The organism is Flintibacter sp. HCN-6482 (assembly GCF_037892565.1).
Lineage (GTDB): Bacteria > Bacillota > Clostridia > Oscillospirales > Oscillospiraceae > Lawsonibacter > Lawsonibacter aceti.
Genome location: NZ_JBBKBK010000002.1, coordinates 461,374 through 519,044, shown reverse-complemented (window position 1 = coordinate 519,044; position 57,671 = coordinate 461,374). Strand labels below are relative to the sequence as shown.

Below are 57,671 nucleotides of genomic sequence, written 5' to 3'. Positions count from 1 at the left end.
TAAGGAAGCGGTCCATCTGGGCCGCAGGGAGCCGGAAGGTACTCTCCGACTCCACCGGGTTCTGAGTAGCCAGCACCAGGAAAGGGGCGGGCAGAGGGAACTGCTCGCCGTCGATGGAGATCTGCCGCTCCTCCATGGCTTCCAGCAGGGCGGACTGAGTGCGGGGAATGGCACGGTTGATCTCGTCCGCCAGCAGGAGATTGGTCATTACCGGCCCCTGGCGCAGCTCAAAATCCCCGGTTTTTTGATTGTATATCCGCATACCGATGATATCGCTGGGCAGCAGATCCGGGACAAACTGGATTCGTCCAGACTGACAGCCCAAGGCGATGGAGATGGTCTTAACCAGGGTGGTCTTTCCCACGCCGGGCAGATCATCCAGCAGGATATGTCCATTGGCCAGAATCGACATCACAATCAGTCTGATCCGGTCCGATTTTCCTACGATGATCTTTTCTGTTTCTTCCTGGATGTTCTGTGACAGCTTGCGGATATCCATAGCTCTGCTCCTTTTATATCAATACGCCTCTTCGGGGTGCTCCGGGCACCTGCCTCGCGCAGCAGGTCAATAGTATGTATTATAATGGTATTATTATATCGACTGCCTCCCGCAAAATCAAGGCCCAGCGGCCCCTCCGTCCATTCACCTTTGGATATGGAAAAGGAGAGCGGCCCGCCATTTTCAGCGGACTGCTCTCCCTATTCTGGTTCAGATGCGGGCTACCCCGGTGCGGCGGGCCGCCTCCGCTACCGCCTCTGCCACCGCCGGCACCACTCTGGGGTCAAAGGGTTTCGGGATGATATAGTCCTCCGAGAGTTCTTCCTCGGAAATCAGGCCGGCCAGGGCCTGGGCCGCAGCCATCTTCATCTCCTCATTGATATCTCTGGCCCGCACGTCAAAGGCACCCCGGAACACACCGGGGAAGGCCAGTACATTGTTGATCTGGTTTGGAAAATCGCTTCGTCCGGTAGACACCACACGGGCGCCTCCCGACCGTGCGTCATCCGGGAATATCTCCGGCGTAGGGTTGGCACAGGCAAAGACGATGGCGTCCCGCTCCATCGTCCGAACCATGTCCGGAGTTACAAGGCCGGGGGCAGATACGCCGATAAACACATCAGCGCCCACCAGCAGGTCCGCCAAATTCCCCCGTCGTCCCTCCAGATTGGTCACCTTGGCAATCTCCTGCTGGGCCCAGTTCAGCTGAGGGCAGCCCTGGTAGATGGCCCCGAATTTGTCGCACAGCGTGATATCCCGGTAGCCGGCCAGAAGGAGCAGCCTCGTAATGGAGATGGCCGCCGAGCCGGCGCCGGAAAAGACGACGCGCACCTCCTCCTTGTTCTTCCCCACTACCTTCAGGGCGTTGGTCAGTCCGGCCAAGGCGATGATGGCGGTGCCGTGCTGGTCGTCGTGAAAGACCGGGATATCACACTTCTCCTTCAGCTTCCGTTCGATCTCAAAGCATCGGGGCGCGGCAATGTCTTCCAGATTGATGCCCCCAAAGGAGCCGGAGATGTTATACACCGTCTGGACAAATTCATCTACGTCCTGAGTCTTGACACATAGGGGAAAGGCGTCTATCCCGCCAAAGGTCTTGAACAGGACACATTTGCCCTCCATGACGGGCATTCCGGCCTCCGGACCAATATCTCCTAACCCCAGAACCGCCGAACCATCGGTGATGACGGCGCACAGGTTGTGACGCCTGGTCAATTCATAGCTCCTGTCAATATTGTCACGGATGGCTAGGCACGGTTGAGCCACACCGGGCGTATAGGCCAGGGACAGAGACTCCTGGTCATTAGCGGGTACAGTAGCCACTACCTCTATTTTTCCCCCCCACTGCTGGTGGAGGCGGAGGCTCTCCTTCGCGTAGTCCATAGTGTTCTCTCTCCTTCTCTCATGCGGCTGGAATGTGGACAGCCGTCTCTGTTTTTATTATATATCAGCTATCAAAAAAGGCAACAGGGAACAGTCGATTTTTCCGTCTCCTTCTAACGCTTCCCATCCCTATAAAAATGCAATTCTACATTGACACGTCTTTCATATTCTGTTACAATGTTTTTTAACATTCTATTTCAGGATGTGTTGTAAGGGATATTTATAGAGAATGGGAGGATCATTATGGAACATCACAGAGGACAATGGGGCAGTAACATCGGGTTTTTGATGGCTACGGTAGGCGCTGCTGTCGGACTGGGCAACATCTGGGGGTTTCCCTATAAGATGGGTGCCAGCGGCGGCTTTCCCTTCCTGATCATCTACATCGCCCTTGCTGTCCTGGTAGGCTTTCCCATCATGCTAACCGAGCTGGCAATCGGCCGGAAGAGCGGCAAAAGCGTCCTGGTAAGTTATCAAAATGTAGCTGGAGGCATGGGCACCTTCTTGGGGTTCCTAGCCATCATCTCTCCCCTGCTGATCCTAAGCTTCTACACCGTTCTAGGCGCCTATTGTATCCAATATGTGTGCCTCAACTTTGCCGAGTTGATTGGGGTATTTTCCCTGTCCAGCATCTCCGGCGCACAGTCTTTTACCGATATGCTCAGTAACCAGCCCTTGGCCATCGGTTCTACTGTGTTCTTCATCGCTATCTGTTACCTCATCATCCGCGGCGGCATCAAAGATGGTATTGAAAAGTTCAACAAAATCGGTATGCCTGCCTTGGCGATTATGCTGCTCATCGTCATCATTCGGGCTGTAACACTTCCCGGAGCTTTCGAGGGATTGAAGTTCATGTTTTCCCCCAACTGGGAGCCCTTCTCCTCTGTTCAGGGCTTCCTGAAGGTACTTTCCACCGCTGGCGGCCAGATGTTCTTCTCCTTATCCCTAGCTATGGGTATCACCGTCACTTACGGTTCTTACCTGAGCAAAAAGGAGAGCCTTGTAAAAAACTCCCTTATTATTATCATCTCTGATACCTGTGTGGCCATTATGGCTGGTCTTGCGGTTCTCCCCGCCGCTTTCGCTCTGGGCGGTGAGGGTGCTGAACTGAGCGGTCCCAAACTGCTGTTCATCACCATGCAGGACGTCTTTAACTCTATGGGCGCCTTTGGCCCCATCTTTGGTATTCTCTTCTTCCTGTTTGTCACCCTGGCGGCTATCACCTCCGCCATCGCCCTAGTCGAGGTGCTGGTCACCTTCGTCATTGACCATCAGGTAGCCAAGGGTAGGTCGCCCAAGCGCAGCAGAATCGTAGCGATCGCCTGTCTCATCGTGCTAGCGGAGGCTGTTCTGGTAGCCGCCGATGGGCTTGGCTCCAATGGACTCTGGATTCCCTTCCAGGATACTGGTATGACCCTGGGCGGCACCTGGCTCGACTTCATGGACTTTATTTCTGAGGGCGTGGCCATGCCTCTGGGGGCCTTGGTCATGTCTATCTTGGTGGGCTGGGTCATTGGCCCCAAGGTCATCCGCAGCGAGGTCAGTTTAGAAGGAAATACCATGAAGGACGGTCTGTATTCCTTCTTCAGCATCTGTATCCGCTTTGTGGCCCCTGTGGCTATGGCCTTCATCCTGTATGGCCAGGTCACCACCTTTATTTCTCCCGCATGATTTCAGTCAAATAAAGATAGCGTCCTGTATCCAGATTGGGTACAGGACGCTTTTTTATCTGTGCAAGAAAATGAATAGAATCGAGAACACCAGGCCAAGTCCGGTCAGGATCAGGCCAAAGGCCAGCGAACGCATGACTCCATTCCCCCGCTGGGGCTGGTCGTCGTACAGGCCGAAGCTAGAGTCATCCACTACCTGTTCCAGGCTGGGCCGTGGTGTATATTCCTGCCCCGTAAGGGCGCTCACCAGCCGGCTTCGTCGGTCGATCAGCCATCGGCTCCATCTTAGGAACAAGGCAGGCAGTCCCCGGAACAAAAGCCGGAAGCCCACCCGGTCCACAAAGGCAGCCGCCAGCAGCAGTACCTGGGTGGAAAATTTCAGGAGCGGTCGGTACAGCCCGTACTCCAGATTGAGCCATCCTGGAATAGGGTCTCGGTAGTACCTTCTCCCGCTCTCTCCTTTGGGCATCAGCAGGGTGCGCACCACCAGGAGGTAGACCACCAGGCCGATGGTCAGTGAGATCGCCGCCCCCTTCAGATTGACCACAGAGAAGTAATCTACCGCGTGAGACGGCACCGCTCCCTGGAAAAAGGAGCGGCCAAAGGCAGCGATCCTATCCATAAAACGGCCGGGAAAGAGGCCCAGGAGGAGCATCACCCCCACATATGTCAGCAGAACAGCCGCGGAGGCCGGAGCGATATAGCCGCCGTGGCAGCGCCATTTTTTATCCAGTACCTCCTGGGGCAGCCGGTTTCTCTCCACAAAGATGCAGAGAAACAGCTTCAGCATATAGGCCAAGGTCAGCCCACCCGCAAAAAGAAACAGCCACTCCAGCGCCGTATAGGCCCAGGCCCGCTCTCCTGACAGATGGATATATTCCACGATGCTCTCGTGGAGCAGTGTTTTGCTCACATAGCCGTTGAGCAGGGGCAGCCCCGCCAGACTGAGCATGGGGATCCCCATGATAAGGGCCAACATGGGCTTATTTCGGCCAAAGCCCCGTATATCGTTCAGGTCAAAGGAATGGGTAGACAGATGGATGACGCCTGCAGCCGGGAAGAGCGCCAGCTTGATTAGCGAATGGTTGACGATATGGAGGACCGTCCCGTCCACCGCCAGGGCGTTATGGCTGCCCAGCAGACACTGCATCGCCAGCCCCACCAAAATAAAACCGATCTGGGAAACTGAGGAGCAGGCCAGTGTCCTTTTGAGGTCCACGGAGCAGAGGGCCAGCACAGCCCCCAAAACCATGGTGACGGCCCCGATGACTGCCAGCATGGCGCCCCAGCTTCCGTCATGGAGAAACAGGGTTGTGGACAGCACAGCTACCCCGTAAATCCCTGTCTTTGTGATAACACCGGACAGGACCGCCGAGGCGGGGGCAGGTGCAGCCGGATGGGCGGTGGGCAGCCAGATGTGAAGCGGAAACGCCCCCGCCTTGGCGCCAAAGCCCACTAGGGTCAGCAGGCCGCCCACCCAGAGCAGGGTACGGTCAGAAGCCTGTGCCGCCGCCTGTGCCAGCTGGTCAATTTGAAGGGTACCCAGTTGGAAGTGCAGGAGAAATAACCCTGACAAGGTAACCAGACCGCCGATGACAGCTACCGCTAAATAGGTGCCTCCGGCTCGCAGGGCCTCCTCCTCCTCTGTCTGGACCACCGACACATAAGAGGTAAAGGACATGACCTCAAAAAATAGGAAGGTAGTGTACAAGTCAGCAGATAAAAATACGCCCATGGCAGCCCCTAATGTGACCAGCCAAAACAGATAGTAGCGGTTCCGCCTTTTGATGTGGGCAAAATACTCGTCAGACAGGATGGTCGCCGCCAACCACCCCGTAGCAGTCAGCATGGCCATAAGCGAGTGGAACCCACCGGAAGCAAAGGAGATGCCGAGCCCGCAAAAGCCGTCCAACCGGACCGCGGTGTCCTCTCCCATGGCCATTGACAGCACCAGCAGAAGCTCCAGTGCGGCGGCAGACTGGACAAAGATATCCCTCGCCTTTTTCCAGACTCGACCCACCAGATAGCTGACCGGCCCGCACACAATAGGCATTGCGACCAGCAGCAGCAGAATCCGTCCCACAGGTTCCTCTCCCCCTCTCCAAAATAATGCATGCCCCTATCTATGCTCGGTCATAAGAACAGCAGCCGGCTGATGCCCAGATATACCTCCTGGGCCATCAGCCCAAGAATGACCGAGGCAAGAGCCAGTACGACCAAGGGAATGGTCATCCTCACGCCAGGGTCCCGCCGGGCCTGCCTTGGAATACGCACCGAGATAGCTCGGTGCTGTCTGGGGAAAAAGGCCAGCATGACGATCTGCATCAGGTACAGGGCGGTCAGGATCGCCGAGGCGATAAGAGCGGCGCCACCCAAATATCCCAGCGGGGTACCCAGAGCCACACTGGAAGTTGCCAGCAGCCATTTGCTTGTAAAGCCGGCCAGTGGAGGCACTCCCATCAGCCCCAGCGCTGTGACGGTAAAAGTGCTGAAAACCACCGGCATCAGCGGGCCACACCCTTCAATATCCGGGACGAAGTCCCGGTGCATCTTATAGTGGACCGCACCCACCCCAAAAAAGAGCGTAATCTTTAGAACCGCATGAAACACCATATGGGTCATGCCGGCTACCAAGCCAGCCGTAGACAGGGTCATCACGCCCAGCAGCACATAGGACAGGTTGCTGATGGTGGACCAGGCCAACCTCCGCTTCAAATGTTTGGTCTGGAGCGCCTTGGACGAGCCGAAGACGATGGTAAAGAGAATCGCCGCCAGCACCAGGTCCTGCGCCCATGTACCCCGCAGGATATCCGGGCCAAAGCCATACCAGGTCAGCCGGACTACTGCGAACACCCCCGCCTTGACCACAGCTACCGCATGGAGGAGGGCGGTCACCGGTGTGGGGGCCACCGAGGCCCGCAGGAGCCACTTGTGTCCTGGAAATACCGCCGCCTTCACCCCAAATCCAAAAAAGCCCAGCACATAGGCCACCAGCAGGGTGTCGAGGCTGGTCCCCTCTGAGATTAGAGTGCCTCCCAGGCGGAACATCCCGCTGCCGTATTGGAGGAGAAAGACCATGGCGATAAAGCCCAGGGCGGCACCGCTCATGGAATACACCAGATAGACTCGTCCGGCGTACCGCGCCTTGCCGTCCATACCGTGCATGACCAGGGGAAGGGTAACCAGGGTGAGCAGTTCATAAAAGAAATACATGGTCAGGATATTTGCCGAGAAGGCGACGCCCAACGTCACTCCAAAGGCAGCCAGATAGAAGGAAAAAAAACGGTCCTCTCCCCCCTCCCTGCTCATATATTCCAGGGCATACAGGCAAGCCAGCGGCCACAGCAGAGACACCATTGTGCCAAAGACACAGCCCAGTCCGTCCACCTGGAACGCAACAGACAGCCGCTCCCCCAGATGGACCAGGACCACGGCCTCTGCCCCCTTCATCTCCGAGATGGCAGTCAGGGACAGGACGGCGGTCATGCAGGATACGAACAACACATAGTGCTGCCGTCCCCGCCGGCCCCTTGGCTTCCAAATGGGCAGCATCCCGCCGCTCAGGATAGGAAACAACACTGCTAGCATGATCCACATAAGGAAACACCCCCTTTCCTCACAAGGTCTGAAGGCTCAACCAAAAAGCGGAGCCAGGATATCCTCCACCGCGGGAGAGAGAAGGCCGGGATACATCCCTAAAATCACCACGGACGCGGTGAGGAAGCAGAGGGTGATCCACATGAGCCAGGTATCCTGCTGTTTGACGATCTGGCTCCGGTCAAAGCCCTTGCCGGGGAAAAAGGCCGAGGTAATGATGGGAAGCAGATAGCAGGCGGTAAGCAGAGCGGAGAGCATCAGAACCCCGATGCCCACATAGGACACCGGCCCCAGCCCGGCCTCCAGCGCCCCACGGGCCAGCATCCACTTGGCCACGAAACCCCCTGTGGGCGGAATCCCGATCAGGGACAGAGAGGCCAGCGCAAAGCACCACATGGTGATGCCATACACCGTGCCCACACCGCGCATCTGAGAAACCTGGGTCAGGTGTGTCTTATAGATGATGGCGCCTGTGGCCATGAACAGGGCATTCTTTCCAATGGCGTGGAACACCACCTGGAAGATCGCGCCTTCCAATGCGGCAGGGGTCAGCAGCATCAAGCCGAAAATCACATAGGACACTTGGCTGACCGTTGAGTAGGCCAGCCTTTTTTTCAGTGTGTCCTCCCGCAGGGCCAGGGTGGAGCCCATGAGCACCGTGACCAGAGACAGGATCAGCACCGTTCTCTGCACCCAAGTTCCGCTGAGAAAATCCCATCCATATAGATAGTAAACCACCCGGATTATGGCAAAGACGCCCATCTTAGTGATAAGGCCGGACAGGACCGCGGAGGCGGGGGCAGGTGCTACCGGGTGGGCGATGGGCAGCCATGCGTGGAGCGGGAACATTCCCGCCTTACAGCCAAACCCCACTGCCATGACCAGGAATACGCACAGGAGCCACTGGCGGTCCCCAGTGGCTAAGGAGCTGTTCAACACGCCGCCTGGTGTAAACAGGTCTGTGGTACAGTAGCCCTGGAGCATGAAGAGTCCCAGCAGCCCAAGCCCTGCCCCGGCCACAGAAAAGGCCAAGTAGCGATAGGCGGCCTCAAATGCCTTCTTGGTGCCGATGTGCAGGACCAGAGGGACGGAACACAACGTCATCAGCTCATAAAACAGGTAGAGCGTGACTAAGTTGCCCGCAAAGCAAATGCCCATCAGAGCGCCCAGCGTCATGAGGTAAAATCCAAAAAACCGCTCCCGGTGGCCCTCATGATTCATATACTCATAGGCGAAAAAGGCCACTGCGAACCAGATGATACAGATCAAGGCGGCAAAAAACCGCCCCAGAGCGTCCCCCTGCAGGACGATGCGGAGCCCTGGGGCTAAATGCAGCATGGTATAGGGTGGTGTATCATAAATGGCCGCAGGCAAGACCAGAAGGATCTGAAGGATCAGGATGGTGGAAACGACGGTACGTCGCGCCCCAAGGGTATGGATGCGGGCCGCCATCAGGCCGCCGAATATGGGAAACAGCACAGGCAGCACCAGCCAGTTTCCATACAGCATTTCCATCCTGTCACCTTCTTTCTCTTCAAATGGTCAATCAAAACAGCGCGAGTCCTGTATGGATCAGAGCAAGGATCGGTCCTACCCCCACGCCCAGCACCAGGTTGAACGCCACGAAGCAGAGGGTAGCCCAGCGGTGGGCCGATGCCTCTTTTGCGGACAGGAAAGTACCTCTTTCCCCGTCCCTCCTGCCCCAGATGACCAAAATAGCAGGGATATAATACATGGCGTTGAGGACGGAGCTGACAGCCAGGCTGAACAGAGTCGGCATCGTCTGCCACTCTCCCGCCAGTGCCGCCACAGCCAGACTATATTTGGATGAGAAGCCGGCCAGCAGCGGTAGGCCGCACAGAGACAGGCCGCCCACGGTAAACCCGATGCCGGCCACTGGAGCCCGCCAGGCCATACCCCGCAGGTCACTCCAGTAATGTCCTCCCTCCCCGGCCCGTATCAGGGCCCCGGCACCCACAAATATCATGGGCTTTGTAAAGGCGTGGGTCAGCAGTTGGAAGCAGGCCGCGGCGGTCCCCGCCCGGCTGCCCAGCCCCAGGGCAAGAAAGATATAGGATATCTGGGCCGAGGAGGAGTAGGCGATCATTCTCTTTACCTCCTCCTGCCGCAAAGCAGCCACCGAAGCGAACAGCATACCAGCTACGCCCAAAAGGAAAAGCAGGTCATGGAGGTACATTTCGATCAGTACACTGCTGCCAAACACTCGCAGGATCAGCTTTATAATCAATACAATGTAACCCTTCAGCACCAGTCCAGACAAAATGGCGCTGGAGGCGGTCGTCGCACTGGCGTGCGCGTCGGGCAGCCAGGCGTGAAAGGGAAACTGAGCACTTTTAATCGCCAGCCCCAGAGTCATCAGCAGTGCCGAAGCTGTCAGTGGAATCGCATATCTGCCGGTTTGGGCCAACTGTGCTACCGCCCGCCCCAAGTCCTCCATCAGCAGATGTCCGGTGACGCTATACAGCATGGAAATGCCCAGCAGGATCAAGCCGGAACCCAGGCAGCTGAACACCAGATACCGGATGGCCGCCACCACAGAGCGGCCGCTCTCCTTCGCTACCACAGCGATACAGGCGGTGACCGCTGCGATCTCCACAAAGACATAGGCGGTGAAGAGGTCATTGGTATAAACCATGGCCAGCAGAGCCGCATAGAGAAGTTGCATCAACAGGCAATACTGCCCCTGGCGCTCCTCCCGAATGTCCCGGCGGATGTCCTCTGCGCCACCAGTAAGAGAGAGAAACATCACCAAGCTGAAGGCCAGGGCCAGCAATGCCTCCAGAGGACCAGCCCGCAGTTCGTTTCCCCAAGGGGCCGGAAAATGTCCCATCATAAAGGTGAAGCTGTCCCCACTCCACAGGTGGGCCAGCAGAGCCGCCGACAGGGCTGCCACCACGGCCTGGACCACCCGGATCATCCGAAGTGCCTGCTCTCCATTTTTCAGGAACGGAACTGACACCGCACTGAGCAGGGCTAGAAAAATGCTGAAGAAAGGAACGTTATATGTAAAGGGCAAAAGCTTCACCTCCATTCTGTCTCTGATTTATATCTCCCTAATTATGATGTTCTTCTTTGGAACGCATCAGAATGACATCCAGATTCAGGCTGTGATACCTCTTGTACAGCCGACAGGTCAGGGCCAGAAACAGTGCCGTCGTACTCACCGCCACCACGATACCAGTCAGCACCAACCCTCCCGGTACCGGATTGATCCGTACAGCCCGCTCCATCCCCTCCTCCAAAATGGGGGCGCTTCCTCCCTCCACATAGCCCATGGCCGCCAAGAAAAGGAATACTGAGGTATCCATAAGATTGAGTCCGATAATCTTTTTGATTAAATTGGGATGGAGAAATAGCGTGGTGATCCCTATGGCAAATAAGAGGATCGCCGCTATGTAAAACCGCTGCTGTAAAATCAATTCCGCCAAGGCTTACCCCTCCTTTTGTGAAAACAGGGTAAAAAAGGTGTACATCGTACAGGCCACGATGATGCCTACACAGATATTCAGGGGCAGGATGAATCCGGCGCTGAAAATGGCGCCCGGCGTCCCCTTGGGCACCTCCCCCCCCAAGTGATTGGCCCCGGTAAAGAAGGAATATCCTTTCATCAGGCCATAGGCTAACAGGCAGGTAACCGTCACCGCCGTGATGCGTCTGGGCGGGAGCAGGCGTTCCATCTCTTCACTCCCCAGGATCATGGAGCAGAGGATCAATCCGCACCCAAGCACAGTCCCTCCGGAAAAGCCTCCGCCGGGACTTAGGTGGCCATTGAGGACCACATAGATGCCAAACATCATCACCGCCGGCAGGATGAGCTGCCCCATCTGAGCCAGTACCGAATCACAAGGCGCAGTCTGGCCGTCCTCCTTCCCAGTCTTACGCAGCAGCAGGACCACACTCATAGCAGCCGCAAAGAGGACCGTAGACTCACCAAAAGTGTCAAATGCCCGGTAATCCAGTATCATTCCGGCTACGGCATTGACCGCGCCTGTTTCTTCCACGCCTTTTTCCAGATATCGCTGAGATACCTCGTTGATCGCCGGGGCTTCCGGGTCCCCAAACCGCGGCATGGAAAGAGCTACCAGCAACAGGGTAAGCATCAGCACCATGGTCACACATACGGACAGAATACGGTAGACACGCACCAACTTTTTCAGTGTGCCTGGCCGGTACCCCCTCTTTCGACCACCCGCTCTGACCGCTCTCTGTTCCACGACGGCATGATGGCCTGGTACCGCAGGCTGAGGAATCCCTTTTGCCGCTCGCTCCCGCATCCGCATCAGCCGGTAGGCACCGAAATCCATGGGCTCGTGGGAGTCAATATATTCTAGATACTCCACGAACTCTGCCCGCTCCGGGTCCTCGGCCTCCTCCGACCCCTGATCCGCTTCTTCCCCCTCTGCCCAGTGGAGAAACCGCTCAAAGCGGCTTTCTTCAGTATGGTCACTCCTCATCCTTGTCCACCCCTTTCAGGGCATTCACCCTTCTCAGGGCCAGGAAGAACAGCAGACTTGTGACACCCGCCCCCACAGCGGCCTCTGTAATGGCCAGGTCGGGGGATTCCAGCAGAAACCACAGGATGGCCATGACCGAGGAATAGGACATAAAGATGATGACCGAGGCCATAAGTCTCTTGGTCATCACTGCGGCCACGGCGCAGAACACCAAGAACAGCAGCAGAATGATCTCCAGTACGATCACAATTCCCGCTCCCCCTCTCCGGTCAGCTGATCTGGTTCGATATCCCGGCCGGTAATCAGTTCCATTCTGGCAATCAGGTGGGAAGAAATGGGATTGGTGGCCCAGAGGACCACCAGCGTTGCAGCCAGCTTAATCCCATGCCCGTTCCAGCCACACAGAAGGATCAGTCCCCCCAGGATTAGCAGCACACCCAGGGTGTCGGTCACCGCTCCCGCGTGGATACGCTCCAAGGCATCCCGGAAGCGGAACAGCCCCAGAATGGAGATGGCTATCACCAGGGTTCCCAGAAGAATCAGCCCCAGGGCAGCTATGGTACGGATAGTCATTTCTTTCCCTCCTTCCGGTTTCGGTGGCGTTCCACGGTAACGCGGCTTAAAACAGCCACCGCCAGCAGATTAAGTAGTCCGTAGAGGATAGCCACATCCACCAAGTATGCCTTTCCCAGCAGATAGGACAAAATACAGATCACAAAGATGACCAACGTGCATATCTCATTGAGGGCTATCACCCGGTCCGTATACCTGGGCCCGCGGATAGCCCGGATCAGGCATAGCAGAATACCCAGCGCCAGCAGGCACAGTACAGCAGTCAGAACTGCCCGCAGCATCGGCGTACACTCAGCCATGGCGCTCCTCCTCCAGCTTTTTCAGTTTCTCCGCAAAGGCAGATTCCTTTAGTCCTGCTCCAAACTCAGGGTCCAGGGCGTAGACACACAGCATATCCGGCCCCATGGACACCGTCACTGTCCCGGGCGTTAAGGTGATAGAATTCGCCAGGGCCAACTTGGCCAGGTTACCCTTTGTCCCAGGCTGAAACCAGATCAATTTTGCCGGAGCTTGTTTCTTCCCAGGGGTCAGGATACGGCCGATGACCTGGATGTTGGACAGCAAAATCTGGCCCATCAGCCACATCAGATAACAAAACACCTCAGGGAGTCTGCGCAGAACGCGCAGTTCTCCCTGAGGCGAAATATGGAGCACCCGATGGGCAAAACAAGTCAGCGCCGCAGAAACTGCCGCGCCAACCAATATGATCTCAACGGTCACCTTTCCGTTCAGCAGCAGCCAAAACAGGAACAGCAGCACAAATACCAAACGGTCTTCTCTCCCTCTCATCCCCAGTTCGTTTTCCAAAGAGCCAGCACCCACACTCTCCCTGCGGGCTGTCTTAAATAGTATAACAGATTTGTTTCAAAAACGGAAGAGAAAATATGTCTTGTCCCCATAAATTCCTTTTTTAATTCAAAAAGAAATCGGGCCGCCTATTTCAGCGGCCCGACTGGGCACCTGCGTCTTTTAGACCAGTTCGTGAACGATATCCCGCAGTGTTGTCACCTCTCCTACATTTCCTGGGAAAATAATATAGGACATACCGGGGAATCTGCTCTCCTCTCCAGTCTTCCAAACCGGAACTCCAGGGGCGGCCTGCCCCAGCACCAACGCCTTTTTGACGCCCAGTGCCTGGATACCCACATCGCTGGAGGTGATGCCCCCCTTGGCCACGATAAAGGACGGCCTTTCTCTCAAATCGGACACTACCCCAGTAAGGGCCCGCGAGATACGCACACTCAGCTCCAAATTGGCGTCGGCGCTCTCTTGACTGACCCGGAGGACCTGGCGGCTGGTATAGACTACAGCGGTCCGTCCTGCCCGTATCACCTGCTGGGCCCTGGCCGACACTCTCGCCCGCTCCTCCTCCAGACCACCCGGCTGGAGGGCGCTCTCCGCCTGGAAACAGATCTCCTCCAGGCCATCCACACCATCCAGAAGGCATTCCAGCTGCTGGCTCGTCTTTTTCACATGGGAGCCCACCACCACCAGTCCTCCATTCGGGTTATCCCCGTCACGCAGCTCCGCCCGGCCCAGGAGTGGACGATGTTCTACACCGCCCATTACCCGGACCAGTCCGGCGGCACAGCGGTAAAGGAACTGCTTTCCCTGATTCAAGGCCGCCATCAGAGCGGTGACAAAAACCTCTACGTCCAGGTCATCCGCAGCGTTGACCACCACCTTCTGAAACCCGGACACGCCCATCAGCTTCCTGGTGATACCCGGATAATCCAGGGCCCGGAGCTCCTCCAGGGAGATGGATACCATCTCCTCCGCCCGGTATCTGCCCCCGGTTCTCTCCTGGCACCAGTCTTTCAGGTCGGAGGAGGTGTAGGCAAAGGTGGTATCCTTGGCAAATTCCGTCATGCCGGCGGGCACCAGCTGTTCTCCCATCTTCACATAGTGGACATCTCCAATGGTGAGCCGGCCCCCTTCCTGGAAATAGGGCATGATGATCTCGCCGTCATAACAGGTCTCCAGCTCTCTCTCCAGGGTCTGCCGCAATGTCTCCGTTTCCAAGGGATAATGGCCCCGCAGCGTGGAGTCTCCCCGGCTGATTAGGACAAAGGGCTGCCCCGCCTCTCTGGCCGCCCAGGCCAGATTCTTCCCGATCTCCTGGTGGGCGCGCTCTGTTTCTTCCGCGGTAAAGCCCCTGGAGTTGGTCAGAACAAAGAACATGGGCTGTTCCGACCGCAGGCCCTGGAGCAGTGTTTCCCGCTCCCAGTCTGTATAGACATACAGGCCGTGAACCGTCTGGACGCCGGTGGGATCGTCGTCCAGCACCACCATCTTCCGCCGGCACCCTTCTAAGGCCCTCTTTAGCTCCTGATGGACCTGCTCCTTTGCGGGCAGAGGCCACTGCCGCGCCAGGTCCGCGGGCTCAACTGCGACTTTTCTCTCACTCATATCTATAATATCCTCCTATTTACCTGCTAAAACTTGTGGGAGTCCACTTCAAATCCCGCGCTCCTTTACAGGGCTTCTCGGAGGACATTCCGGTACTTTTCTCCCTCAGCAAGCAGTTGCTCCGCACTCTGGCGCAGCAGGTCTGTCACCGAAGATCCCCCGATCAGACGGGCCAGCTCCTCTCCTCTTCCCGCCCGGTCCAATCGTTCCACATGGGTATACGTCCGGCCATCCTGCTCACCCTTTTGGACAGAGAAATGGGTGTCTGCCATTGCCGCAATCTGGGGCAAGTGGGTGACGCACAGCACCTGCTTTCGTCTGGCTACCTGGGCCATCTTTTCCGCTACCTTTTGGGCCGCCCGCCCGGAAACTCCGGTGTCCACCTCGTCAAAGACCAGACTGCCCACTCCGTCATCCTCCGCCAACACGTTTTTCAGTGCCAGCATGATACGGGCCAGTTCACCACCAGAGGCCACCTTCTGAATCGGCTTCAGCGCCTCTCCCGCGTTGGCGGACATCAGGAACTGAACTTGGTCCAGCCCTGTGGGTCCCATCCCGTCCTCCTCCTGCTGCCCCAGAAATTGAGCCTGGAACTGCACTTTCGGCATATCCAGCTGGCGCAGCTCCTCCTGCACCCGCTGCTGCAGGGACAGGGCCGCCTCTTTTCTGGCATGGGACAGGCGCTCTCCCTTCTCCCTGGCCTGTGCCCGGACCTGGGACAGCTCCTTCTGGAGTCGTGCAATGGTGTCGTCCGCATCTTGGATCTGGTCCAGCTCCTGGCGGCTCCGCTCCAAATAGTCCAACATATCAGCCACTGTGGAGCCATATTTCTTTTTCAGCCGGTAAAGGATGTCCAGCCGACTCTCCAGTCGGTCCAGCTCCTCCGGAGAAAAGTCAAGCTCCCTGCCCTGGTCCCGCAGGCTCTCCAAGGCGTCCTCCGCCGCGGCCCGCAGGGTGGACACCTGGTCCGCCAACGCCCCAATCTGTGGGCTGAGACGGGCCACGCCCCGCAGCTCCCCCTCGGCGTCAGCAATTAGGGCACAGGCCCCTTGGCTATCCTCATCGCCCCCCAGCGCATATTCTGCCGCCTGGAGCGCATCCATCAGCTTGCCGGCACTGCGCATCAAGGTCTTTCGGGCGTCCAGCTCCTCATCCTCACCCGGCTTCAGCCCGGCCCGCTCCAGCTCCTGAATCTGATAGGTCAGCGTGTCCACCCTCCGGCTCCGCTCCGCCTCGTCCATCTCCAGCGAAGCGATCTGCCGCCTTTTCTCACTCATGGCCTGATAGCTACTCTGATAGTCTTTCAAAAGGTCCCCGGTCCTACCGAAGCAGTCCAAATAGTCCAGGTGGCTCTCCGGGTCCAGAAGCTGCTGCCCGTCGTGCTGCCCATGAATATTCAGCAGCTGCCGCCCCAGCTCCCGGAGCTGGGCTACGGTCAAAGGCCGTCCGTCTACCCGGCATACATTCCGGCCGTCCCCCTGGATCTCCCGTTGGAGCAGCAGTTCCTCCCCCTGTGGTGGAAAGCCGTTATCCTCCAGCCATCTGAGCTTGGGGAGCCCAGTAAAAACGGCTGTGACCAGCGCCGACCTGGCCCCGGTGCGGATGAGTTCGCGGCTGGTCCGCTCTCCCAGAACAGCGCCAATTGCGTCGATGACGATGGATTTTCCCGCGCCGGTCTCGCCGGTAAGCACATTGAAGCCGCCATCAAATCGGATATCCGCCGACTCAATGATAGCGATATTCTCAATATGGAGCAGAGAAAGCATGGTATACCCCCTTTCTGTCCACAGATCAAATTACTTCAGCAGCTTGTGAACCTCGCTGTTAAAGGACTGGGCGGCAGCGCTGTCGCGCATGATCAAAATGCCTGTGTCATCCCCTGCCAGACTGCCGACGATTCCAGGAATCTCCATATTGTCCAGAGCGGAACAGGCAGCTGAGGCCAGTCCCGGCATCGTCTTGACCACTACGATATTCTGGGCCACATCCACCGAGATGACCCCTTCTTTGAAAATATTGCGCAGCCTGGTGTCAGAAGTAACAGCGCCCTTCCGCTCGCTAGGGGCGTAGCGGTACGCACCTTTTCCGGTCAAAACCTTGACCAGCCGAAGTTCCTTGATGTCCCTGGAGATCGTGGCCTGGGTGGCCGAGATGCCTCGGGCCTTCAGCTCCTCCAGCATCTGCTCCTGTGTCTCTATATCCACCGACTGTACGATATTTAATATTTCAGCCTGACGCAAATTTTTCACTTTGTGAATCCTCCCAGCTTCTGGTTAATGACCTGATAAAAGCTCCGGCCAGCCAGTTGGACCAGCTTGGTGCAGTGGGTAGACCGCCGGACTTCCACTCTGTCGCTGCCTGATAGTCGGATTGCTTTGCCTCCATCCACTGACAGGTACAAATGCTTGCGGGTTCCCCGGGGCAGGGTAACGCTCACCGTCCGTTCCGGAGAGAGTACCATCGCACGGGCAGCCAGTTGGTGGGCACACACCGGAGTGATGATGATGCTTCGAGAGGTAGGTTCTACAATGGGGCCTCCGGCGGACATGGAGTAAGCCGTAGACCCCGTTGGGGTGGCCACGATGACGCCGTCCCCCATGATGCTGCTCACCTGGACCTGGTCGGCCCACACCTCCACCTCCGCCACCCGCGCCATGGAGCCCTTGAACACCACAGCGTCGTTCAGCGCCAAGTCCTGGCTGATAATTTTTCCCCCCCGCACTACCTGGACATCCAGCATCATCCGCTCCTCGATAGAAAAGTTTCCCTGGGCCAGCGGAGCCAACAGAGGGAGCTCGGACCGCTCCAGTTCCGCCATAAAGCCCACGCTGCCCATATTGACCCCCAGAATCGGCACATCGTGAAGCGTGGCGTCCCTGGCCGCATGGAGGATGGTACCGTCTCCTCCGAAGCAGATCAGAAGATCCGCACTGGGCAGCTCCCGCTCCAGAGAGGACAGTGTCAACTGGCGCGGCACATCGACCCGGTCCCCCTTCTTCGGGACGAAGGGCAGGCAGAGCGCCGTCTGGGCACCAGATCGTTCCAAAATGCGCTGTGCCTCCAGCGCGGCCTTCAGACCCCGGTCTCGGTATGGATTTGAGCTGAGGATAACTTTCATTCCCGCCCCTCCTTCCACACGTTGTGAGATCGCTGGACCAGCTCCCACAGGTCCCCCCCATAGGGCACGCCGGCTCCGGCACGCAGATGACCCAGGTACTCGATGTTTCCCTCCGGACCCTTTATCGGTGAGAAGGTAATATCCTTTACAGTAAAATCCGCATTTTCGGCGTGAATCAAAAACTGGCTCAATACCTCCAGATGGACCTCCGGGTCCCGAACCACGCCTTTCTTCCCAACCTTGTCCTTCCCTGCCTCAAACTGGGGCTTCACCAGGCAGACGCCCTCTCCGCCTGGAGCCATCAGGGGCCGTAGAGCGGGCAGGATCAGATTCAGGGAAATAAAAGACACATCGACTGAGAAAAAATCCAAAGGCTGAGGGATCTGCTCCACTGTCAGGTATCGGGCATTGGTGCGCTCCATGCAGACGACCTTTGGATGAGTCCTGAGCCGCCAGTCCAGCTGGTTATAGCCCACATCCACCGCGAATACCTTAGCCGCCCCGTTTTGGAGCATACAATCGGTAAATCCTCCTGTGGAAGCGCCGATATCGGCACAGACTGCCCCCTCCAGACAAATCGGCCAGCAGGCCATGGCCTTTTCCAGCTTCAGACCGCCCCGGCTCACATAGGGCATCGTCTTGCCCCGGACCTCGATGCGGGCACTCTCACCCACAGGCGCTCCAGCCTTGTCCACCTTCTGTCCATCTACATAGACCTGTCCGGCCATGATGACCGCCTGGGCCTTCTGACGGCTCTCCGCTAACCCCTGCTCTGTCATGGCTACATCCAGTCGCTTTTTATTTGACACAGCCCAGCACCTCCATGGCCCGTCGGGCGATTCCAGGCCCGTCCAAATTCAGGTCCCGCTTCAGCAGCCGGACTGCCCCGTGGGGCACAAATTCCTGTCCGCAGTCGATCCGATATATCCTGGCCGGGATCTGCTTCTCCTCCAGCGCCGCGGCCAAACGCTGTCCCACGCTGCCACTGGCCACGCAGTCCTCGGCTACCAGCAGGGCTCCAGTCTGACGGACGCAGTCGGCTACAAGCTCAGTCGGGAGAGGGGTAATCTGGTTCAGCTTGACCACCTGGGCCTCGATCCCCTCTTTGGACAGAAGGTCAGCCGCCTCCAGCAGATCGTTGATCTGGATGCCGTAGCCCGCCAGGGTAAGATCTCTCCCCTCCCTTAGCAGTACAGCAGGCCCGCTGCCTGAACTGCCCGTATACATCCCCTCGCCGCCACGTGGATAACGGACAGCTACCGGCCCCTTGATTTCCAGCACGGCCCGCTCCAGCATCTCCTCCAGCTCCTGGAAGCTGGAGGGCGCAAAGACTGTCATCCCCGGGACGCTATCCAGATAGGCCACATCAAAGACGCCATGGTGGGTCTCCCCGTCCTCTCCCACCAGTCCGGCCCGATCCACGCCCAGCACCACATGGAGGTGGTCAATGGCCACATCGTGGATCAGCATATCGTAGGACCGCTGGAGAAAGGTGGAGTACACTCCAAACACGGGTATCGCCCCCTCCTTGGCCATTCCGGCTGCCATGGAAACGGCGCAGCCTTCGGCGATCCCAACGTCAAAGAACCGGTCCGGGAAGGCCCTGGCAAATTCCTCCAGGCCGGTGCCCCCCATCATAGCGGCTGTCAGGCCGCATATCTCCGGGTGCTCCCGTCCCATTTGAGTGAGTTTTCTGCCGAACACAGCAGAGAAATTGTCGCCGCCCACCTTTTTCATCAGGCCGGTCATGGGATCAAAGGGCCCAACTCCATGGAAGGCGTCCGGATTCTCCTCAGCGGGCAGATACCCCTTTCCCTTGACGGTCCTCACATGGAGCAGGACCGGCTCATTCAGTTCCCTGGCATATTGAAGAATCCTGGTCAGCTTTGGCAGGTCATGCCCGTCTACCGGACCAAGATAGGTAAATCCCATATTCTCAAACATACTGCACGGCAGAAGGCTCTGCTTCAGCGCCTTCTTGACCCGGTGGGTAAATTGGTATATCCGCTGCCCCACCCAGGTCTTCCCCATGATGCGGCGGTAGTGTTTCTTAAAGGTCAGGTACTGGGGCTTTAACCGCTGTTGAGCCAGATGCTCCGCCACCCCGCCTACGTTGGCGGTAATGGACATCCCGTTGTCGTTGAGGATGACCAGAAGCTGCTGGCCGCACTCCCCGGCGTTGGACAGCCCCTCGTAGGCCAATCCGCCTGTCAGGGCCCCGTCACCGATCAGAGCCAGTACCTTATAGTCCTCCTTCATCGCTGTTCTGGCCCGAGCCATACCCAGCGCCACCGCCACCGAGTTGGAGGCATGGCCGGCGATAAAGGCGTCGTGGCCGCTCTCCCCCGGCTTTGGAAAGCCAGCAATGCCGCCGTACTGGCGCAGAGTGGACATCGCCTCCCTCCGGCCGGTAATCATCTTGTGGGGATAGCACTGGTGCCCCACGTCGAATACCAGCCGGTCCCGGGCGGTATCAAATACCCGATGGATGGCCACTGTCAGCTCCACCGCACCCAGGTTGGAGGCCAGATGCCCTCCTGTCTTGGATACCTCCTCCACCAATTCCTGGCGCAGTTGAGCACAGAGGGCCTCGCCCTCCCTGTCTGTCAGATCCGCCAACAGCGGTCTGCGCGGACCGTTTTGTTCTCTGTTCAATCCTATGCGACTCCTTCGCTCCCGCGTCCCGGATCTTGTAGACCGGGGCGGCGCTTATTTCCAAAGCAGGGTCAGAAGCCCCACCGAGATACCCAGCAGGGCACCCATCAACACCTGGAACGGCGTGTGCCCCAGTGCCTCCTTCAGCCGGCGGCCCTTCAGGTCAGGAGGGAGGTCCTCCAGGCTGCCGAGCAGCTGGTTGAGTGCCTTGGCCTGCTCGCCAGTGGACCAGCGCACATTGAAAGCGTCATACATCACCACTGCCGCCAGGCCAGCGGCCAGAGCGAACAATGGACTATGCCAGCCGTAGGCGATGCCCATAGACACCGCCAGCGCGCACACAAAGGCCGAATGGGAGCTTGGCATCCCACCGCTGCTAATAAGCGCGCTCAGGCTGGATTTACGCCGGATAGCCAGATCGGTCAACACCTTGATCATCTGGGCAGCGAACCAAGCTGTAATGGCCAGATCCAACATCAAATTCCCAGTGAGGAAGCCCTGATAATGCTCCATGCCTGTCCCCCCTGCTCTTAAATCGCCCTTAGTTGCTTCTCTGGGCCAGATGATCCGCCAACCAGCACAGACAGCCGATGCTGCCGCGCCATCCGCCCCGCTCCAAAGCCTCTTTCGCCAAGCGGGTATGCTCTACCACCTGCTCCCGGCAGCCCTCCACCCCCAGCAGTGTCACATAGGTGGTCTTGCCGTTGGCGCTGTCCGATCCCACCGGCTTACCCAGCTCCTCTGTGGTGGAGGTGGCATCCAGCACATCGTCCCGGATCTGGAAGGCCAGCCCCAGATGGGTGGCATACTCCCTGGCCGCGTCAATACAGCTGTCATCTACCTCTCTATGGCCGGAGCAGGCCAGAACCCCCATGACACAGGCGGCCCGCAGCAGGGCGCCGGTCTTTTTGTCATGGATGGCCGTCAAGTCCTCCAAACTGTGGGGCTGTCCATCCCCAATGGTATCCCAGTACTGGCCGCCGCACATCCCCTGCACGCCTGCCGCCTCGGCCAGCACACCGGCGGCCAGGGCAGGAGCTGCCGCTCCCTCACCTGACCAGGGCCCCTTCGCAAACAGCACAGTACGGAAGGCAGCCGCCTGAAGGGCATCCCCGGCCAAGGTGGCTACACACTCGCCAAATACCTTATGGCAGGTGGGCTTCCCCCGCCGCAGGTCATCGTTGTCCATACAGGGCAGGTCATCGTGGATGAGGGAATAGGTATGGAGCATCTCTACCCCGCAACCAAACTCCAATCCCTCCTCCAGCTCACCGCCGGCTGCCTGACAGAACAGCATGGTCAGGATAGGGCGGATCCGCTTTCCTCCGGCCATGAGGCTATATCGCATGGCCTTTTCCAACCCCTCCCCCTGGAAGCAGGAGGCAAGGTATTCTTCTGTTAGGGCATAGGCCCGGTCCATCTGCTGCTGGTAGTTCATTTTCCCTTACTCCTCCCGTGCGAAAGGCCGCTCCTGTGGCTGTCCGTCCTCACCCGCAATCAGCAGGCTCACCTTCTGCTCCGCCTTGTCCAACTGGGCAGTACACTCCCGCAGCAGTTTAGCTCCCTCTTCAAAGAGGGCCATCGCCTGCTCCAGCGGAGCCTCTCCCCGCTCAAGGAGGGCTACAATCTCCTCCAGCCGAGCCATAGAAGCCTCAAAATCCAATTTCTTATTTCCTGCCATCGGGCACACCTATCCTTTCTTCTACACGGCATTCCAAGCTGCCGTCCGACAGACGCAGGGAGAGCCTGTCACCCGGAGCGGCTCCTTGCGCCGAGGTCAGCACATGGCCATCCTCTCTTTGCGCGATGGCGTATCCACGCCCCAAAACCTTCAGAGGACTCATTGCGTCCAGAGAGGCCGCCAACCTGGCCGCACGCTCCCTCTGTCCGGAAACATTCCTCTCCAGTCCGTGAATCAGACGGCTGCTCTGGTAGTCCAGCAGCAGCCGCTTGTCCCGGAAATAGGAGGCGGGGTCGGTCATAGTCCTGCTCTGAGCCAGGCGGTCCAGCCGCTGCCGGTATCGGGCTAGGCGGTGGAGCAGTCCTCCCTCCAGCCGCTCTTTCCCTCCCATCAGGGTGGAATAGATCTCATTTTGATCGGGTACCGCCAATTCAGCGGCGTTGGAAGGGGTGGCGGCTCTCAAATCGGCCACGAAGTCGGCAATGGTCACATCCGGCTCATGTCCCACGGCAGAAATCACCGGGATCTCCGACTGATAGATAGTCCGGGCCACAATCTCCTCATTGAAGGCCCACAAGTCCTCCATAGAGCCGCCGCCTCGGCCCGTGATAATCAGGTCCGCCACCCGCTTCCAGTTGGCCCACTGGATGGCGGCGGCGATCTCCTCGGCCGCGCCCTCGCCCTGGACACGGACCGGCAGTACCTTCACCTGGGCCATAGGCCAGCGGGTACCCAGGATTCGGAGCATATCCCGGACCGCCGCCCCGGCTGGCGAAGTCACCAGCGCGATGACCTTTGGAAATTTGGGGATTGGCCTCTTATGCTCCTGGTCAAACAGCCCCTCCCGCAGCAGGCGCTCCTTTAACTGTTCAAAGGCCATGGCCAGGTCCCCCGCCCCATCAGGCGTCAGGCGGACACAATACATCTGGTACTGGCCGTCCCGAGGGAATACGGTGATACGGCCAGCGGCAACCACCTGCATCCCGTTCTCCGGCCGGAAGCGAAGAGACTGGGCGTCGCCGCGGAACATAACACAGCGCAGGGCGCCCTCACTGTCCTTCAGGGTGAAGTAGTGGTGTCCCGAAGGATACATCTTGTAGTTGGACAGTTCTCCCCGGACCAGAAGCGAGGACAGGAGCCGGTCCCGGTCCATAAGGTTTTTCAGATATCCGCCTACCTGGCTGGGGGTCAGGACGGTACGATCTCCCGTCATACCTGTCCCCCCTCTCTCCAAGCCCGCCAGGTAAGGATCGCTGTCCCCATAGCGTTGTCTGTGGCAAACTGGGGCTGGGCAAAGATGGCCTGGCAGAACTCTGTGAGCACATGGCGCAAATGGCGGTTGGAGGCCACACCGCCGGAGCACAGGACAGGCAGTCCGGGATACTGGTCCTGGGCTGCTACTGTGGCCCGGTGAACCACATCACACACAGTATTCAGCGCGAACCGGGCGATGTCGGCCGGTTTCTCCCCCCGCTCCAGCAGCTTTTTCACCTGATTTTCCATTCCGGACAGGGAGAAGTGGAGACCGTCCAGCTTCACCCGGTAGCCCGGACCGGCATCCGTTTGTCTGTATAATTCGTCCAGTGCCTTCCCTGCCGGGAAGTTCAGGCCCAGCAGCACACCAGTACGGTCGATCAGTTGTCCAGCAGAGATATCGGTGGTACCGCCGATGATCTCCCCTTTGACCGAGCAGCCCTGCGGCTCCACCCGCAGCAGCTCCGTAGTTCCGCCCGACAGGTGCCAAGCCAGAAAAGGGCCATCCAGCAGATCCAGCCGTCCGGCGGACCAGGCGGCGGCAGCCAGATGCCCCTGTTGATGGGAATGGGCAAAAAATGGGACGCCCAGAGTGTGGGCTAAACCCCTCCCCTGAGAACTCCCGGCCAGAAAGCATGGCATATAGGAGCCCTCCACCTCTCTAGGACGGGTGCTGGCTCCTACCGCGGCAATCCCCTCTAACAGGCCCTGCCGCTCCAACTGCTCAAACAGTCCGGGCAGCTCCCGCACATGTTGGAACAGGGCGTCACTCTGCCTCAGGCCAAGCTCCCCCGGTCTGACTTCCAGCAGCTTGCTCCTGTTGCAGCCGGTCTGACCGTCAAACACAGCCACTGAGGTGGTATAATTGCTGGTATCCAGCGCAAGGACCGCCATTTCAGTCCTCCGCCTTGTCGTCCGCTCTGGCCGCTTTTTCCGGCTTTGGCGGGGTGTCGGCAAACTCTGCCCGGACAAACGAGCCTAAGATCCCATTGATAAAGGCTACCACGTCCTGAGACTCATAGCTCTTGGCGATCTCCACCGCCTCATTAATGGCAGCGGCGTTGGGGATCTCCTCCATATACAGGACCTCATACATAGCGGTACGCATAATAGCTGCCGCCATACGGGGGATACGGGAAAAGGACCAGCCCACGGCATAGCGGCTGATGTAGTCGTCCAGCTCCGGACCATGGGCAAAGACCCCCCGGACCAGGTCCCGTATGTACTGGGCCTGCTTCTCATTGGGGAACTGGGAATACAGGGGCATATCCTCCGCCAGCTCCTGAAATCTCTCCTGGGTCAGTTGGGTGTCGAGGACCTCATCCGCACTCAAATTTCCAAATCCCAGAGAAAATATCATCTGTACCGCGATCTCGCGGGCGTTGCTTCTCGTCATCGTTTTGTATCCTCCCACAGGCCGTAATGTGGCCATAATAAGGTAGCTATATTATATACATGAATATACAAAAAAGGAAGCCCCAATTTTGTCTGTTCAGCATCTGCCTATGGTGCCCGCCATTTCCTTGGAACAAATAAAAAAGACGGCCCGCAGGCCGTCTTCTCAGTCATAAAATTTGTGGCCGCCTATCACGGCGATGCAGTTGCGGTTTCGAGAGGCCCAGCTACCCACGCTAGAATCAAAATACAGGGCTCCTCTGGTCTCCTCCACCACCCCGCCATCCAGCACCAGTTTGGCAGCGATGACACTGGATTCATTTGGGGTACGCTTGGCCAGGCTTCCGGATTGATAGGTAGAAAACTGGTTTTTCTGTGCCAGCACCCCTTCGATGGTGTTGGGATAGATAGGACTGGCCACTCGGTTGAGCACCACATTTCCCACAGCCATCTGGCCCTCCAGAGGCTGGTTGCCACTCTCGGCATAGATCAGGCGTGAGAGCCAGAACAGATCGTTCTGATCATAGTAGCTTTCGCCGGACTGGATCGCCCCACTGCCCCGTGTAACAGTCACGGTCCCGGTAGCACTGTCCCAGCCCACCTTGGCGTCAAAGGCCTCGGCCACCGCCCAGAGCGGGACCGTGAGCCGGCCCTCCACCACCTGTGCGGACTCTGGCAGATAGAGATAACGGCCATTGGCCACCATATACAGTTGACCGACCTTGGCGGTCACATTCAAATTGGCGGTAGTCACAGTGGCCACGCCGGTCCCGCTATCCCACTGGACCTGAGCCGTGTCATCTAGAGCCTTAGCCATACCAGCCAGAGACACATAGGTGATACCGTCCTTCTGCATCCGGGCCACGTCGCTAGGCGCTGGCACTCCGTCAATCAGGAGCTTACTATCTGTATTCTCGGCCAACTCGATCAGGCTGGCCCCGGCGGCCCCGTGGACCGCCTCATCACTTACCTTATCAGTTTCAAGCGTTACACCACTATTGGTGGGAACGCTCCCCTCCTCTGCCACGATGGTCACAGTCTGCTCTGGAACAGAGCTGGCACCCATCAGGAGGAGCAAGGCAAAGGCGCACAGCGTCACGGAAAACAGCTTGCGTATCATTGTCTTCACTCCTTTCGATACGGTTTTGTCATAATTATGACAACCAAAAGCAACCGCTTGTTACTTTTGTTACCATATTGTAACCAATTCAAAGGAGCGGCGCAAGGGCAAAATTGCCCAGACTTCCAGCTTCAATCTTGTGTATTTTGTCTGTATTGTTTAGTAATATCGCGGTTTTTTATCCTTTTTTACATTTTTATACCAGCTTCTGCTTTTTCGTGCAACTTCTTCATCTGGAAAAAGCTCGGGCCGCCCAGAGGGCGGTCCGAGACAGTTAGACTAGATATCAGGTTGAAGGCGCTGGCATCCTCTCTTATCACTGGTGTGGCAGACAGTACAAGTAATAAGGGAAGGAAACATCCCGTCCCTCACTTCAGCTCTGTCTTCTCCAGGTCCAGCTTGCTTAAAGCTCCCCTGTCCCCTACCAGCACTACATTAGGATGCAGTTGGAGCACCGAGGCCGGGACCTGAGGCACCACAGGCCCCTGGAAGGCAGCCCGCACAATATCCGCCTTGGCGGCTCCATTGACCACCAGCAGGATGCTCCTGGCGTTCATAATGGTGCCGATACCCATGGTGAGGGCCTGCCGGGGCACATCGGCTTCGCTGGCAAAAAATCGCTTATTCGCCTCGATTGTACTGGCGGCGAGGTCTACCAAGTGGGTCCCCACGGGATAGCAGTCCGCGGGCTCATTAAAGCCAATATGCCCATTATGGCCCAGGCCCAGCAGTTGAAGGTCAATCCCCCCCAGCGCCCGGATCATATGGTCATATCCGGCCCCCTCTTTCTCAGGGTCCCCGGCCAGCCCGTTGGGTACATGGGTATTCTCCGCCTTAATGTCCACATGGTCGAACAGGTTTTTCTGCATAAAATAGCGGTAGCTCTGGTCGTGCTCCGGGGCCAGGCCATAATACTCATCCAGGTTGGCCGTCTTTACCTCGGCAAAGGACAACTCCCCATCCTGATACCACCGTACCAGTTGCTCATAGGCACCGACCGGCGTGGACCCGGTGGCCAGACCCAGGACACAGTCCGGCTTTAGCTGGATCTGGGCGGCTATTATACTGGCCGCCTTGCGGCTCATAGACGAATAGTCGGCGCACTGATAAATCCTCATAAATAACTCCTCCATTTCAAATGGGCTGCTCCAAGCCCCATATATCATCTGTCCTCTTTAGGGCAGATAGGACCTTATCTCACAGCAGTTTTATCATACCATTACCATCGCTGTTTTTCAATCCATATCAATCGAAAAAACAGCGTTCTCACAGGTTAGCAGACCGGCTGATGTTCGGGCCGGAAATAAAAATTGTCCCCATTTAAAGCAAGGAGTAGCAAAGTGAGCGGGCGGATGACGTCTTTTTTACCCTAGGCATAATGCACATAACCACCAGCTTCGATGGTGGTTGTCACTATGCAGGCATAGCCCTCTGTTCCTCGCGGACGCGTGCAACGCGTTACGGTCTGCCATCTGTTACTTGCCGCCCGTAAACGGGCTGCTACATGGGATTCTCAGTTGCTCTCCCATCCCGTCCTCTTTTAGCTGACTCTTCACGTACTCTGCAATTCGGCTCTCATTTTTCCCTACTGTATCCACATAGTACCACCCTCTGCACCAAAATTCTCGGTTCCGGTACTTGTATTTCAACTCGCCGAATTGCTCATACAGCATTGTGCTGCTCTTCCCTTTCAGATACTCCATAAATGCGATACGCCAAACTTTACAAAGGGCGAACACAGACCGTGAAACGGGCTGCCGACAACAAACGGCGGTATGCTCCCGAGGGCAGCATACCGCCTGTTTTGTTGTCCGGAGTTTCCAAAGGGGCTTGCCCCTTGGCACACGACTCTTCTTGCAAAGTGTAGTGTGTTATACGCTCTGTCGGCGTTGCCGTGAAAATGCCGTTGCCGCCGGGGAGGGCAAAGGCGTTTGAAGCGGCAGGAAAACAGGGCTGTGATTACGTGGCGTGAAGCTGCAAGCGCAGGACTGGTTTTATCAGCAGACAGGGCGTAATATGGAAGCTCTCGTCCCTCGTCTACTATCTGTCAATTATATATCGTACATCCGGAAAAGCGACGTAAGATTTGTATTACACTAAATATCCTCTCTCTAATCCAAATTTAATGCCGCCTTCCCAGTCAGATGTCAAGTGGTTCCTTACAGTTTCAAATAGATGTTGGAGTTTTTAGTAAAGATGTATTCTGACCTTCGCATGTGTGAGTAGGCAAAGGAAATGGTTGGTTCAACTTAGATTTGCTGGCTACTACCACCAATCTTTTTCTTATTTGAGGAACTCCAAATGAAGTTGCTTCCAAAATGTCATAGTCAACATGATATCCGATCATTTCTAGCTCTGATACAATTATATCAATAACCTTGTCACCATTTTCGGTTTTTGCTTTAAGCAGATTTGGCACATTTTCTATTACAATACATTTCGGAGAAAATAATTTACCAAAACGTATCATTTCTGTAAAAAGAGAATCGCTGACCTACCGAATCGGTACTCTGTCAAAGTATTTGTTCCATTTGGACTATATGTTTCCTTTGGCCTTTCATTTTCTGTACCCGATCAAAAGTCTCCTGGTCAATGATCGCCTCATGAGCATCCTCTACCAGGTACATATCCAACTGCCCATTGTTTTTGACTTGCTTTCCGGTCAGGAAATCCGGCGTATAGCTTTTCTGCATTAGCACCTGCCCGATGTACTTCTCGTTACTCAACATCCGATCGATGGTGGAGGTGCTCCACTCCCTCTTCCCTGTCACGGTTTTGATCCCGTGTTCTTCCAGGTAGCGTTTGATCTTCCGTACACCGTTCCCCTGCACATAGAGATCAAATATCTTCCGTACGATCTCCGCCTCCTCCGGGACCACCCGCAATATACCGTCTGGTCCTTTTGTATAGCCAAGAAATTGAGAATGGTTCAGTATAGTTTTCCCGCTTTTCATCCGCTGACGCAAACCGAACTTGATATTGTCGCTTTTGTTCTGGCTCTCTGCTTGATTAAACGTGGTATACAGATCAACGACACTGTCCGGAGATGTCAGTGTATGGATCCCGCCCAGTTCAATATACACTCCAATACCCATTTGCTTCAATCTCCTGATCGTAGTCATGGTTTCTTTTGCATCTCTTCCGAAGCGGCTCAGAGATTTCACAAGGATCAAATTGATTTTTCCTTTTCTACAATCTCTCAGCATCTTTTGGTATCCGGGCCGATTCTTCGCGTGGAGCCCGGAGGCATTGTCCGCATACACAGCGACAAACCTCCAAAAGGGATTTCTCTTGATGTATCGTGTAAAGTACTCAATTTGCTTTTCCAAACTTTGCTGTTGTTCTTCGTAAGGGGTGCTGACCCGACAATAAGCAGCGACTCTTAATTGCTGACTCCAGATAGAACCGTTCTCTTTCTCCTGTGGAATCTCAATCACATAGCCAGACATAGCAAAACCTCCATGATACCACTGACCAGCAGTATATCACGGAGGTTTTACAATAGAAAAAGCTACATTTCAGTCTTACTCCCAAGACTAAAATGTAGCTTTTAACTTGGCGGAGTAGGAGGGATTCGAACCCTCGAGCCGTGTTAGCGGCTACACGATTTCCAGTCGTGCTCGTTATGACCACTTCGATACTACTCCATAGCTGAAAGGGAAATCTACTACATTCCCTGCTGTCGACAGTCACAACGACAGCGTATTGTATTATACCAGTTTTTTTCGTTCCGTCAACCCCTTTTCGAAAATTTTTCTCGTTTTTTCTCGGATAGAGCTCCAGATCAAAAAACGTCTCTATTCCAAGCCCCTGTGCCTCTTGACTATGGCTCTCTTTCCTTTTATATTTTTATTGGAATTCAGAATATCGATCCAGGAAGGAGCACATCATGAATCTGTGCGACATCGACCAGATCAAAGCCCTGCTGGCCCGGCACGGCTTCCGTTTTTCCAAATCCATGGGACAAAATTTTTTGATCCAGCCGTGGGTACCGCGGGATATCGCCTGTTCTTCTGGCGCCGGCTCCGGTAAAGGGGTGCTGGAAATCGGTCCAGGCATCGGCCCTCTCACCCGGGAGTTGTCCCTGCTGGCCGACCAGGTGGTTTCCGTGGAGTTGGACCGCTCCCTTCTCCCTATCCTGACAGAAACTCTGGGGGACAGGGACAATGTGGAGATTGTCTCCGGTGATATCCTGAAGCTGGACATTCCGTCCCTGGTCCGGGAGCGATTCCAGGGGCTGGAGCCCATCGCCTGTGCCAACCTGCCCTATAACATTACCACTCCTGCCATCACCGCCCTTCTGGATGCGGGCTGCTTCTCCTCGATCACTATCATGATTCAGCGGGAGGTGGCTCGGCGCATCTGTGCCACTCCGGGCAGTGGAGATTACGGCGCCTTTTCCGTCTATTGTCAGTATCACGCCGAGACGGAACTGCTTTTTGATGTCCCCCCGGACTGTTTCCTCCCCGCACCCAAGGTGACCTCCTCCGTCCTCCGTCTCACTCCCAAGGATCCGCCCGATGAGGTGGATGACCCGGACCACTTCTTCCGCGTGGTAAAGGCCGCCTTCTCCCAGCGGAGAAAAACCCTGCTAAATGGGTTAAGCGGCACCTTCCGTTCTAATTTTTCCAAAGAACAGCTATTAAGCGCCATCTTAAGCTGCGGCCTACCCGCTGATATCCGGGGAGAACGGCTGTCCATTCCCCAGTTCGCAGCCCTGTCAAAGGCCCTAAGGCAGCGGGATATCAGGCCTTAGCTCGGGCAAGGGCTCCTTTATTTTCCAAAAAGCAATAAGACCTATAACTAAATTGTCGTCACCAATAACATTGACTTTATTCCTTTCAGCGTGTATGATTATATCGATTTTAAGCTATTCCCTGCCGCCCTGTGCAGGAAGATCATTTCAGAAAAGAGGTCACAAACATGGCAACTATTGATCTGAGCAAATATGGCATCACCGGCACCACTGAGATCCTCCACAATCCCTCCTATGAAACCTTATTCGAGGAAGAGATGAAGCCCGGGCTGGAGGGCTATGACGTGGGCCAGTTGACTGAGCTGGACGCCGTTAACGTCATGACTGGCATCTACACTGGCCGCTCCCCCAAGGACAAGTTCATCGTCATGGACGATGTTTCCAGGGATACCGTGTGGTGGACCTCTGACGAGTTCAAGAACGACAACAAGCCCGCCTCCAAGGAGGCCTGGGACGAGTGCAAGCGTCTGGCCATCCAGCAGCTGTCCAACAAGAAGCTGTATGTCATGGACGTGTTCTGCGGTACCAACCACGACTCCCGCATGGCCATCCGCTTCATCATGGAGGTAGCCTGGCAGGCCCATTTTGTTAAAAACATGTTCATCGCCCCCACCGCTGAGGAGCTGGAGAACTTTGAGCCTGATTTTATCTCCTATAACGCCGCTAAGGCCAAGGTGGAGAACTATAAGGAGCTGGGCCTGAACTCTGAGACTGCCGCTATTTTCAACCTCACTGAGCGCGAGCAGGTCATCCTGAACACCTGGTACGGCGGCGAGATGAAGAAGGGCATGTTCTCCATGATGAACTATTACCTGCCCCTCAACGGCATGGCCTCCATGCACTGCTCCGCCAATACCGACATGAACGGCGAAAATACCGCCCTGTTCTTCGGCCTGTCCGGCACTGGCAAGACTACTCTGTCCACCGATCCCAAGCGCCTGCTCATCGGCGATGACGAGCACGGCTGGGACGACGAAGGTGTGTTCAACTTCGAGGGCGGCTGCTACGCCAAGGTCATCAATCTGGACAAGGACGCCGAGCCTGACATCTACAACGCCATCAAGCGCAACGCCCTGTTGGAGAACGTCACCGTTGACAAGGACGGCAAAATCGACTTTGCGGATAAGTCCGTCACCGAAAATACCCGCGTGTCCTACCCCATCGACCACATTGAGAAGATCGTGCGTCCCAAGTCCAAGGGCCCCGACGCCAAGAACGTCATCTTCCTGTCCGCCGACGCCTTCGGTGTGCTGCCCCCCGTGTCCATCCTGACCCCGGAGCAGACCCAGTATTACTTCCTGTCCGGCTTCACCTCCAAGCTGGCCGGCACAGAGCGGGGCATCACCGAACCCACTCCCACCTTCTCCGCCTGCTTCGGCCAGGCCTTCCTGGAGCTTCACCCCACCAAGTACGGTGAGGAGCTGGTGAAGAAAATGAAGAAGTCCGGCGCCAAGGCCTACCTGGTCAACACTGGCTGGAATGGCACTGGCAAGCGTATCTCCATCAAGGACACCCGCGGTATCATCGACGCCATTTTGGACGGCTCTATTCTGAAGGCCGATACCAAGACCATCCCCTATTTCAACTTCGAGGTGCCCACCTCCCTGCCTGGCGTGGACCCCGCTATTCTGGATCCTCGGGACACCTATTCCGATCCCAGCGAGTGGGAGACCAAGGCCAAGGATCTGGCTTCCCGCTTCGTGAAGAACTTCACCAAATACACCACCAACGAGGCCGGCAAGGCCCTGGTAGCCGCCGGCCCCAAGGCCGAGTAAGCACTCCGCGGACTAAAATCGCGCCCCTGTCAGGGGGCGCGATTTTCCTGCTCTAGAGAAGGGAGTCAACGATGAAGCACATTCAACCCTCTGAATCCCTTGCCAATGGTCTACTATTGGCCTTCGCCGGTGGAATGATGGACGCTTACACCTACTTGTGCCGGGGGCAGGTCTTTGCCAACGCAGAAACAGGCAATCTGGTACTGCTGGGCATTCAGCTAGCACAGCGTAATTGGGGACGCGCCCTCTACTATCTCTGGCCTATCATGTCCTTTGCCCTGGGCGTCCTGCTGACCGAGTGGCTCCGCTCTCACTTCACTCCCCTGCCCGGCCTTCCCCACTGGCGGCAGTTGGTGCTGGTTGTGGAGTGCGGCGGGCTGCTTCTGGTCTCCCTTTTGCCTGTGGGACCGCTGGATTGGCTGGCCAACGTGATTGTCTCCTTTGTCAGCGCCATGCAGATCGAGAGCTTCCGCAAATTTGAGGGCAACCCATTTTCCACCACCATGTGCACTGGAAACTTGCGCAGCGGCACAGAGAAGTTGTATCGCTGCCTGTTCCTTCGAGAGGAACGGGCAGGCCGTGGAGCCCAGGATTATTACTCTGTCATCCTCCTCTTTGTGTTGGGCGCTCTTGTGGGTGGCCTGTGCACCGACCTGTTGGCTGGACGCTCGATCCTGTTGGCCTGTCTCCCCCTGTCCCTTGCCTTTCTGCTGATGCTCCGCGAACCATAGTAATAATCAAAAGAGGTGTGGATATCTTTTGGTATCCACACCTCTTTTTGATTCAATACCCATAGCTCTTTCGCTTTGCCAGCAACAGGGTCACGGAGATGACCGCTCCTATGCCTTCCGCCGCCACAACAGCGCTCCAGATACCGTCGATACCGAAGATCAATGGCATCACCAATACCATACCTCCCCGTAGGAGGAAGGACCGCATAAAGGAGATAAACGCGGAGACCGCTCCGTTGCACAGGGCTGTGAAAAAGGCGGAGGCGTAGATATTCAGCCCGCAGAAAATATAACACAGCGCAAACAGACGGAATCCATGCACTGTCATCTTATACAGCTCCGCATCGAAGCCCACAAAGGCGGCGGCAAGGGGCGCGCTGGCCAGCTCAGACACTGCCACCATCGCAGCCGACGTGATTCCAATCATCATTAGATTCCTTCGGCAGATTCCCTTCAGCTCTACGGAATCTCCGGCGCCAAAGTGGTAACTCACGACGGGGGCACAGCCGATGGAGTATCCCAGAAAAACAGCAATAAATATGAAATCCACATACATCATCACGGAGTAAGCGGCCACTCCCATCTCCCCTACCAGGCGCATAAGCTGGATATTATAGAGAATCCCTACTACCGATGCAGATATATTGCTCATCAGCTCAGAGGATCCGTTAATGCAAGCATCCCACAGAGCTTTAGGATAGAGGGCGGTAGGGACCAGGCGGAGCTCCTTCTCTCCACCCCTCAGGAAACAGGCAACGGGGAGCAGCCCACCTACACAGTATCCCAGCACGGTGGCAAGCCCCGCTCCGGCTATCCCCATATCAAACAGCGCAATAAATACATAGTCCAACACGATGTTGGTCAGCCCGGAGGCTATTGAGAACATCAGGCCCACATGGGGTTTCTCCGCTACTACAAGAAAACTCTGAAAGCTAGTCTGGAGCATAAAGGGCACACTGCCCGCCAGCAGGATGCGGCCATAAATGACGCAGTCCCCGATCAAAAGGTCGCTGGCCCCGGCCAGCCGTGAGATTGGCTCCACCAATATCACGCACACAACTGAGAGGGCCGCCCCCAATATAGCCACACAGAGGATAAACATAGAAAAGTAGCGGTCGGCCAGCTCCTTTTTCTTCTCCCCAAGCGTCCTGGCCACAATGGCGCTGCCACCCGTTCCCAGCATGAAGCCAAAGGCCCCAATAATCATCGCCACTGGAAAGATGATATTAACCGCCGACAGGGCCAAATCCCCCACCAAATTGGCAACGAATAGACCGTCCACCACACTGTAAAGAGATGTGAATACCATCATCACTACGGAAGGGAATGTAAAGCGCAGCAACTTTCCATATGTGAAATGATCCGATAATTTGATCTTCATCTTTCCCATATCCCCTCTGGGCCTTCCCGTTTAAAAAGGGGGCGTGCGGCTTCCCACAGGGCGTCCAGGTAATGCCGCTCGGCTTGGATTCTGGACAGGCGCTCTCCAGCTCCCAAGTCCAGGAATGCCTTTTCCTCAAAGGCAACTACCTGGTCCACACTTTCCTGTGAAAACGCCTCTCCCTTTTCCGTTAAGCAGATCTCCTTGTTGCGCTTATCCTCTGACGAGCTTCTCAGCTTAAGCAAGCCCCGCTCCTCCAGACTTCTCACCCCGGAATGTATGGTCTGCTTGCTTAAAAACAGCGCACCCCCCAGATCAGTGGCAGACAGGGGCCGTCCCTCCTCACGCAATGTATAGAGGATCCAGAACGCGCTGTCCGACAGCCCGAAGTGTTTAGCCAAGGCGTGATAAAACTCGTTACATTCCTTATACATACGATTGAGCTCTCGATTGAATTGGCTAAACGTCAACTCTTTCATAGTTCCCTCCAAAGGTCCGAATTCAGACTTTTTTAGTATAGTCCGAATTCAGACTATTGTCAATCTCTTTTTTAGGATATTTTAAAAAAACGCTTGACTTGGAGTATACTCCAGTGTATACAGTAGGAGCGATCAAACTACACTGTGAGGTCTGCCAAATGAAACATGGTTTGTCTAATTCTGTAATCTTCGCACGCGGAGAGGAAAACACCGACTTTGCCCAGTATTTTGTTGGACGAAGCTATCTGAACATACTGTCTCTCCAAGGCGTAGTCATCGGCAACGTCACCTTTGAACCAGGCTGCCGCAATAACTGGCACATCCACCAAGCATCCCAGAGTGGTGGTCAGATCCTGCTATGTACCGGAGGCCGGGGCTGGTATCAGGAGTGGGGCCAGGAACCCAGAGAACTCCATGCTGGTGATGTGGTCCATATCCCCGCAGGCGTCAAGCACTGGCATGGCGCAGCCAAAAACAGTTGGTTCGTCCACTTGGCGGTAGAAGTTCCTGGACAGGATACCTACAATCAGTGGTTGGAGCCGGTGGATCAGAGCCAGTATGACCTGCTGCCCTGACAATCAGTTCTTCATGGCAATACAAGGAGGAGATCACCTATGCCGCTGTCTGAAACCGCCCAAAAAAATTATACTCGGATGTTTGGAGATTTTCCGCCTCCCCTGGCTGACTCCGACCCAGAATTTACCCGTCTGTTTCTGGATTTTGCGCTGGATGAGGTACCAAGCCAGACAAAGCTAGACGACCGGACCCACTTTTTGACTGTTCTGGCTGCCCTCATGGGGTGCCAGGGACTAGACTGTTTTCAGGCCATGGCCCCTGCCGCTCTTCGTTCCGGCCTCTCTCCAGTGGAACTGAAAGAACTAGTCTACCAGGGAACCGCCTATCTGGGTCTGGGGCGGGTGCTCCCTTTTTTGAAGGCCGTCAATGAGGCTCTCACCGCTGCCGGTGTCCCTCTGCCCCTGGAGGAGCAGGGCACCACTGATCCCGACAGCCGTCTGGAAGCAGGCAATCAGGCCCAAGTGGATATTTTTGGGACACATATGCGTGGCTTTCAAAATAGCGGGCCCCAGGAAAGCCGCCACATCAACCGCTGGCTGGCCGGCAACTGCTTTGGCGATTATTATACCCGCGGCGGGCTGGATTACCGGGACCGAGAGCTTATCACCTTCTGCTTTCTGGCCGCCCAAGGTGGCAGTGAACCTCAGCTCACTAGCCACGCCGCCGCTAATCTGCGGCTGGGAAATGATAAGCCCCTTCTAATCCGGGTGATCTCCCAATGTCTGCCCTATATTGGCTATCCTAGGAGTCTCAACGCCCTTACCTGCATTGATCAGGCAGCTACAAAATAAAAGAACAGGAGAACTACAACATGAAATACCGCATACTGGGCCGCACTGGCCTTCGGGTCAGTGAGATCGGCATGGGCTGCGAGGGGCTGGTAGACAAGCCCTATACAACCGTGAAGGAATTTATTGACCAGATGGAGGAGAGCGGCATCAACTGCATCGACCTCTACTCCCCTGACCCGGATATGAGGTCTAACCTGGGTCGCGCCCTCCGGGGGCGCCGCAACAAGTTTGTCCTTCAGGCCCACCTGTGCACCATCTGGAAGAACGGTCAATACAAGCGGACCAGGAACATCGACGAGGTGCGCGAGAGCTTTGAGGATCAGCTCCACCGCCTGGAAACGGACCATGTGGAGATCGGCATGGTCCACTATGTGGATTCTCTCTCTGACTGGGAGGCGGTCCAGTCTGGGCCGGTCATGGCCTATGCCCAGCAGCTGAAGGCGGCGGGCCGCATCGGCTGCATCGGTCTGTCCAGCCACAACCCCCAAGTAGCCCAGGCGGCAGTGGGCAGCGGTCTTATCGACGTGCTCATGTTCAGTGTCAATCCCTGCTACGATCTGCAGCCCGCCAGCGAGGATGTAGAGGAGTTGTGGGCGGAGAAAAACTATGAAAAAGACCTAGTCAACATGGACCCACAGCGCCAGGCCCTCTATGAGAGCTGCCAGAGGCAGGGAGTGGGCATCACCGTGATGAAGGCTTTTGGGGGCGGCGACCTGCTCAGTCAGTATTCCCCTGCCGGAAAGGCTCTTACCCCCTTTCAGTGCCTCCACTATGCCCTGACCCGCCCCGGTGTGGCCTCAGTCATGTCAGGGGCCCGAACTCTGGAGGAACTGCGTGTTTGTTTGGACTATGAGCAGGCCAGCGAAGAGGAAAAGGACTATGCCGCCGCCTTTGCCTCCCTGCCTAAGATCAGTTGGAAGGGACACTGTATGTACTGCGGTCACTGCGCTCCCTGCCCTAAGGGGATTGACGTGGCCTCCGTCACCAAGTTTTTCAATCTTGCCAAGGCGCAGGGCCAGATTCCGGAAACGGTGCGGGAGCATTATATGGGTCTCCCCAGCCACGCTGGGGCGTGCATCGCCTGCGGCGCCTGTGAGAATCGCTGTCCCTTTGGCGTCCCTATCATCCGAAATATGGCGGACGCTGCCGCTCTGTTTGGACTGTAAGGAGGACTGTTCCATGACCATTGCCGAAGTGAGCAGACAATATGATATCTCTGCCGATACCCTGCGGTACTACGAGCGTATCGGACTCATTCCTCCGGTCCCCCGGAACAAGGGCGGCATCCGTGACTATGACCAGGAGTCCTGCGGCTGGATCGAGCTGATGAAGTGTATGCGTTCGGCCGGGGTACAGATCGAGGCTCTTATCAAGTATGTGGACCTATTTCAGCAGGGAGACGCCACTCTGGATGCCCGAAAGGCTCTGCTGATGGACCAGCGGGATCGGCTGATGGCCCGCATGGCGGATATGCAGGCCTCGCTGGACCGGCTGAATGACAAAATCCAGCGTTATGAGCAGGGGCTGATGTCCCAGGAGCGCCTGCTCCAGCGACTCCATACGGAGCGCCAGATGTAAAACTGTCCATAAAAGGCGCCCGGCTTATTGACCGGGCGCCTTCCCCTGTATTTTATTAATCGCCCTCCGGCCTCCCACGGAATTCTTTTGTCCATTTCCTCTGGAATATGCTATAATGAGAGCAAAGCACGTTCTCTTCTGGAGATGGAAGCGGACCGGGAGGTAATTTCTATGCAGTACATACTATATTTTTTGATCGCCATCGGCGCTACCACAGTGGGCTCCCTCACGGGGATGGGAGGCGGAGTTATCATCAAGCCGCTGATGGATGTGATGCACCACTTCGATGTGGAGACCATCGGTGTCTTGTCCTCCATCACGGTCTTCTCCATGTCCGCTGTTTCCATTGGAAAGCAGATGCTGGCCAAGGCACAGATTCCCTTTCAAATTGCCATTCCCCTCTCTCTTGGTTCTGTGGTGGGCGGCTACATCGGACAGTGGATGTTGAGCGCCATCGTATCCGGCGTTCAGGCCCAGGGCTTGGTCACCGTAGTCCAGAACGGACTGCTGGCCGTCCTCATCCTGTGTGTCTACCTCTATATGAAGCATAAGGCGAATATCCGGGGGCTCCAGCTCTCCGGGGTCCCGGTATCCCTGGCGGCCGGCTGCTTTCTCGGCATCTGTTCCTCTTTTCTAGGGATCGGCGGCGGCCCGATCAACGTAGCCCTTATCATCTACCTATACTCTGTCAGCACGAAAATGGCCACTGTCTGCTCTCTGATGACCATTCTTTTTGCCCAGATCTCCAAGCTGGTCACGGTGGCCCTTTCTACCGGGTTTCTGGTATATGACCTGTCTGTCGCTCCGGTCATGGTGGTGGGCGCCATCGCCGGCGGCTTTCTCGGCGCCAGCTTGAGCAAGCGGTTCTCCGAGGCGGGAGTCGAGCGGGCCTTCAACTGCGTTCAGCTCCTGGTGCTGGCCATTGCCCTGTTCAATATCGCCCGCAACCTGATTGGGGGGTGAGCATGGGAAATCTCACTTTCTTAGTCAAGCCCGCCTCCAGCCTGTGCGGGATGCGATGCCGCTACTGCTTTTATGAGGACATTTCTGCCCTTCGGTCCGTCAAGAGCATGGGCGTTATGTCACTGGAAACCGCGCACCGGCTCCTGGAGTCTGGCATACAGGCGGCAGGTCCTCATGGCTCCCTCCAAATCACCTTCCAGGGCGGCGAACCCACGCTGGCTGGTCTGGACTTTTTCCAAAGTTTTATCGCTTTGGAGCGGGAGCTCTGCCCTTCTACAATCCAAATCAGCCACTCCATCCAGACCAACGGAATGGCGCTGGATGGAGACTGGGTCCGGTTTTTTCAGGAAAATCGGTTTCTGGTAGGCCTGTCTCTGGATGGAAGCCGGGAGATCCACGACCGCTTCCGGGTGGACGCCCAGGGCCGGGGAAGCTGGGACCGGGCGACCCGTTCCCTGGCCCTTTTGGACAAGGCCGGTGTGGAAACCAACCTTCTGTGCGTCATTACAGGTCCTCTGGCCCGCAGCGCCCAAAAGGTGTATCATTCTCTGAACAAGCTGGGCAGCCATGCCCTTCAGTTCATCCCCTGCCTGGACCCCCTGGAGGGGGAACGTGGGTGTATGCCCTGGTCTCTGACCCCCCAGCGGTACAGTCAGTTTCTTCGAGACCTGTTTGACTGCTGGTATCTGGATTTGCAGCGAGGCCACTATGTGAGCATCCGTCTCTTTGACGACTATCTCCGCATCCTGGCCGGGATGCCCCCCAGCACCTGTGCCTCCTCTGGTGCCTGCGGAAGCTACTTGGTCGTGGAGGGGGACGGCGGCCTCTATCCCTGCGACTTCTTTGTGCTGGACCAGTGGTATCTGGGCAATATCCACCAAATGTCTGTAGAAGAGGCCGTCCAGAGTCCGAGAGCCCTGGCCTTTCTGGATGAGGGCCGCCGCCGGCCCCGAGACTGCCTTGGCTGTCCCCACCTCTCCCTCTGCCGGGGCGGGTGTCCCCGGGATTGGACTGGACTTGGACTGGACAGAGCAAACTACTACTGCCCTGCCTTCCACGCCTTCCTGGACTACGCCCTCCCCCGGCTTCGGCAGGCCGCGGGAGCCATTCTATCTAAATAAACAAAAAAGCCCTGAGCGGTCCTGTCTGGACTGCTCAGGGCTTTTTTGTTTCAAAGTTCCCGAATGGAGGTGCCGATGTAGATTTTGGGTTTCATCACATAGGTATAATTTTTGTCGTCACAGTCCCGGCGCTCGATCATGGTCATCAGGCGGGTAGCCACCAGTTGGCCCACCTTCCTACCCTGATGGACAGAGCAGGTGATCCCCTCTGCTTCCCAGTCATTCCCAGAGTAGTCAAAGCAGACCAAGGAACAGTCCTCAGGAACCCGCCTTCCCTGCTCCTCCAACACCTGGCGCACCAGGCGGTAGATCATATAGTTGCAGCATACCACCGCAGTATACTTGGGCAGGCTCCGCAGAAAGCGGTCAATGGAGCGGGCAAAACGGGGATCGTGGGCCTCGTTAGACACGCACCACTTGATATAGTCGTCCTGGTAATCCACCCCCCGCTTGATCAGGGCGGCGGTGGTTCCCTGGAATTTCTCAATGCTCTGATAGTTGTCATAGACGAAAATACCCGCAATCTGCCGGTGTCCCGCCTGTACCAAAAGCCCAATCAGCCGGTCAGCGCACTCCATGTCGTTGACGATGACCCGGGGATAGTGCAGATTTTTATAATAGTTGTTATAGAAGATGACCGGGATGCGCCGGCGATAAATTTCCTGATAGCAGTCCAGATTTGGGTTGAGCAGACTGGCCTTTACACCGTCGATAATAAAGCCATCAAAATGCTGGTGCACCACTGTCTGTAAGCAACGCCGTTCCGTGGAAAACTTGTTGTCTGTAAAGAACACCCGCAGATCCACCCGGTCAGCGGGGAGCACGCTCTTTACCCCTTCCAGCAGACCGGAATTGGCGTTGGAATCCTGCCCCTGAAGGATCAGTCCAATCTTTTGGGCGGTGGATCCCACATCCAGTTCTCTTGACAGGGCGGCCTCCTTATTGATGTAAGTACCACTGCCCTTTACCCGGCGGATCAGTCCCTCCTGGTCCATACGGGCCAGGGCGGACCTGGCCGTCTCCCGGCTGATGTCCAGCCGGCGGCACAGGGCGTTCTCCGAGGGAAGCTTCAAATTGCCGGAAAACTTGTTTTCATCAATATAGGCCAGCAACCAGCGGTAGACCTGCTCCGACTTTTTATCGGCGCCTGCCAAGGAAATTCCCTCCTCAGTCAACAATGGCCGGCCGGGTCCCCTCCGCCCGCTCGATCCAGTCCGCCAGGCGGGCACGCATATCCTCCTTCACCTGGGCATAGGAGGGATCGGCTACCACGTTGTTCAACTGCCAGGGATCGACCTTCAGATCATAGAGGAAGTCGTCCGCGTAGAGGTCAGAGGCTGCCGCCTCGCCGCCGTTGACACCGGGGGCATAGACAGAGTAGAGATAATCGGCCGTACGGACGCAGCGGCCCACCCGGCTCTCCGAGATCTGGGCGAACACCTGGTTAGGTCTATTATCGTCCTTTTTCTCCACTACGTCAAGGAGGTTCTCTCCGATCATCTCATCGCCCACGTCTACACCAGCTAGGGCCAGAATGGTCTTGGGCAGGCTTTCGGTGGACACTAGCTCCTCCACCGCTACACCGCCCTTGAAGGGGCCGCCGGCGATGACCAGGGGCACATGGAGGGCGCCGTCATGGCAGGATCGCTTGTAGTCATCGTAGCCGTTGAGATGGCCGTCGGTGTTTCGGGTTTTGAAGTGGGAGCCGTGGTCGGAGGCAAAGATGATGACGGTATTATCGTACAGCCCCTCCTTTTTCAGCCGCTCCACCAGCCGTCCCAGGTTCTCGTCCAGGCTGGCGCACTGGCCCAGGTAGTCAGGGTACTCCTCCGCGGCGTTGCCTTTGAGCACCTCCAGATCGTGGGGCAGGACGAAGTTCCTGTACTTCTCCTTGGAGCCCTCGGGTCCCTCGTAGTGCTTGCGGTCATTCTGGTGGTGGGGCTCGATCTGGGAGATGGTCATAAAGAAGGGCTTTTTCCGGTCATAGGTGTCAAAGAACTCCAGCGCCATGTTGTTGATGCAGTCGGCCCGGTAGCCCTTGAAGTCGACGCGGTTGTTGTTCTCGTCGAATACATAGCCGTTATAGCCGTGGGAGGTAAACTCCAACACGTCGGCGGCCCTCCAGTATCCGGTATATCCACCCCGAAGCTCCTTGGGAATGGCAGTGATGGTGTGGTCAATCGTGGGGGGCTTCTCCAGCTCGCCGTCACTGGCCAGGTGCCACTTGCCGATGTAGGCGGTCTCATATCCCGCCTCCTCGATGTAGTTGGCCAGGGTCTTGACGCCAGCGGGCAGCATGATGTTGTTGCGGAAGCAGCCCGTCTCGGTGGGATATTTTCCGGTCTGGAACAGGGCGCGGCAGGGGCCGCACACCGGCTGGGGGGAAAAGGCGTTATCAAACTTCACGCCTTCCTGGGCCAGTTTGTCCAGATTGGGGGTGATGTCCAGAGGCTGGCCGAAACAGCCGCAGGTATCCCAGCGCTGCTGGTCGGTGAAGTAAAAGATAATATTATTGGGCATATCAATTGTCCTCCTTCTGGACGGCGGCCTTGGCAGCCTTGGCCTCTTTCAGCTTGCCGCGAATGATGGCGGCCAGCGCCACGACGATCAGCGCCAGGAATATCTTGCAGTAGATACTCTGGAAGAAAATGCTGGGGCTGCCGTCGGAGATAAGCAGGGCACGGCGGAAGTTGGTCTCGGTCATGCTGCCCAGCACCAGGCCCAGCAGGATGGGCACGGGAGGCAGGTCCAGCTTGCGCAGGACCCAGGCCAGCACGCCGAAGATGAGGGCCACGCCCACGTCAAAGTAGTTTTCGTTAACGGAGTAGGCGCCGGCAAAGCAGAAGATCACAATGATGGGGGTAAGAATCTCCTGGGGGATGGAGACCACTTTTGCAAACAGGGTGGTAAGGAACTTGCCCTGGAGCAGCATAAAGAGGTTGACCAGGATGAGTCCCAGCATGATGGCATACATGATATCGCCATCTGTAGTGAACAGAGAAAGGCCGGGGTTCAGGCCGTTGATCATCAAGGCGGAAAGCATGATGGCCACCGTGCCATCGCCTGGGATGCCCAGGGTGAGCAGGGGGATCAGAGTTGCGCCGGTAACGGCGTTGTTGGCCGATTCGGCGGCGGCGATGCCCTCCACGGAGCCGTGGCCGAACTCCTCTGGATGCCTGGACAGGTTCTTGGCAGTGTTGTAGCTGAACCAGGACGCCTCGGAGGCGCCGGTGCCGGGGATGATGCCTACCATCACCCCGATGATAGAGGACATGATCACCGGGCGGGCCATGCGTTTATACTCCTCCCTGGTGATCTTGCCGTCGTCCTTGATCTTGGTGGTGTCCAGATTTAGGCTGCCCAGCCGCTTTTCCGCCTTGGCCAGGATCTCCACCAGGGCGAACAGGCCGATCAGGCAGATGGCCAGATCCAGCCCGAGATACAGCCGGGAGATGCCGAAGGTGAAGCGGTCATAGCTGGTCATGGGGTCCGTGCCCACGCAGGAGATGAGCAGGCCCAAGCAGGCGGAAATCAGGCCCCGGATGATACTCTTGCCGGAGACACCCGCGATGATGGTCAGGCCAAAGACACAGACCATAAAATACTCCGCAGTGCCCAGCTGGGCAGCCACCTTGGCCACCTGGGGGCCCAGGAACAGCAGCATCAGGGCGGAGAACACGCCGCCAAAGGTAGAGGCGTACAGTGCAATCTTCAGGGCCGCCTTGGTCCGCCCCTGCTCAGACAGAGGATGGCCGTCCAGCATGGTGGCCGCGGCGTGTGGCGTACCCGGCGTATTGATCAGGATGGCGGATACGCTGCCACCATAACCGCCGGCGCAGTAGATGCCCAGCAGGAACATCATGCCCGGGATGGCGGTCATGGTATAGGTGACGGGCAGGAACAGGATGACGCACAGGATCACGCTCAGTCCGGGAATAGCGGCAAAGACCGATCCGACGAACACGCCGATATTGATCCACAGGATATTTTCCAGCGTGAAAAGAAGGCCGGTAGCGGGAACGATATATTGCATCATAAAACGTTCAGCCTCCTTCTAAAATTCCACATTCAGGACGAAACGGAAGCACGCCCAAATGACCACAGCCAAGGTGATGGTGATCACATAATAAGAGGGCTTTTTGCAGCGGAAATAGACCAAAAAGCCCAGACAGCAGAACACAGCGCCCACCACAAACAAGTCGGTGAAGCGGCACAGCAGATAGGTGATAACCAGAATGGTCAGGATAGCCAATGCTTTCAGCTCGGTCTGGAGGTTGATCACCTTCCAGTTGAGGGGCTGCTTGGTAAAGAGCTTATACAGCTCCTTGACGATCAGCATCCCGCAGCAAATCATCATCACGACCATCAGCAGGGTGGGGAAGGCGCGGCCATTCACTACGTCCTTGTCCGACACGATCACCTGCTGGGGCATAACGAACAGGATTGCCAGCGCAAAGAGAAAAAAGAGAATTCCCACCGTCAAGTCCACAGGGATGCGGATCTCTTTTTCACAGAGCTTTTCTCCCCATGCGTCCAGACGGGCATGGAATCGATTGATCCAGTTTTTCATCCGAATAAAAACCTCCTCAGTCTGCACACACATAAAACCGGGGAATGGGTGGGATATTTCCCCATCCCATTCCCCAGTTATTGTGGTTGGTCAGGATCAGCCGGCAACGATATCCTTGTACTCGTTGACGATGTTCTTTACATTCTCCACATGGGCGTCCACATCCTCCTGGGACATGGGGTCAACCTCCAGCAGCATGGTATCCTGCAGCCAGGCGGCAACTTCCTCATCGGCCAGGATCTTGCCATACAGCTCCTTCAGAGCAGCTACAGTGGCCTCGTCCGTACCAGCACGGGCCATGATGAAGCAGCGGTTGCGAAAGTAGGGATAGCCCTTCTCACCGACGCCCTCCACGCCCGCGAAGGGTCCATGCTCCAGAGCCTTCTCATCAAAGGCGCAGGGGATGGTCACGCCGCCCTGCTGATAGGTCTCCAGAATTTGGGACTGGTGGGAGACGGCAAACTGGGTCTCGCCCTTGGCCACAGCCTGAGCGGCCTCGGCGGCGGACTGATAGGGAGTCAGCTTCAGCTTGTCACCGGCGCCCATCTTTCCGAACAGGGCTGCGGCCAGGAATGCCTCAGAGCTGGTGGCGCCGTTGACAGCCACACTGATCTCATTGCCGGCGGCTACATAGGCCTCCAGGTCGGCGATGGTCTTGATATTCAAATCAGCGGAGGCGGAGAGCACAAAGATGGAGGAGTAGAGGTTTTCCACATAGGCAAAGTCCTCAGCGGTAAACTTCATTTTGGCAGGATCGATGATGGAGGTAATAGACAGCAGGCCCTCGCCCACAAATACCAGCTCGGGATCATTGGCCTTGGTGTCCATGACCCAGGTATTGACAGTGGCGGCATCGCCCTTAATTGCCTCGGCGACCAGAGTGATCGCGTCGGAATACTCAGTGGACTTAGAGGCGGCCTTCTGGCTCACCATAGCCGCTACACCGGAGGGGGCCCAGGGGCAGGTCACCTTCCAGCTGGACTTCTTGACAGTAGTGGAGGGGGTGCTGGTGCTTGTACTAGAATTGCTAGAGCTTCCGTCATTGGTTCCGGTGTTTTTTCCACTGTCGCCGCAGCCAGCCAGCAGACCAACGGCCATTGCAAGAGCAAGAGATAAGCTAAGTAAACGCTTTTTCATGATTCATTCTCCTTTTTCACAAATTTTCCAGAATTGGGGTGTGTGACCACCACACCTGTTGTCCTCAATATATCATGGTGGATTTTTTGAATCAACAGATTTAAAACAAATTTTTATAAAGTTGTATGGCAATAACCTCTTTTTAGAAATGCTGTATTCTTTTCATTAAAATTTTGTTTATTTTATACAATTTTTATGGTCCTTTTTTGACAGACTCACTCAGTGGCTGATAAGAAGTTTTATATTCAACAGATCTATTTCATATAAACTCTTTTGAATGAAAACCAAACAATTAATTGAAAGAAACCGCACTCTTTATAGTTTAAGAAAGCAAAATCTTAATCTAGTGTGTGGTTCGAATGCTAAATGCAAAAAAGATAACTTACTCAGATTGGCTCAACCTATTTCTGAGTATTTAATGCTCCAAAAGTACAAACCGCCCTTCCGGCGGAAACACAGAAAAACCTAAGAAGTAGTCCATACAATAGTTGAATAAAATTTTTAGATGCAATAAAAAAGACGCCGAAGCAAGACTTACTTACTTCGACGTAAAAAATAGTTAAAATTGATATTGCTGCTCAATAAAATAAGAGCGCCACAAATCGGCGGCCCTAAAGCACCTCAACAACCAAGAGTTCTATCTGAAGATGAGAAGCAACTATTTAGGTGCGCTTTGACTTTAAAAAAGTCGGAGCAAGCCATTATAGCTTGCTCCGACGTGGTACGGCTGAAGGGATTCGAACCCCCGACCTACTGGTTCGTAGCCAGTCACTCTATCCAACTGAGCTACAGCCGCATACCGCAAAGAGGATTTCCTCTTGACAGCTTGGTTATTATAGCACAGTCAGATTTAAAATGCAACCATTTTATTCAAATTTTTTGACTAATTTCTTTTTTTCTTTACACTCATAATTTTTTCTTCCAAATTACCTTGGCCTTCGGAATTATTTTTAAAATAAAGCGGCCCCACGGCGTTTGCCGTGGGGCCGCCCTGCTTATCAAACAGAGGATCAGCCACCGAATACCTTGATCATAAAGCCAGCAGCGCAAGCGGAGCCGATAACACCGGCCACGTTGGGGCCCATAGCGTGCATGAGCAGGAAGTTCGTGGGATTCTCCTTCTGGCCGACGACCTGGGAAACACGGGCGGCCATAGGCACCGCAGATACACCAGCTGAGCCAATCAAGGGGTTGACTTTACCGCCAGTCAGGACATACATCAAGTCTCCCAGCAACAGACCGCCAGCGGTAGACAGCAGGAAGGCAGTCAAGCCCAGAGCAACGATACCCAGAGTCTGGGGAGTCAGGAACTGATCAGCAGTGGCTTTAAAGCCCACAGACAGTCCCAGAGGAATGGTCACGATGTTGATCAGAGCATTCTGAGCAGTATCGGACAGGCGCTCGGTGACGCCGCACTCACGGAACAAGTTACCCAGCATCAGCATACCGATCAGAGGAGCTGTATCGGGGATCAACAGCACCACGAAGATGGTTACAGCGATGGGGAAGATAATCTTCTCCGTCTTGGAAACCACACGAAGCTGGCTCATCTTGACCTGACGCATCTTCTTGGTGGTCATCAGCTTCATCAGCGGAGGCTGGATCAGAGGTATCAGAGCCATGTAGGAATAAGCCGCAATGGCAATCGCCGGCAGCAGATTCACAGACAGCTTCGACGCCGTCAGAATGGCCGTCGGGCCATCAGCACCGCCGATCACGCCGATAGCGGCCGCGTCAGCGGGAGTAAAGCTGATCAGGCCGTTGGTAATGGGACCCAGAGCCAAAGCCATCAGGAAGGCCGCAAAGATACCCAACTGGGCGGCGGCGCCCAGCATCAGAGATACGGGGTTGGCCAGCAGAGGGCCAAAATCCGTCATAGCGCCAATACCCATAAAGATAATGGATGGGTATATGGCGTATTGGACGCCCTGATAGAGCACCCACATAAAGCCCACCGTTCCGCTGTGGGTGGCGGCATCATAGACGGGCTCGTTGAACAGCCCGGTGACCGGCAGGTTAGCCAGCAGCATACCAAAGGCGATGGGAACCAGCAACAAAGGCTCGAAGCCCTTGCCAATGCCCATATATAGCAGGACACAGGCAATAAACAGCATGAGCGCGGTTTTCCAATCCAGAGCGGCAAAGCCAGAACCCTGCATGATCTTAGTCAAAACTTCCGTAACAAAATTCATACTTTACCCCTCCTTTCAACCGATGGTGACCAACAGGTCATCGGTATTGACAGCGGTACCCACCACAGCGGAAACGGACTTGACGGTGCCGTCCGCAGGGGCGGAAACTTCGATTTCCATCTTCATGGCCTCCAGAACCACCAGGACATCGCCTGCCTTTACGGACTGGCCTACGGAGCACTCTACCTTAAAGATGTTGCCGGGCATAGGGCTCTTGACCGCTGTCTCACCAGCCGCCACCGCAACGGGGGCGGCTGCGGTCGGAACCGCGGCCGGAGCAGGCGTAGCGGCGGGAGCAGGGGCGGCAGCCACAGGGGCAGCCGCGGCAGGAGCCGCAGGGGCGGCGGCAATATTGGTGATGCGGAAGGAGTTGGGCGCCATCCCGGACTCCTCAGCAACCGCAGCCATCATAACCGCAACCAGCTCACCCTCATCCACAGCCGGTGCGGCAGGCGCAGCCGCCGGGGCGGGCGCGGGGGCGGCTTTCTTTTGCGGAGCGGGAGCGGCAGACTTTCCCTCGATGGCGTTCACGATCTTGGAAATAACCATGATAACCAGCATCAGGATGGCCAGCATCAGGAATACCACAAGCAGACCACAAACGGCGACCATTAGCGCCTCCGGGACTGAAAGCGGTTCAAATGGATTCAGGATTGCGATATCTGCATTAGGCATAGATCATAGTCCTCCCTTAACCCAGAGTGACCAGCAGATCGTCCGTATTGACAGCGGTGCCTACCACAGCAGAAACAGCCTTGACCGTACCATCCACAGGTGCGGAAACCTCAATTTCCATCTTCATGGCCTCCAGAACCACCAGGACATCGCCTGCCTTCACGGACTGGCCCACAGAGCACTCCACCTTAAAAATGTTGCCAGGCATGGGGCTCTTGACTGCCGTCTCACCGGCGGCCACGGTGGCGGCAGGAGCCGCAGCGGGAGCAGGCGTAGCGGCGGGAGCGGGAGCGGCGGCAGGAGCAGCCACAGGGGCGGCCACGGGAGCGGCAGCCACAGGGGCGGCGGCAGGAGCAACGGCCGCGGGAGCGGCGGCGCCAGTTTTCTCCACGGTCACGCTGTAAACCTTGCCGTTCACTGTAACGTTGTAGTTCATAGCTTGTTTTCCCCTTTACAATTTATTAATCGGCCGCTTAAATACTGACACGGGTATTTCTACTCCAGTATTCACGGCTTATGGTTCTCTCCCGCCTGTTTTAGAGGCGGGAGAGAACTTAAAATCGTGGATATTATACCAGTTTTATCCGTCTTATGTCAAGGTCCGGGTAAATGAGATAAAAATATCTATATAGAAACTTTACAGCACGTCGGCAAATGCCTGGATCGCGGTGCTGGCCTGGCCAAAGTCCCGCATCTGCTGGTCCACACCCAGCTTGATGTGGGGGATGCCCGCCCCATCCAGAGCTTTCTTCAGGTAGGGATACTCCATCTCCTCGGGGTCGCAGAACTGCTGCATGAACAGGACCAGACCCTGAGCGCCGGAGTCCTTGACCAGCTTGACCACAAACTCGCCACGGCGGTTCTGGTTAGAGTGCTCATCGTACAGCAGCACGTCGTAGTCCTGATCAGCGAACTGCTGGGCCAGCGCCATCATGGGGTCGCCGGTCTCAGCAGCGTCCACCAGACAGGGACGGCTCTCATGGGCCACATCGTCGGCGACAATGGCGATCTTATTGTCGTCAAAGATTTGCAACAGCTTGGGGTTGTCGCAGATGATGCCGGAGGTGACCACCTTCTTACCCTTCCAGTTGCAGGCGGGCAGCTTGGACAGCTCCGCGTTCAGCCGCTCCAGCAGATCGGTGTGCTCATCCTTCAGCATGAACCAAGAGGAGCGGAAGACTGCGGAACGGTTGACAGCGGAGATTACATCAGGGTGCTGGCCGGCCAGCTTGGCAAACTCCCTGCGGGCGGCCCGGCTGCGGTTATACACCTTGATAGCATTCCGCAACGCCTCGTCCGTAATAGGAGCGCCGGAGATCTTCTCTAACTCGTTCTTCACATGAGTGTACTGGTCCACGCAGAACTGCAGACCGAAAGCGGGCTTGCGGTGCTGAGGGTGGGCCAGGAAAATGCAGGGCAGCTTGCCCTCCATAGCCACCCGGAAGTTCTGGCTCATGGGGCGCAGGGTGTCACAAATGGTGGGGGTAATCAGGCCGTCCAGGTCGTCCAGTGTGCCATCCAGCAGCATCTCCAGCGCCAACTGGGCGATGGTGCAGTAGAAGGTGGCACAATACTCCTTGGCCTGGGCGATGGTCTTGCTGTTGCTGCCCCAGATGCCCATGGGCACCATCCCAGCGGCATAGACCAGCTCCTCAGGGGCGTAATAGGGCAGGACGCCGATGACCTTCTTACCCTGCTCCTTATAGGCCTTGATCCGACGATAGGGGTGGTCGGAGGCCTCCTTAAACTGATTCAGCAGTACCTCGATGCTCATTTCTCAGCAGCCTCCTTCGCAGCTTTGTTAGCCTCCATGGCCTCTACCAGGCCCTGGACACGGGTCTCATACTGGGCCTCGTTGAAGTTACGGGGATCGGCCTGGTCGCCGTCAAAGCCGGCGCAGGGCACACCCAGATCCTTAGTAAAGCGGCGCTGCATCTCGGCCATGTAACCGGACCAGGGCTTGCAGGAACGGTTATAGTGGACCAGCACGCCGTCCACCTTGTTGTCCCGGCAGATGCCCTCACGCCAATCCACGCCCTGCTCGATACACACAGAGTTGGGGGCCTTGCAGTAGGCGCGGACCATCTCGTCCATGTTATTGTACACGAAGCCGAAAGCGGGGGCGTACACAACGGCGGTGACGTTGACACCATGCTCCTTCAAGGGCTTGAACAGGGAGGGCAGCTTGGGCCAGCAGGGGATACCCTCGAACATGACGCGGTACTGCTCCGGGAAGGGCGTTGTAGACTTACCCTCCTTGATGGCCTCATCCAAATCGCGGGAGAGCTGCTCAAAAGCCTCGGCAGCCTCCACACGGCCGCGGGCGGTCACAACGTCGGCCATGTGGTTGAACAGGTCGAAGCCGGAGTAAGGAGCGGGCTTGTACTGCAGATAGTCGCACACCTTCAGCCAGGCCTTGGCGGTCCGATTGGCGTTGGCGCAGGCTTCGTCAAACTTCTTCTCGTCAAACTTTTTGCCGGTCAGCTTCTCCAGGTCATGAATAGCGTTGTCAAACTGGCCGCGGATATAGGCCACATAGGTATCGTCTACTTCTACCGTATTGTTATAGGGGATATCGATCATGATCAGTGGGATATCGCACATACGGGCAATATTCTCATACCACTTGGTCATGCAGTTGCAGATGTTGTTGCAGCACAGCACAAAGTCGGGCTGAGGCATGCGCATCTGGCGGTAAGGCTTGATGGCCTCCCGGCGGAAGTTCTTATAGGCGATCTCCTTCTCGGTGGTTTCAGGCAGAGCCTCGATCTCATAGATGTCATCCAGCACGGTGTAAGGCTGCATGGTTTTGGGATCCTTCTTGGGCTTGCCAGTCTCAGGGTCGATGACCACCTTGCCGTTCTCGTCCTTCAGGGGCTTTCCGCTGTTGGGGTTGATGACAAACTCCAGCGTTTCAGGGTCAAATTTGCGGCTGGCGCGCTTGCCGGCGGCATAGGCCAGGCTAATACGGGCGTAGCCGCAGATGTCGTTGTCAAAACCCAGGTCCTCGGCGGCCTGACACATGATCTCGCCGTCCCGGTTGGCGGCGATACCGGCGGCCTGGTTTTCAGGGTACATTACGTTCAGGTCAAAGGCGGCGGCCAGCTCACAGGGGAACTTGGAGCTGGACCAGCCCACCAGCTTGCCCTCTTTCTTGGCCACACGGGCGTCGGCGTAGACGTCCTCAACGACCTTACGCAGAGCCTTTACGCCAGGACTTACTTCTTTAGCCATTGTAAATTCCTCCTTACCGGAAAATCAATTTTGCAATCGGCCGCCGAGACAGCGGCCATACTGCGTTACTTCTCTTTGAATGCGCCAATTCCGGCAATCACCAGACCGATGACCGCTATCAAAACCGCAAACTCTCCCCTGCTCATCAGGTCTCCCACAATTGGGAGCCATATCTCCGACAGCAGTAAGACCAGCGCAAACAAAATCAGCGCGATTCCAAAGAAGATCTGTTTCATCCCTTCTGCTCCTTCAGATACTTCTGATAGGCAAACAGGGCGGCGCCCAGGGCGCCGTTATACTGGGTCAGAGGCGAGGTATGGATGGTGTGGCCCAGCTGCTCCTCCAGAGCACTGACGATGCCGATGTTCTGGGCCACGCCTCCGGTCATAACTACCTGGTCCCTAATGCCCACCCGGTGGGCCAAACCGGCCACCCGGTTGGCCACAGAGTGGTGGATGCCGTTGATGATATCCCGCTTATCCGTGTCCTGAGCCAGTTGGCTGATGACCTCACTCTCGGCGAAAACCGTGCAGGTGGAGCTGATGCCCACGTTTTTGGTGGACTGGGCGCCCAGAGTGCCCAAATCCTCCACCTTCACCTCCAGCACTCGGGCCATGACGTCCAAGAACCGGCCGGTGCCAGCGGCGCACTTGTCATTCATAACGAAGTTGGTCATCACGCCGTTCTCAATCTGGAGGACCTTTACATCCTGGCCGCCGATGTCGATAACCGTGCGGACCTCAGGGAAAAGGAAGGAGGCCCCTTTGGCGTGGCAGCTCAACTCGCTCATCTGTTGATTGGCAAACTCCTCCAGGGAGTTGCGGCCATAGCCGGTAGCCAGGATATAGCTCATCTCCTCCCGTGCCTTGCCCGCGTTCTCCAGCACCTGGGAGATAGCCCGCTGGGGCCCGCTGGTGCCGGCACCCACGGGAATCAGGGACTTGGCGACGATGTCTTTGCCATCGGCCAGCATAATGCATTTGGAAGCGGTGGAACCGATATCGATCCCAAGGGTATAGATACTCATACGGTCAATTTCTCCTTGTATTGCTTAGATCGGCCGGATCGCAGCGCGGCAAAAAGGCCGCTCCCCCATCGATCCCATCCACACCCGCATCCGGGGACCTGCCGGCTGGGCAGCTCCCCGGCCGGATGATAGCGCAGGTGTCAGATCACCGGTGGCCCTCGTCGTAGTCCTTGATGGTCCGGGGCAGCAGCATCTGGTGGAAGGGGCAAATGCTCTCAGGATTCTGATAGCAGGAGTCGGTGAAGGCCACGATGTAGTTGCGCATCATGGGCAGGTCCACCACCTCGTCCACCAGACCGGCCTGGGCGCAGAACAGGGGCTTGGACTTGACATCGTAGTCGTCGATCAAGGCGTTCATCTTGTCGATGGTGGGCTGCAGATCCTTGCCCGCCTTCTGGTCCTTGGCCAGACGGCCGGTGTACATGGCGTTGGCAGCGGTCTTGCCGTTCATGACGTTGATCTCGGTGGCGGCGGTGCCCAGGGAGAAGGCGTTGTTGTCGTTGCCCTGGGGCCCACCCAGGACATAGTGGGCGGCGGCGGTGCCGCGGCGCAGGGTAATCTCCATCATGGGCAGCTTGCTGCTCTGGATGGAGTAGATCAGGGACTGGCCCAGGCCCAGCAGCTCGGCCACCTCGGCGTCGTCACCCACGTCGATGCCGGTGGTATCCTGAATCCAGATCATAGGCAGGCGGTCACGGGCACACAGGGTGACAAACTCGTTCATCTTGATCAGCCCCTGGCGGTACAGCTTGCCGCCCGCGCCCATAGACTGGCCGTATTTGGCCACTTTATACTCAGGGTAGTTGGGGAACACGCCCTGCTGATTGGCCACCACGCCCACCAGCAGGCCGTCCACCTTGGCGATGCCGGTGATCATCTCGGGGCCGTAGCCCTTCTTGTACTCCATGAACTGGCTGCCGTCAAACAGGCGGCCGATGACAGAGTACATATCATAGGGACGGTTCTTGTTGTTCAGCACCAGGTCGTACAGCTCGATATCGGACATGGCGGGGGACTGGGGCGCGTCCACACGGAAGAACTCCAGGTCGAAGGTGGGCAGCATATCCACATACTTCTTGATACCGGCGATGACCCCCTCCTGATCGGCGTACACCTCGCGGAAGAAGCCGGTCTGACCGTAGTGGATGGAGACGGATCCGGGAGGATCGGCACGCAGGCCCTTGGTGGCCTCGATCTGGGCCAGAGCGGCCTCCATATCCACATGGGGCTTGGGATTCATGCCGCCTACGATACCGGCGCCGCCTACGGCCATATTGGCCTTCTCATGGGCGATCAACACGGTGGGAGAGATGGAGTGGTAGCCGCCGCCGGCGGGGTTGGTGCCGTGAATGCCTACGATAACGGGAATACCCATCTGGTTCAGCTCAGAGTTGCGGTAGAAGGGGGTGCCGCCGCCCCGGCGGTTGGGGTACACCTTCTCCTGCTTGTCCAGCTCCACACCAGCGCACTCCAGCAGATAGATCAGAGGGATGCGCAGCCGCTTGGCAGTATCAGAGCCACGGAGCAGGTTATCCGCCTGACCGGGAACCCAGGTACCGGCGTGCTTCTTGTTATCGGAAGCGATGATGCAGCACCACTTGCCGTTGACCCGGCCCAGGCCCTTTACGATGGAGGTAGAGCCGTTTTTGTTGTGCTCGGGGTTGTACAGGCTGTTCAGGGGGCACCAGGTGCCGGCGTCCACCAGCAGCGCGACACGCTGCATAGCGGTGAGCTGTCCCTTGGCGTTCATGTCCTCGTCCGCCTTGCCGGCAGACAGGGCGTCTACAATATGGGCGTGGATGTCGTCCTCGATGGCCCTCAGCTCGGCCACGTTCTCGGCGTTGACCTTAACAGGCTTGCCCACCACAGGCATGTTCTGGAAATAGCGGGGCATGGAATAGTTACCCAATGTAATTTCCTCCTTTTATATCGTATCATCTCTGATGCGCGCCGTGCCACCCAGGCGACCATAAATTGTATTGGGTCGCCGACGCCCCCGATCAACACTTGTGTCGGCGGCAGTACAGGCAGGGGAACACGGTCCGAAAGAAAGCATTTCTTCCCATCAGCAACTTATTTTTTTACTCCTTGGGAACTTTAATAAAGGCCTGACCGGGATCAATCTCCTCGCGGATGACCTTGATGATCTCGGGAGAGGGGCCCTCAAAGAGCTGGGCGCGGGACACATCCACCTCGAAGCCGGTGTTCTCCTGAACCATCTCAGGGGAGGAGAAGGGATAGTAGTAGGCCAGGTACATCCGCTTGGTCTCCTCATCGAACTTCATAATGCCCAGGTCGGTGACCACCATCTGGGGGCCGCGGTTGCCAGGCAGGCCGGCGCGCTCGCGGCCGCCGGGGCCATCCATCCAGCCGCAGGAGGTAATGTAGTCGATCTTCTCCATAAAGCGGCGCTTCTGGTGCTGCATCATAATGATGGTGTTGCAGTAGGTGGCGATGCCGTTGGCGCCGCCGGAGCCGGTAAACCGGGTCTGGGGCTTGATGTAGTCACCCTTGCCGTAGATACAGGTGGAGTTCACATTGCCATAGGGGTCGATCTGGGCGCCGCCGATAAAGGCGATGAGCCGGTCCTCGTCGTGGAGCCACTCGTTGGCCTCAAACCCGATGAAGCGCACGTTGGGCCACTGGACAGCGCAGTGAGCCATAAAGCGGTTGTCACCCACAGAGCGGGGGACCTCCACAGGGGAACAGTCCATCAGCCCGCTCTCCACGATGGGGTGGCAGGAGGGGCATACCACCCGCTTGGCAAGGGAGGCGCCGATCAGTGGAAGACCGGTGCCCACAATGACGATCTGGTTCTCTTTGATGTTCTTGGCGATGGCGTAAGCCTGCATCTCCTGCTTGGTATACTTGGTATAATCAGCCATGTCTATGTACCTCCCTGTTCTTAGTGTCTGGTGGAGTAGCCCAGATGGGGCTCGTTCTTCAACCGCATCAAACGGGAACCGCCCACCTTATCCAGCAACTCATCGTGGTCCTTGACGGAGTAAACCCACTTGTCTACATAGTCCTTAAAGGTCTCAGGGATGGCGATGCCGGCGGCGGCATCGTCAGCGGCCTTCTTGGCCTTGGCGGCAGCCTCGGCCAGCTTCTCATCCTCAGGCTTGGCGGCGGCGGCCTTCTCAGCCTTGGCGGCGGCCTTGGCCAGCTGGGCCTTGGCGTCCTCGGCATCCTGGTACTTAGATGCCTTGTCATACTCCTTCAAAGCATGGGAGTCGTTGTCATAGTAGTTATAGCACTGAGAGGGCCAGGCTCCATAAGGGGCGTGGACTACGGCGGAGACACATTCACCGAATATACGGGTCAGAGTGGGGTCGCGGCGGATATACTCGTCGCTGACCAGCTCCTCACAGGTGACAATGACCTTGCGGGCAGCCACGGCGATATCCACATCGTGGAACTCGTCGCCCTCGACGATACAGGTGCCGTCGGGGCTGGCCTTCTGCACGTGGATGATGGCGGTGTCCAGCTTGGGCACAGGGACGGCCACCACCTTCTCGCCAGGCTTGAAGGGATTTTCGATCTCGACGCACTTCAGGTCGTCTACCTTGTCCATGGTCTTGCGCTGCTCCTCGCTGATGCCCCAGTATTTCATCAGGCCGGAGCCCTGCATCAGACGGACAGGCAGGAAGGGCAGGCCCAGGGAGGCGGCGTGGAGCTGGAGCATCAGGACGTCCTGGGAATAGTCCTCATAGGTCAGTTCGCCCTTCTCGATGGCAGCACGGAAACGACGGGAGACATTGGTATAGCCGGAGTTGGCGGTGTAGCAGTTGATGTACGCTTTGACGCGGCCCTCGCCAATCATCATATCCCAATCACCGCCGGCGGGGCCGGCCCAGACAGTAAAGTCCTTCTGACCCTGGCGCAGGATCTCACTCACAGCGGCATAGGGCTTGCGGTTGGTGGTGAAGCCGCCGAAGCAGATACAATCTCCGTTCTCGACGAATTTCGCCACGGCGTCATGCAAGGAATACACTTTGTTCATGGTAAAACCCCCATTACAAAAGATTTTTTCATTCGCTTCTTTTTCTCAAATTTTCAAGGTACTGATATGCGCTCTATATCGGCTATTATTTTAACACAACTGACACAAGAGGTCTATCTTTAATTTATCAAAAAGTTTGCATATCTTCGCCTGCTGTGCTATAATGCTCCTGGCCCTCTCCCCCACGCCGGCCGGGGGGCCTTCCAGGGGCGCTTTGCCCTGAGAAATGAGCCATACAAACGGAGGTTTGCCGTATGACCAATGTGGAGTTTCATCTGCAGCTCAACCACAACGACACCTGGAACATGAGCCGGCTCCATTTTCATGACCACTTCGAACTCCTCCTCCCTCTGACCAGCCCCGGCAACATCTTTGTCAACGACCAGGTGTACCCCCTTCGCCGGGGCACCCTGTACCTCATTGGGGAGAACACCCTCCACCGGACCATGGCCACCGGGGCGCACGCCAGGTATGTCCTCCACATCAGCCGTAAATCCCTGATGCAACTGTCCACCGTTCAAACCGATTTCACCCAGCTCACCCACGACTCCTTCCGCCGGGCTAACCTGAACGGTATGCAGATGACCGAGATCATCGAGCTGTTCCAGGCCCTGGAGCGCAATAAAAACGACGGTTCCTTCGGCAGCGACATCCATCAAATGGTGGCCCTGCTCAATCTGCTGATTCGGGTAGCTCCTACCTTGAATGCCGCCACTGCCGGAGAGGCCATCCACAACAAGGACTTCCTCCGGGTGGCCCCCATTCTAGATTATATCCTGGACAACCTGTCCGAGCCCCTGTCCCTGGATCAGATCGCCAGCCAGTTTTTCATCAGCAAACACTATCTATGCCG

55 protein-coding genes, 2 tRNA genes and 2 pseudogenes (2 of these 59 only partly in view) are annotated in these 57,671 nt (G+C 56.6%); 11 read left to right on the top strand and 48 right to left on the bottom strand.

The window, feature by feature from the left end:
* On the bottom strand, positions 1-499 hold the 5' portion of the coding sequence (locus WKS99_RS07485) for an AAA family ATPase (RefSeq protein WP_186852501.1). Its footprint begins 461 nt before the window's first position; the window shows 499 of its 960 coding nt (coding positions 1-499); it begins with the start codon at positions 497-499; its stop codon lies off the left edge, out of view.
* 210 nt (positions 500-709) lie between these two features.
* The gene (locus WKS99_RS07480; RefSeq protein ID WP_340405673.1) at positions 710-1,882 is read right to left on the bottom strand and encodes an NAD(P)-dependent malic enzyme; all 1,173 of its coding nucleotides are present in this window, start codon (positions 1,880-1,882) and stop codon (positions 710-712) included.
* Between the two features lie 243 nt (positions 1,883-2,125).
* Between WKS99_RS07480 and WKS99_RS07475 the strand changes: the two genes are divergently transcribed.
* Positions 2,126-3,553 (top strand): sodium-dependent transporter, encoded by a 1,428-nt coding sequence (locus WKS99_RS07475; RefSeq protein WP_340405672.1) that lies wholly within the window; start codon positions 2,126-2,128, stop codon positions 3,551-3,553.
* A gap of 54 nt (positions 3,554-3,607) precedes the next feature.
* On the opposite strand, the gene WKS99_RS07470 is transcribed toward WKS99_RS07475, so the two are convergent.
* From WKS99_RS07470 to WKS99_RS07340, 28 genes and pseudogenes are all read right to left on the bottom strand, one after another.
* Positions 3,608-5,635, bottom strand: a complete 2,028-nt coding sequence (locus tag WKS99_RS07470; protein ID WP_262669776.1) for a complex I subunit 5 family protein — start codon at positions 5,633-5,635, stop codon at positions 3,608-3,610.
* Positions 5,636-5,685: 50 nt separating this feature from the next.
* Positions 5,686-7,149 (bottom strand): complex I subunit 5 family protein, encoded by a 1,464-nt coding sequence (locus WKS99_RS07465; protein WP_186852499.1) that lies wholly within the window; start codon positions 7,147-7,149, stop codon positions 5,686-5,688.
* 36 nt (positions 7,150-7,185) lie between these two features.
* On the bottom strand, positions 7,186-8,664 hold the full coding sequence (locus WKS99_RS07460; RefSeq protein ID WP_340405671.1) for a complex I subunit 5 family protein: 1,479 nt from the start codon (positions 8,662-8,664) through the stop codon (positions 7,186-7,188).
* A 31-nt stretch (positions 8,665-8,695) separates the two neighbouring features.
* Positions 8,696-10,195, bottom strand: coding sequence for a complex I subunit 5 family protein (locus tag WKS99_RS07455; protein WP_436233172.1), 1,500 nt, complete (start codon positions 10,193-10,195; stop codon positions 8,696-8,698).
* A gap of 28 nt (positions 10,196-10,223) precedes the next feature.
* A complete protein-coding gene (locus WKS99_RS07450; RefSeq protein ID WP_147572217.1) occupies positions 10,224-10,598 on the bottom strand; it encodes a sodium:proton antiporter in 375 nt (124 codons plus the stop codon).
* A 3-nt stretch (positions 10,599-10,601) separates the two neighbouring features.
* Entirely contained in the window at positions 10,602-11,624 is a 1,023-nt protein-coding gene (gene mbhE, locus WKS99_RS07445; protein ID WP_340405670.1) for a hydrogen gas-evolving membrane-bound hydrogenase subunit E, read from the bottom strand.
* On the bottom strand, positions 11,614-11,871 hold the full coding sequence (locus WKS99_RS07440) for a hydrogenase subunit MbhD domain-containing protein (protein ID WP_147572215.1): 258 nt from the start codon (positions 11,869-11,871) through the stop codon (positions 11,614-11,616). The genes mbhE and WKS99_RS07440 overlap by 11 nt, the downstream gene beginning before the upstream one ends.
* On the bottom strand, positions 11,868-12,197 hold the full coding sequence (locus WKS99_RS07435) for a cation:proton antiporter (RefSeq protein WP_186852496.1): 330 nt from the start codon (positions 12,195-12,197) through the stop codon (positions 11,868-11,870). The genes WKS99_RS07440 and WKS99_RS07435 overlap by 4 nt, the downstream gene beginning before the upstream one ends.
* Positions 12,194-12,496, bottom strand: a complete 303-nt coding sequence (locus tag WKS99_RS07430; RefSeq protein ID WP_147572213.1) for a monovalent cation/H+ antiporter complex subunit F — start codon at positions 12,494-12,496, stop codon at positions 12,194-12,196. The genes WKS99_RS07435 and WKS99_RS07430 overlap by 4 nt, the downstream gene beginning before the upstream one ends.
* Complete coding sequence (locus WKS99_RS07425; protein ID WP_340405669.1) at positions 12,489-13,004, bottom strand: Na+/H+ antiporter subunit E; 516 nt, start codon at positions 13,002-13,004, stop codon at positions 12,489-12,491. Before WKS99_RS07425 ends, WKS99_RS07430 begins: the two co-directional genes overlap by 8 nt.
* Before the next feature lie 162 nt (positions 13,005-13,166).
* On the bottom strand, positions 13,167-14,606 hold the full coding sequence (locus WKS99_RS07420; RefSeq protein ID WP_340405668.1) for a four-carbon acid sugar kinase family protein: 1,440 nt from the start codon (positions 14,604-14,606) through the stop codon (positions 13,167-13,169).
* Between the two features lie 65 nt (positions 14,607-14,671).
* The gene (gene recN, locus WKS99_RS07415) at positions 14,672-16,372 is read right to left on the bottom strand and encodes a DNA repair protein RecN (RefSeq protein WP_340405667.1); all 1,701 of its coding nucleotides are present in this window, start codon (positions 16,370-16,372) and stop codon (positions 14,672-14,674) included.
* Positions 16,373-16,402: 30 nt separating this feature from the next.
* Positions 16,403-16,855 carry an arginine repressor gene (locus tag WKS99_RS07410; protein WP_340405666.1) on the bottom strand — a complete coding sequence of 151 codons (453 nt, stop codon included), beginning with the start codon at positions 16,853-16,855 and terminating at the stop codon, positions 16,403-16,405.
* Entirely contained in the window at positions 16,852-17,724 is an 873-nt protein-coding gene (locus tag WKS99_RS07405; protein ID WP_147572208.1) for an NAD(+)/NADH kinase, read from the bottom strand. Before WKS99_RS07405 ends, WKS99_RS07410 begins: the two co-directional genes overlap by 4 nt.
* Positions 17,721-18,533 (bottom strand): TlyA family RNA methyltransferase, encoded by an 813-nt coding sequence (locus WKS99_RS07400; RefSeq protein WP_340405665.1) that lies wholly within the window; start codon positions 18,531-18,533, stop codon positions 17,721-17,723. The genes WKS99_RS07405 and WKS99_RS07400 overlap by 4 nt, the downstream gene beginning before the upstream one ends.
* Positions 18,523-20,379, bottom strand: a complete 1,857-nt coding sequence (dxs, locus tag WKS99_RS07395) for a 1-deoxy-D-xylulose-5-phosphate synthase (RefSeq protein WP_340405664.1) — start codon at positions 20,377-20,379, stop codon at positions 18,523-18,525. Before dxs ends, WKS99_RS07400 begins: the two co-directional genes overlap by 11 nt.
* Positions 20,380-20,433: 54 nt before the next feature.
* On the bottom strand, positions 20,434-20,892 hold the full coding sequence (locus WKS99_RS07390; protein ID WP_186852491.1) for a divergent PAP2 family protein: 459 nt from the start codon (positions 20,890-20,892) through the stop codon (positions 20,434-20,436).
* A 28-nt stretch (positions 20,893-20,920) separates the two neighbouring features.
* Entirely contained in the window at positions 20,921-21,817 is an 897-nt protein-coding gene (locus WKS99_RS07385) for a polyprenyl synthetase family protein (protein WP_186852490.1), read from the bottom strand.
* Positions 21,818-21,823: 6 nt separating this feature from the next.
* Positions 21,824-22,042 (bottom strand): exodeoxyribonuclease VII small subunit, encoded by a 219-nt coding sequence (gene xseB / locus WKS99_RS07380; protein WP_340405663.1) that lies wholly within the window; start codon positions 22,040-22,042, stop codon positions 21,824-21,826.
* A gap of 4 nt (positions 22,043-22,046) precedes the next feature.
* Positions 22,047-23,273, bottom strand: a complete 1,227-nt coding sequence (gene xseA, locus WKS99_RS07375) for an exodeoxyribonuclease VII large subunit (protein ID WP_240287806.1) — start codon at positions 23,271-23,273, stop codon at positions 22,047-22,049.
* A complete protein-coding gene (locus WKS99_RS07370) occupies positions 23,270-24,208 on the bottom strand; it encodes a Kae1-like domain-containing protein (protein ID WP_240287808.1) in 939 nt (312 codons plus the stop codon). The genes xseA and WKS99_RS07370 overlap by 4 nt, the downstream gene beginning before the upstream one ends.
* Before the next feature lies 1 nt (position 24,209).
* A complete protein-coding gene (gene nusB / locus WKS99_RS07365) occupies positions 24,210-24,710 on the bottom strand; it encodes a transcription antitermination factor NusB (protein ID WP_147572201.1) in 501 nt (166 codons plus the stop codon).
* Between the two features lie 165 nt (positions 24,711-24,875).
* Positions 24,876-25,829, bottom strand: a complete 954-nt coding sequence (locus WKS99_RS07360) for a cell wall hydrolase (RefSeq protein WP_186852487.1) — start codon at positions 25,827-25,829, stop codon at positions 24,876-24,878.
* A gap of 368 nt (positions 25,830-26,197) precedes the next feature.
* Entirely contained in the window at positions 26,198-26,947 is a 750-nt protein-coding gene (gene nagB, locus WKS99_RS07355) for a glucosamine-6-phosphate deaminase (protein WP_186852486.1), read from the bottom strand.
* 357 nt (positions 26,948-27,304) lie between these two features.
* Positions 27,305-27,535, bottom strand: a pseudogene (locus WKS99_RS07350) (transposase); the annotation flags it as partial.
* Between the two features lie 461 nt (positions 27,536-27,996).
* Positions 27,997-28,305: pseudogene (locus WKS99_RS13490) on the bottom strand (DNA cytosine methyltransferase); the annotation flags it as partial.
* 37 nt (positions 28,306-28,342) lie between these two features.
* Positions 28,343-29,278: a recombinase family protein gene (locus WKS99_RS07345; protein WP_340405662.1), complete on the bottom strand. Its 936-nt coding sequence runs from the start codon at positions 29,276-29,278 to the stop codon at positions 28,343-28,345.
* 107 nt (positions 29,279-29,385) lie between these two features.
* A tRNA-Ser gene (locus tag WKS99_RS07340) sits at positions 29,386-29,476 on the bottom strand.
* A 242-nt stretch (positions 29,477-29,718) separates the two neighbouring features.
* On the opposite strand from WKS99_RS07340, the gene rsmA reads away from it, so the two are divergent.
* From rsmA to WKS99_RS07325, 3 genes are all read left to right on the top strand, one after another.
* Positions 29,719-30,585, top strand: coding sequence for a 16S rRNA (adenine(1518)-N(6)/adenine(1519)-N(6))-dimethyltransferase RsmA (gene rsmA, locus WKS99_RS07335; protein WP_340405661.1), 867 nt, complete (start codon positions 29,719-29,721; stop codon positions 30,583-30,585).
* A gap of 167 nt (positions 30,586-30,752) precedes the next feature.
* Positions 30,753-32,360 (top strand): phosphoenolpyruvate carboxykinase (ATP), encoded by a 1,608-nt coding sequence (pckA, locus tag WKS99_RS07330; RefSeq protein ID WP_147571183.1) that lies wholly within the window; start codon positions 30,753-30,755, stop codon positions 32,358-32,360.
* A 71-nt stretch (positions 32,361-32,431) separates the two neighbouring features.
* Complete coding sequence (locus WKS99_RS07325) at positions 32,432-33,091, top strand: YoaK family protein (protein ID WP_147571184.1); 660 nt, start codon at positions 32,432-32,434, stop codon at positions 33,089-33,091.
* 52 nt (positions 33,092-33,143) lie between these two features.
* On the opposite strand, the gene WKS99_RS07320 is transcribed toward WKS99_RS07325, so the two are convergent.
* Both WKS99_RS07320 and WKS99_RS07315 read right to left on the bottom strand, forming a co-directional pair.
* Entirely contained in the window at positions 33,144-34,472 is a 1,329-nt protein-coding gene (locus tag WKS99_RS07320) for an MATE family efflux transporter (RefSeq protein ID WP_186852481.1), read from the bottom strand.
* Positions 34,469-34,951 (bottom strand): MarR family winged helix-turn-helix transcriptional regulator, encoded by a 483-nt coding sequence (locus WKS99_RS07315; protein WP_340405660.1) that lies wholly within the window; start codon positions 34,949-34,951, stop codon positions 34,469-34,471. Before WKS99_RS07315 ends, WKS99_RS07320 begins: the two co-directional genes overlap by 4 nt.
* A 158-nt stretch (positions 34,952-35,109) precedes the next feature.
* Here WKS99_RS07315 and WKS99_RS07310 point away from each other — a divergent pair, with 158 nt between their 5' ends.
* The 6 genes from WKS99_RS07310 to WKS99_RS07285 all read left to right on the top strand — a co-directional run bounded on the left by WKS99_RS07310 (position 35,110) and on the right by WKS99_RS07285 (position 39,980).
* Positions 35,110-35,526 carry a cupin domain-containing protein gene (locus tag WKS99_RS07310; protein WP_147571187.1) on the top strand — a complete coding sequence of 139 codons (417 nt, stop codon included), beginning with the start codon at positions 35,110-35,112 and terminating at the stop codon, positions 35,524-35,526.
* Positions 35,527-35,565: 39 nt separating this feature from the next.
* Positions 35,566-36,318 (top strand): carboxymuconolactone decarboxylase family protein, encoded by a 753-nt coding sequence (locus WKS99_RS07305; RefSeq protein WP_340405659.1) that lies wholly within the window; start codon positions 35,566-35,568, stop codon positions 36,316-36,318.
* A 20-nt stretch (positions 36,319-36,338) separates the two neighbouring features.
* A complete protein-coding gene (locus WKS99_RS07300) occupies positions 36,339-37,484 on the top strand; it encodes an aldo/keto reductase (RefSeq protein WP_147571189.1) in 1,146 nt (381 codons plus the stop codon).
* A gap of 13 nt (positions 37,485-37,497) precedes the next feature.
* A complete protein-coding gene (locus WKS99_RS07295) occupies positions 37,498-37,896 on the top strand; it encodes a MerR family transcriptional regulator (protein WP_240287845.1) in 399 nt (132 codons plus the stop codon).
* A 171-nt stretch (positions 37,897-38,067) separates the two neighbouring features.
* Positions 38,068-38,859, top strand: coding sequence for a sulfite exporter TauE/SafE family protein (locus tag WKS99_RS07290; RefSeq protein ID WP_340405658.1), 792 nt, complete (start codon positions 38,068-38,070; stop codon positions 38,857-38,859).
* 2 nt (positions 38,860-38,861) lie between these two features.
* Complete coding sequence (locus WKS99_RS07285; protein WP_147571192.1) at positions 38,862-39,980, top strand: radical SAM/SPASM domain-containing protein; 1,119 nt, start codon at positions 38,862-38,864, stop codon at positions 39,978-39,980.
* A 50-nt stretch (positions 39,981-40,030) separates the two neighbouring features.
* Here the strand turns inward: WKS99_RS07285 and WKS99_RS07280 are convergent, their stop codons facing one another.
* The 16 genes from WKS99_RS07280 to WKS99_RS07200 all read right to left on the bottom strand — a co-directional run bounded on the left by WKS99_RS07280 (position 40,031) and on the right by WKS99_RS07200 (position 56,818).
* On the bottom strand, positions 40,031-41,134 hold the full coding sequence (locus WKS99_RS07280; protein WP_147571193.1) for a GntR family transcriptional regulator: 1,104 nt from the start codon (positions 41,132-41,134) through the stop codon (positions 40,031-40,033).
* 13 nt (positions 41,135-41,147) lie between these two features.
* Positions 41,148-42,500, bottom strand: coding sequence for a sulfatase-like hydrolase/transferase (locus WKS99_RS07275; RefSeq protein ID WP_340405657.1), 1,353 nt, complete (start codon positions 42,498-42,500; stop codon positions 41,148-41,150).
* Position 42,501: 1 nt separating this feature from the next.
* Positions 42,502-44,016, bottom strand: a complete 1,515-nt coding sequence (locus WKS99_RS07270; protein ID WP_147571195.1) for a tripartite tricarboxylate transporter permease — start codon at positions 44,014-44,016, stop codon at positions 42,502-42,504.
* Between the two features lie 18 nt (positions 44,017-44,034).
* Complete coding sequence (locus WKS99_RS07265; protein ID WP_186852477.1) at positions 44,035-44,550, bottom strand: tripartite tricarboxylate transporter TctB family protein; 516 nt, start codon at positions 44,548-44,550, stop codon at positions 44,035-44,037.
* 96 nt (positions 44,551-44,646) lie between these two features.
* Entirely contained in the window at positions 44,647-45,687 is a 1,041-nt protein-coding gene (locus WKS99_RS07260) for a tripartite tricarboxylate transporter substrate-binding protein (protein ID WP_147571197.1), read from the bottom strand.
* Between the two features lie 719 nt (positions 45,688-46,406).
* Positions 46,407-46,483: transfer RNA gene (locus tag WKS99_RS07255), tRNA-Arg, on the bottom strand.
* A gap of 214 nt (positions 46,484-46,697) precedes the next feature.
* A complete protein-coding gene (locus tag WKS99_RS07250; RefSeq protein ID WP_147571198.1) occupies positions 46,698-47,879 on the bottom strand; it encodes a sodium ion-translocating decarboxylase subunit beta in 1,182 nt (393 codons plus the stop codon).
* Positions 47,880-47,894: 15 nt separating this feature from the next.
* Positions 47,895-48,554 (bottom strand): OadG family transporter subunit, encoded by a 660-nt coding sequence (locus WKS99_RS13485; protein ID WP_147571199.1) that lies wholly within the window; start codon positions 48,552-48,554, stop codon positions 47,895-47,897.
* Positions 48,555-48,570: 16 nt separating this feature from the next.
* A complete protein-coding gene (locus WKS99_RS07235; protein ID WP_262669786.1) occupies positions 48,571-48,990 on the bottom strand; it encodes a biotin/lipoyl-containing protein in 420 nt (139 codons plus the stop codon).
* A 201-nt stretch (positions 48,991-49,191) separates the two neighbouring features.
* A complete protein-coding gene (hgdB, locus tag WKS99_RS07230; RefSeq protein WP_240287852.1) occupies positions 49,192-50,328 on the bottom strand; it encodes a (R)-2-hydroxyglutaryl-CoA dehydratase subunit beta in 1,137 nt (378 codons plus the stop codon).
* Positions 50,325-51,788, bottom strand: a complete 1,464-nt coding sequence (gene hgdA, locus WKS99_RS07225; protein WP_147571202.1) for a (R)-2-hydroxyglutaryl-CoA dehydratase subunit alpha — start codon at positions 51,786-51,788, stop codon at positions 50,325-50,327. The genes hgdB and hgdA overlap by 4 nt, the downstream gene beginning before the upstream one ends.
* Before the next feature lie 65 nt (positions 51,789-51,853).
* Positions 51,854-52,024, bottom strand: coding sequence for a hypothetical protein (locus WKS99_RS07220; RefSeq protein WP_186852475.1), 171 nt, complete (start codon positions 52,022-52,024; stop codon positions 51,854-51,856).
* Positions 52,021-52,815, bottom strand: coding sequence for a (R)-2-hydroxyglutaryl-CoA dehydratase activase HgdC (gene hgdC / locus WKS99_RS07215; RefSeq protein ID WP_340405656.1), 795 nt, complete (start codon positions 52,813-52,815; stop codon positions 52,021-52,023). The genes WKS99_RS07220 and hgdC overlap by 4 nt, the downstream gene beginning before the upstream one ends.
* A 145-nt stretch (positions 52,816-52,960) precedes the next feature.
* Complete coding sequence (locus tag WKS99_RS07210) at positions 52,961-54,709, bottom strand: acyl-CoA carboxylase subunit beta (protein WP_340405806.1); 1,749 nt, start codon at positions 54,707-54,709, stop codon at positions 52,961-52,963.
* A gap of 187 nt (positions 54,710-54,896) precedes the next feature.
* Positions 54,897-55,700 carry a glutaconate CoA-transferase subunit B gene (gene gctB, locus WKS99_RS07205; RefSeq protein WP_147571205.1) on the bottom strand — a complete coding sequence of 268 codons (804 nt, stop codon included), beginning with the start codon at positions 55,698-55,700 and terminating at the stop codon, positions 54,897-54,899.
* A 20-nt stretch (positions 55,701-55,720) separates the two neighbouring features.
* Positions 55,721-56,818: a CoA transferase subunit A gene (locus WKS99_RS07200; RefSeq protein ID WP_240287854.1), complete on the bottom strand. Its 1,098-nt coding sequence runs from the start codon at positions 56,816-56,818 to the stop codon at positions 55,721-55,723.
* A gap of 254 nt (positions 56,819-57,072) precedes the next feature.
* Here WKS99_RS07200 and WKS99_RS07195 point away from each other — a divergent pair, with 254 nt between their 5' ends.
* A protein-coding gene (locus WKS99_RS07195; RefSeq protein WP_340405655.1) for an AraC family transcriptional regulator crosses the window boundary here: on the top strand, positions 57,073-57,671 show its 5' portion. Its footprint extends 247 nt past the window's final position; only the first 599 of its 846 coding nucleotides appear in the window; its start codon is at positions 57,073-57,075; its stop codon lies off the right edge, out of view.

Bases quoted from the DNA above. Each gene is read 5' to 3' on its own strand.
- WKS99_RS07315 (WP_340405660.1), bottom strand. From the start codon at position 34,951: ATGAAAGAGTTGACGTTTAGCCAATTCAATCGAGAGCTCAATCGTATG.
- WKS99_RS07390 (WP_186852491.1), bottom strand. From the start codon at position 20,892: ATGGAGCATTATCAGGGCTTCCTCACTGGGAATTTGATGTTGGATCTG.
- WKS99_RS07290 (WP_340405658.1), top strand. From the start codon at position 38,068: ATGCAGTACATACTATATTTTTTGATCGCCATCGGCGCTACCACAGTG.
- recN (WP_340405667.1), bottom strand. From the start codon at position 16,372: ATGCTTTCTCTGCTCCATATTGAGAATATCGCTATCATTGAGTCGGCG.
- WKS99_RS07275 (WP_340405657.1), bottom strand. From the start codon at position 42,500: ATGCCCAATAATATTATCTTTTACTTCACCGACCAGCAGCGCTGGGAT.
- WKS99_RS07295 (WP_240287845.1), top strand. From the start codon at position 37,498: ATGACCATTGCCGAAGTGAGCAGACAATATGATATCTCTGCCGATACC.
- WKS99_RS07385 (WP_186852490.1), bottom strand. From the start codon at position 21,817: ATGAACTACCAGCAGCAGATGGACCGGGCCTATGCCCTAACAGAAGAA.
- WKS99_RS07480 (WP_340405673.1), bottom strand. From the start codon at position 1,882: ATGGACTACGCGAAGGAGAGCCTCCGCCTCCACCAGCAGTGGGGGGGA.
- WKS99_RS07265 (WP_186852477.1), bottom strand. From the start codon at position 44,550: ATGAAAAACTGGATCAATCGATTCCATGCCCGTCTGGACGCATGGGGA.
- WKS99_RS07360 (WP_186852487.1), bottom strand. From the start codon at position 25,829: ATGATACGCAAGCTGTTTTCCGTGACGCTGTGCGCCTTTGCCTTGCTC.
- pckA (WP_147571183.1), top strand. From the start codon at position 30,753: ATGGCAACTATTGATCTGAGCAAATATGGCATCACCGGCACCACTGAG.
- WKS99_RS07260 (WP_147571197.1), bottom strand. From the start codon at position 45,687: ATGAAAAAGCGTTTACTTAGCTTATCTCTTGCTCTTGCAATGGCCGTT.
- WKS99_RS07210 (WP_340405806.1), bottom strand. From the start codon at position 54,709: ATGCCCCGCTATTTCCAGAACATGCCTGTGGTGGGCAAGCCTGTTAAG.
- WKS99_RS07460 (WP_340405671.1), bottom strand. From the start codon at position 8,664: ATGGAAATGCTGTATGGAAACTGGCTGGTGCTGCCTGTGCTGTTTCCC.
- mbhE (WP_340405670.1), bottom strand. From the start codon at position 11,624: ATGAGGAGTGACCATACTGAAGAAAGCCGCTTTGAGCGGTTTCTCCAC.
- WKS99_RS07430 (WP_147572213.1), bottom strand. From the start codon at position 12,496: ATGGCTGAGTGTACGCCGATGCTGCGGGCAGTTCTGACTGCTGTACTG.
- WKS99_RS07325 (WP_147571184.1), top strand. From the start codon at position 32,432: ATGAAGCACATTCAACCCTCTGAATCCCTTGCCAATGGTCTACTATTG.
- WKS99_RS07420 (WP_340405668.1), bottom strand. From the start codon at position 14,606: ATGAGTGAGAGAAAAGTCGCAGTTGAGCCCGCGGACCTGGCGCGGCAG.
- WKS99_RS07405 (WP_147572208.1), bottom strand. From the start codon at position 17,724: ATGAAAGTTATCCTCAGCTCAAATCCATACCGAGACCGGGGTCTGAAG.
- hgdA (WP_147571202.1), bottom strand. From the start codon at position 51,788: ATGGCTAAAGAAGTAAGTCCTGGCGTAAAGGCTCTGCGTAAGGTCGTT.
- WKS99_RS07475 (WP_340405672.1), top strand. From the start codon at position 2,126: ATGGAACATCACAGAGGACAATGGGGCAGTAACATCGGGTTTTTGATG.
- WKS99_RS13485 (WP_147571199.1), bottom strand. From the start codon at position 48,554: ATGCCTAATGCAGATATCGCAATCCTGAATCCATTTGAACCGCTTTCA.
- WKS99_RS07465 (WP_186852499.1), bottom strand. From the start codon at position 7,149: ATGTGGATCATGCTAGCAGTGTTGTTTCCTATCCTGAGCGGCGGGATG.
- hgdC (WP_340405656.1), bottom strand. From the start codon at position 52,815: ATGAGTATCTATACCCTTGGGATCGATATCGGTTCCACCGCTTCCAAA.
- WKS99_RS07250 (WP_147571198.1), bottom strand. From the start codon at position 47,879: ATGAATTTTGTTACGGAAGTTTTGACTAAGATCATGCAGGGTTCTGGC.
- WKS99_RS07285 (WP_147571192.1), top strand. From the start codon at position 38,862: ATGGGAAATCTCACTTTCTTAGTCAAGCCCGCCTCCAGCCTGTGCGGG.
- WKS99_RS07305 (WP_340405659.1), top strand. From the start codon at position 35,566: ATGCCGCTGTCTGAAACCGCCCAAAAAAATTATACTCGGATGTTTGGA.
- WKS99_RS07345 (WP_340405662.1), bottom strand. From the start codon at position 29,278: ATGTCTGGCTATGTGATTGAGATTCCACAGGAGAAAGAGAACGGTTCT.
- xseA (WP_240287806.1), bottom strand. From the start codon at position 23,273: ATGACGGGAGATCGTACCGTCCTGACCCCCAGCCAGGTAGGCGGATAT.
- WKS99_RS07270 (WP_147571195.1), bottom strand. From the start codon at position 44,016: ATGATGCAATATATCGTTCCCGCTACCGGCCTTCTTTTCACGCTGGAA.
- WKS99_RS07435 (WP_186852496.1), bottom strand. From the start codon at position 12,197: ATGACTATCCGTACCATAGCTGCCCTGGGGCTGATTCTTCTGGGAACC.
- rsmA (WP_340405661.1), top strand. From the start codon at position 29,719: ATGAATCTGTGCGACATCGACCAGATCAAAGCCCTGCTGGCCCGGCAC.
- WKS99_RS07320 (WP_186852481.1), bottom strand. From the start codon at position 34,472: ATGAAGATCAAATTATCGGATCATTTCACATATGGAAAGTTGCTGCGC.
- nusB (WP_147572201.1), bottom strand. From the start codon at position 24,710: ATGACGAGAAGCAACGCCCGCGAGATCGCGGTACAGATGATATTTTCT.
- WKS99_RS07235 (WP_262669786.1), bottom strand. From the start codon at position 48,990: ATGAACTACAACGTTACAGTGAACGGCAAGGTTTACAGCGTGACCGTG.
- WKS99_RS07370 (WP_240287808.1), bottom strand. From the start codon at position 24,208: ATGGCGGTCCTTGCGCTGGATACCAGCAATTATACCACCTCAGTGGCT.
- WKS99_RS07200 (WP_240287854.1), bottom strand. From the start codon at position 56,818: ATGAACAAAGTGTATTCCTTGCATGACGCCGTGGCGAAATTCGTCGAG.
- hgdB (WP_240287852.1), bottom strand. From the start codon at position 50,328: ATGAGCATCGAGGTACTGCTGAATCAGTTTAAGGAGGCCTCCGACCAC.
- WKS99_RS07310 (WP_147571187.1), top strand. From the start codon at position 35,110: ATGAAACATGGTTTGTCTAATTCTGTAATCTTCGCACGCGGAGAGGAA.
- gctB (WP_147571205.1), bottom strand. From the start codon at position 55,700: ATGGCTGATTATACCAAGTATACCAAGCAGGAGATGCAGGCTTACGCC.
- nagB (WP_186852486.1), bottom strand. From the start codon at position 26,947: ATGAGGATTTATCAGTGCGCCGACTATTCGTCTATGAGCCGCAAGGCG.
- WKS99_RS07220 (WP_186852475.1), bottom strand. From the start codon at position 52,024: ATGAAACAGATCTTCTTTGGAATCGCGCTGATTTTGTTTGCGCTGGTC.
- WKS99_RS07300 (WP_147571189.1), top strand. From the start codon at position 36,339: ATGAAATACCGCATACTGGGCCGCACTGGCCTTCGGGTCAGTGAGATC.